The organism is Rhodopseudomonas sp. WA056 (assembly GCF_010906995.1).
In the GTDB taxonomy this organism is placed as follows: Bacteria; Pseudomonadota; Alphaproteobacteria; order Rhizobiales; family Xanthobacteraceae; genus Rhodopseudomonas; species Rhodopseudomonas palustris_G.
This window is the reverse complement of record NZ_QPFS01000021.1, coordinates 1-49111: the sequence shown is the minus strand read 5'-3', so window position 1 is coordinate 49111 and position 49111 is coordinate 1. Positions and strand designations below refer to the sequence as shown.

The 49111-nt window shown below is 66.5% G+C and carries 38 protein-coding genes; 25 read left to right on the top strand and 13 right to left on the bottom strand.

Translation table 11 applies throughout. From position 1 onward, the window contains the following. Window positions 1-319: 319 nt before the first annotated feature. Window positions 320-751 carry an ArsR/SmtB family transcription factor gene (locus tag DU475_RS24225; RefSeq protein ID WP_234713390.1) on the top strand — a complete coding sequence of 144 codons (432 nt, stop codon included), beginning with the start codon at window positions 320-322 and terminating at the stop codon, window positions 749-751. A 14-nt stretch (window positions 752-765) separates the two neighbouring features. Beyond that, complete coding sequence (locus DU475_RS24220; RefSeq protein WP_013502874.1) at window positions 766-1104, top strand: hypothetical protein; 339 nt, start codon at window positions 766-768, stop codon at window positions 1102-1104. A 103-nt stretch (window positions 1105-1207) separates the two neighbouring features. Here DU475_RS24220 and DU475_RS06840 read toward each other — a convergent pair whose 3' ends face one another. From DU475_RS06840 to DU475_RS06820, 5 genes are all read right to left on the bottom strand, one after another. After that, a complete protein-coding gene (locus tag DU475_RS06840) occupies window positions 1208-5155 on the bottom strand; it encodes a cobaltochelatase subunit CobN (protein WP_052960659.1) in 3948 nt (1315 codons plus the stop codon). An 11-nt stretch (window positions 5156-5166) separates the two neighbouring features. Beyond that, window positions 5167-7293 (bottom strand): TonB-dependent receptor family protein, encoded by a 2127-nt coding sequence (locus tag DU475_RS06835; RefSeq protein WP_205524256.1) that lies wholly within the window; start codon window positions 7291-7293, stop codon window positions 5167-5169. Between the two features lie 111 nt (window positions 7294-7404). Then, a complete protein-coding gene (locus tag DU475_RS06830) occupies window positions 7405-7755 on the bottom strand; it encodes a DUF2149 domain-containing protein (RefSeq protein ID WP_164631437.1) in 351 nt (116 codons plus the stop codon). Continuing rightward, the gene (locus DU475_RS06825; protein WP_164631435.1) at window positions 7752-8288 is read right to left on the bottom strand and encodes a MotA/TolQ/ExbB proton channel family protein; all 537 of its coding nucleotides are present in this window, start codon (window positions 8286-8288) and stop codon (window positions 7752-7754) included. Before DU475_RS06825 ends, DU475_RS06830 begins: the two co-directional genes overlap by 4 nt. 534 nt (window positions 8289-8822) lie before the next feature. Further along, window positions 8823-9323 (bottom strand): RNA polymerase sigma factor, encoded by a 501-nt coding sequence (locus tag DU475_RS06820; protein ID WP_235677236.1) that lies wholly within the window; start codon window positions 9321-9323, stop codon window positions 8823-8825. A gap of 294 nt (window positions 9324-9617) precedes the next feature. On the opposite strand from DU475_RS06820, the gene DU475_RS06815 reads away from it, so the two are divergent. The 14 genes from DU475_RS06815 (at window position 9618) to DU475_RS06750 (ending at window position 27313) form a co-directional block, all read left to right on the top strand. Continuing rightward, window positions 9618-11399: an IucA/IucC family protein gene (locus DU475_RS06815; protein WP_164631433.1), complete on the top strand. Its 1782-nt coding sequence runs from the start codon at window positions 9618-9620 to the stop codon at window positions 11397-11399. Then, window positions 11383-13113: an IucA/IucC family protein gene (locus DU475_RS06810; RefSeq protein WP_164631431.1), complete on the top strand. Its 1731-nt coding sequence runs from the start codon at window positions 11383-11385 to the stop codon at window positions 13111-13113. The genes DU475_RS06815 and DU475_RS06810 overlap by 17 nt, the downstream gene beginning before the upstream one ends. Further along, the gene (locus tag DU475_RS06805; protein WP_164631429.1) at window positions 13110-14375 is read left to right on the top strand and encodes an AMP-binding protein; all 1266 of its coding nucleotides are present in this window, start codon (window positions 13110-13112) and stop codon (window positions 14373-14375) included. Before DU475_RS06810 ends, DU475_RS06805 begins: the two co-directional genes overlap by 4 nt. Next, window positions 14372-15685 (top strand): DUF6005 family protein, encoded by a 1314-nt coding sequence (locus DU475_RS06800; protein WP_164631427.1) that lies wholly within the window; start codon window positions 14372-14374, stop codon window positions 15683-15685. Before DU475_RS06805 ends, DU475_RS06800 begins: the two co-directional genes overlap by 4 nt. Beyond that, window positions 15682-16584, top strand: coding sequence for a sugar phosphate isomerase/epimerase family protein (locus tag DU475_RS06795; protein ID WP_164631426.1), 903 nt, complete (start codon window positions 15682-15684; stop codon window positions 16582-16584). The genes DU475_RS06800 and DU475_RS06795 overlap by 4 nt, the downstream gene beginning before the upstream one ends. A 14-nt stretch (window positions 16585-16598) precedes the next feature. Next, window positions 16599-17504: a siderophore ABC transporter substrate-binding protein gene (locus DU475_RS06790; RefSeq protein ID WP_164631424.1), complete on the top strand. Its 906-nt coding sequence runs from the start codon at window positions 16599-16601 to the stop codon at window positions 17502-17504. After that, window positions 17501-18478: an ABC transporter permease gene (locus tag DU475_RS06785; protein ID WP_047309398.1), complete on the top strand. Its 978-nt coding sequence runs from the start codon at window positions 17501-17503 to the stop codon at window positions 18476-18478. Before DU475_RS06790 ends, DU475_RS06785 begins: the two co-directional genes overlap by 4 nt. After that, window positions 18471-19421: an iron chelate uptake ABC transporter family permease subunit gene (locus DU475_RS06780; protein WP_164631422.1), complete on the top strand. Its 951-nt coding sequence runs from the start codon at window positions 18471-18473 to the stop codon at window positions 19419-19421. Before DU475_RS06785 ends, DU475_RS06780 begins: the two co-directional genes overlap by 8 nt. Next, complete coding sequence (locus tag DU475_RS06775; protein ID WP_164631420.1) at window positions 19418-20176, top strand: iron ABC transporter ATP-binding protein; 759 nt, start codon at window positions 19418-19420, stop codon at window positions 20174-20176. Before DU475_RS06780 ends, DU475_RS06775 begins: the two co-directional genes overlap by 4 nt. 114 nt (window positions 20177-20290) lie before the next feature. After that, window positions 20291-21289 carry a FecR family protein gene (locus DU475_RS06770; protein ID WP_013502885.1) on the top strand — a complete coding sequence of 333 codons (999 nt, stop codon included), beginning with the start codon at window positions 20291-20293 and terminating at the stop codon, window positions 21287-21289. A gap of 162 nt (window positions 21290-21451) precedes the next feature. Continuing rightward, complete coding sequence (locus tag DU475_RS06765) at window positions 21452-23650, top strand: TonB-dependent receptor (protein WP_349644164.1); 2199 nt, start codon at window positions 21452-21454, stop codon at window positions 23648-23650. A gap of 135 nt (window positions 23651-23785) precedes the next feature. Then, complete coding sequence (locus DU475_RS06760; RefSeq protein ID WP_164631446.1) at window positions 23786-24283, top strand: GNAT family N-acetyltransferase; 498 nt, start codon at window positions 23786-23788, stop codon at window positions 24281-24283. A 294-nt stretch (window positions 24284-24577) separates the two neighbouring features. Further along, on the top strand, window positions 24578-26896 hold the full coding sequence (locus DU475_RS06755) for a TonB-dependent receptor (RefSeq protein ID WP_164631415.1): 2319 nt from the start codon (window positions 24578-24580) through the stop codon (window positions 26894-26896). A gap of 114 nt (window positions 26897-27010) precedes the next feature. Continuing rightward, window positions 27011-27313 carry a DUF2218 domain-containing protein gene (locus DU475_RS06750; RefSeq protein ID WP_164631412.1) on the top strand — a complete coding sequence of 101 codons (303 nt, stop codon included), beginning with the start codon at window positions 27011-27013 and terminating at the stop codon, window positions 27311-27313. 141 nt (window positions 27314-27454) lie between these two features. Here DU475_RS06750 and DU475_RS06745 read toward each other — a convergent pair whose 3' ends face one another. The 5 genes from DU475_RS06745 to DU475_RS06725 form a co-directional block, all read right to left on the bottom strand. Continuing rightward, window positions 27455-28324: a universal stress protein gene (locus DU475_RS06745; RefSeq protein ID WP_164631410.1), complete on the bottom strand. Its 870-nt coding sequence runs from the start codon at window positions 28322-28324 to the stop codon at window positions 27455-27457. A 240-nt stretch (window positions 28325-28564) separates the two neighbouring features. Further along, complete coding sequence (locus tag DU475_RS06740) at window positions 28565-29971, bottom strand: GntP family permease (RefSeq protein ID WP_349644163.1); 1407 nt, start codon at window positions 29969-29971, stop codon at window positions 28565-28567. A 69-nt stretch (window positions 29972-30040) separates the two neighbouring features. Beyond that, a complete protein-coding gene (locus DU475_RS06735) occupies window positions 30041-32755 on the bottom strand; it encodes a cation-transporting P-type ATPase (protein WP_164631408.1) in 2715 nt (904 codons plus the stop codon). Window positions 32756-32797: 42 nt separating this feature from the next. Continuing rightward, window positions 32798-32989, bottom strand: a complete 192-nt coding sequence (locus tag DU475_RS06730; RefSeq protein WP_013502893.1) for a hypothetical protein — start codon at window positions 32987-32989, stop codon at window positions 32798-32800. 256 nt (window positions 32990-33245) lie between these two features. Further along, on the bottom strand, window positions 33246-33935 hold the full coding sequence (locus DU475_RS06725) for a DUF502 domain-containing protein (RefSeq protein WP_013502894.1): 690 nt from the start codon (window positions 33933-33935) through the stop codon (window positions 33246-33248). Window positions 33936-34101: 166 nt separating this feature from the next. Between DU475_RS06725 and DU475_RS06720 the strand changes: the two genes are divergently transcribed. The 8 genes from DU475_RS06720 to DU475_RS06685 are packed head-to-tail and all read left to right on the top strand — an operon-like array spanning window position 34102 to window position 41119. Beyond that, window positions 34102-34614, top strand: a complete 513-nt coding sequence (locus DU475_RS06720; protein WP_164631406.1) for a Na+/H+ antiporter subunit E — start codon at window positions 34102-34104, stop codon at window positions 34612-34614. Continuing rightward, on the top strand, window positions 34611-34895 hold the full coding sequence (locus DU475_RS06715) for an MrpF/PhaF family protein (protein ID WP_013502896.1): 285 nt from the start codon (window positions 34611-34613) through the stop codon (window positions 34893-34895). Before DU475_RS06720 ends, DU475_RS06715 begins: the two co-directional genes overlap by 4 nt. Beyond that, window positions 34892-35215, top strand: coding sequence for a cation:proton antiporter (locus tag DU475_RS06710; RefSeq protein ID WP_164631404.1), 324 nt, complete (start codon window positions 34892-34894; stop codon window positions 35213-35215). The genes DU475_RS06715 and DU475_RS06710 overlap by 4 nt, the downstream gene beginning before the upstream one ends. Continuing rightward, complete coding sequence (locus DU475_RS06705; protein ID WP_164631402.1) at window positions 35212-36153, top strand: hydrogenase subunit MbhD domain-containing protein; 942 nt, start codon at window positions 35212-35214, stop codon at window positions 36151-36153. Before DU475_RS06710 ends, DU475_RS06705 begins: the two co-directional genes overlap by 4 nt. Then, window positions 36150-36479 (top strand): cation:proton antiporter subunit C, encoded by a 330-nt coding sequence (locus DU475_RS06700; protein ID WP_013502899.1) that lies wholly within the window; start codon window positions 36150-36152, stop codon window positions 36477-36479. Before DU475_RS06705 ends, DU475_RS06700 begins: the two co-directional genes overlap by 4 nt. Next, window positions 36460-37977, top strand: a complete 1518-nt coding sequence (locus DU475_RS06695) for a complex I subunit 5 family protein (protein WP_246700260.1) — start codon at window positions 36460-36462, stop codon at window positions 37975-37977. The genes DU475_RS06700 and DU475_RS06695 overlap by 20 nt, the downstream gene beginning before the upstream one ends. Next, complete coding sequence (locus tag DU475_RS06690) at window positions 37974-39449, top strand: complex I subunit 5 family protein (RefSeq protein ID WP_164631400.1); 1476 nt, start codon at window positions 37974-37976, stop codon at window positions 39447-39449. The genes DU475_RS06695 and DU475_RS06690 overlap by 4 nt, the downstream gene beginning before the upstream one ends. After that, complete coding sequence (locus DU475_RS06685; RefSeq protein ID WP_164631398.1) at window positions 39446-41119, top strand: complex I subunit 5 family protein; 1674 nt, start codon at window positions 39446-39448, stop codon at window positions 41117-41119. Before DU475_RS06690 ends, DU475_RS06685 begins: the two co-directional genes overlap by 4 nt. A gap of 27 nt (window positions 41120-41146) precedes the next feature. Here DU475_RS06685 and DU475_RS06680 read toward each other — a convergent pair whose 3' ends face one another. Together DU475_RS06680 and DU475_RS06675 are read right to left on the bottom strand one after the other, a co-directional pair. Continuing rightward, entirely contained in the window at window positions 41147-44302 is a 3156-nt protein-coding gene (locus DU475_RS06680; protein WP_164631396.1) for an efflux RND transporter permease subunit, read from the bottom strand. Beyond that, on the bottom strand, window positions 44302-45513 hold the full coding sequence (locus tag DU475_RS06675; RefSeq protein WP_164631441.1) for an efflux RND transporter periplasmic adaptor subunit: 1212 nt from the start codon (window positions 45511-45513) through the stop codon (window positions 44302-44304). The genes DU475_RS06680 and DU475_RS06675 overlap by 1 nt, the downstream gene beginning before the upstream one ends. Before the next feature lie 308 nt (window positions 45514-45821). Here DU475_RS06675 and DU475_RS06670 point away from each other — a divergent pair, with 308 nt between their 5' ends. Continuing rightward, the gene (locus DU475_RS06670; protein ID WP_164631394.1) at window positions 45822-48410 is read left to right on the top strand and encodes a pyrroloquinoline quinone-dependent dehydrogenase; all 2589 of its coding nucleotides are present in this window, start codon (window positions 45822-45824) and stop codon (window positions 48408-48410) included. A 92-nt stretch (window positions 48411-48502) separates the two neighbouring features. Here the strand turns inward: DU475_RS06670 and irrA are convergent, their stop codons facing one another. After that, the gene (gene irrA / locus DU475_RS06665; protein WP_041807362.1) at window positions 48503-48991 is read right to left on the bottom strand and encodes an iron response transcriptional regulator IrrA; all 489 of its coding nucleotides are present in this window, start codon (window positions 48989-48991) and stop codon (window positions 48503-48505) included. Window positions 48992-49111: the final 120 nt, after the last annotated feature.

The following is a 49111-nucleotide window of genomic DNA, read 5'->3' as shown; positions in this document are numbered from 1 at the left end:
AGGTGTACCAGACCATCATCAACAAGACCGAGCTGGAGACCGTCACATCGTATTTCTCGATGGAGGCCATCATCGATGGGCGGCCGTTCCCGGTCGGACGCTGAGCCCTCCCGTTCCCTTCCGCACACCGCGGGCGCGGCACCGCTGTCGCGTCGGGAAGACTGAGGGTGCGCACAGAACGCGCCGTCGCCGCCCGCCCCGGTCGGCAGCATCGATCGGTCGTCCGGAATCCCGCGGTGTCCGCGCTGGCGCGTTGACACCGACCTGGGACCGTCCTAATCTCTCAATCCATCAATCGATGGATTGAGAGATTAGTGAGATGAAAGCCGACGCGCGACGTGACCGGCCGGAACGTCCGAAGCGAGCTGCGACCGGATCCGCGGGCAGCAGCAAGCGGGCGACCGACCGGCATGAGCACCCGCCTCGCCGGCTTCCGGATCTTCCCCCCGAACCGCAGATCCGAAGCGCCGCGGCGATGTTCCAGGCGCTCGGCGATCCGGAGCGGCTTCGCTTGATGATCCGGCTGTCCGAGCAGGAGATCTGCGTGTCCGAACTCGCGGAGCTCGCCCAGGAGCAACTGACGACCGTCTCCGCCCGCCTCAAGTCGCTCTATGCGGCACGGCTGGTCAAACGGCGGCGTCAGGCCAAGCACGTGTTCTATTCGATCGCTGACGATCACGTCCTTCAGATGATCCGCGGCGCCGTCGCACACGCTGCCGAACCCAACTCCCCCCACGCCCACGCTCACTGAGGAAGGATGCGCCCATGGCCAGTTGCGATCACCCCCACCACGCCAACCACGATCATCAGCACGGTCCGAACTGCGGACACACCGCCGTCAAGCACGACGGCCACGTCGACTACCTGCACGATGGCCATCTGCATCACATGCATGGCGACCACGTCGACGAGCACGTCATTGGCGTCACCGAGACCAATCCGGTGAAGTGCACGCCCGAGACCAAATGCACGCACACCCACGGCCCCGGCTGCGGACACGAGGCGGTGCCGCATGGCGACCACGTCGACTATCTGGTCGACGGTCACCTGCATCACCCGCACGGCGACCATTGCGACGACCACGGTCCGCTCGAAACCGCCTGACGCCACGCGCGCTGCCGGCGCTTCGGAAGGTGCCTCCAGTCTGCGCCTTCCGGGCCGGGGGTGATCGGGATCGATGCCGGCGCAGCCGGCCGGTGCCGGATGACTACGGCCCCGACGATCCGGCAGCTCGGCGGCCGCCGGCGGAGCCGGCCCGGGCCAGCTCCCACAGCGCACCCAAACCGAACATGCCGAGGACGATGCCGTACAGCAGCCAGTGGCTGTCCGGCTGATCTGCAGCATTGTCGGCCTGCTTCTCCAGCTTGATCCCCTGCACCTGCTCGGTCGCCGCCGCCGTGTCCTGCCGGGCAGGCTCAGCCTTTGCCTCGGCTACCGGAAGCAGGCCGTAGCCAGCGGCCTTGCCGGCCACGAATTCCGCGAACTTGCGGTTTTCAACCAGCAGATCCCGGCTGCGGGCGATCTCCTGATGGGTCTCGACGAGCTTGCGCACGACGTCCTCGGGCGCGTCCCAATAGCCCTTGCGAACGGCTTCGAGCATCCGCTCCGAAATCTGCGCGAGCGCTGCGGGATGATGCTGTTTGAAGTAGTCCCTGATCCCGAGCTTCAGCTTGTCGTCGACATAGACCTCGAAGAACTCCTGCCACTGGTCGGCCCGCACCGAGCCGCGGTCCATCACGTTCCAGCCCCAGAAATTGTTGACGACGTCGACCATCTTGGTGGCGCCGGCGTAGCGCTCGTTCATCAGCTCCTTGACGTAACGCGGATGGAAATAGCGTGACCGCAATTCCTGGCTCATGAACTCGGCGACGGTCTGGTTGCGGAAGTCGCGGGCGTTTCTCAGATCGGATACGAACAGCTCCGGTGTCTTGCCTTCGAGGTGACGCACCGCCAGCCCGATGCCGCCCAGATATTCAAACGGATGGTCGATCGAGACCACGCCGTGATTGTTCGACGAGCGCGACAGCACCGCGGCCTTGGTGCCTTTGAGCGCTTCGGCGTAGAGATTGATGCCGTCGAGACGGACGTTACGGGTGTCGTCGTCGGTGCCGAACAGCCACGACATCCGCGACAGATAGCTTGTCGCCAGCGTCGCTTCGGTGTCCCAGCTTCCGGACGCCACCGTCGCTTCCGGCAACGACGTGCCGTAGCTGCCGGATTCGTTGCCGAACATCCGGACCCGCGCCAGACGCTTCGCCCGTTCGGGATCGATGCCCCTCGCCAGCAGCGCCTCGACGACCTTGCGGTTGTTGGCGACCAGCGGATTGCCGAGCTCGTCCTCGAGCGCGGCGACACGGTTGACCGCGCCCTGCAACAGCGCGAGCAATTCCGGCAGATTGTCGCGATACAGACCGGTGAGCGACAGCACGGTGTCGACGCGTGGACGATCGAGATCCTTGGCCGGGATCACCCGGACGCCGACGACGTCACCGCGCGGATTCCAGATCGGCTCGGCGCCGAGCAGATACAGGATCTGCGACTCGACCACGCCGAAGTGGTTCAGCGTCTCGGTCGACCACAGCGAGAACGTGATCTTGTCCGGATACCGGCCGTTCTTGGCGCGGTAGCTCTCGATCAGGTCGCGGCCGAGCTTGGCGCCCGCTTCCCAGGCCGCCTTGGTCGGCAGCTTGCGCGGATCGAAGCCGTAGAGATTGCGGCCGCTCGGCACCGCGTCCGGGTTGCGCAAAGGATCGTTGCCGGTCGAGGTCGGAACGTAGCCGGCGCGGAGCGCGCGCTTCAGGCTGTCGAGCTCCAGCGGAGACGTGAAGGCGGCGAAATGCCGTTTTGCCTCGTCGAGCAGCGGCCTTGCGGCCTGCGGAGCAAAGCCGAGGTCGACACCGTCGATCACCGCCTTGCGCAAGGCGGCAAAGGGCTCGCTGTGCTGGATGCCGTCGTAGGGTCGCGCCAGAAACTCCTGCGGATCTTCGCCGAACGCCTCGAGATAATCAGGTCCGAGGATCTGCAGGATCGTCAGCAGCGTCTTGTCGGCCTCGGCGACCTTGCCGAAAGTGTGCAGCCCGAGCGGCTGCGGCAGCGCGCCGACCGAATGCAGATGGGCGTGCACCTTGGCGATGAAGCCAGGAAAGTCGCCCGCGATGCGCGCCTCGTCGTAGCCCACGTCCTTGTCGATCTTCAGCTTCTGCGCCAGCGCGACGATCTGCTTGCCGATCGCGTCCCGGACGCCGCCCTGCTCGCCGGTCTCGAACTGATGCAGCAATTCGTGAAACTCGGTGAACTCGCCGTGCAGGCCGGACGGCGCGAACGGCGGCGAGTTGTGCGAGATGGTCGTCGCACGGCCGCGGCGGCGGGCGATGATCGCCTCCCCGACATTGGCCACCGTGTAAGGATAGATCACCGGCACGTTGCCGATCGTCGACTGGGTATCGTCGGCCACCGAGGGCGCGCGCTCCTTGCCCGGCGCCCATTCCTGGGTGCCGTGGGTGCCGAGATGGACGATCGCGTCGACCCCCGCCCGATGCACGACACCGTAATACACCGCGCGGTAGGCATGATGCAGCGGTCGCGTCTTGTCGTGCGTCAGGCCGTCCTCGTCTGCCCGGCGCGCACCGCGCAACGGCTGCGGCAGAATGGTGAGATTGCCGAGCTGCCAGCGCGGCACGATGAAATCCGCCCGATCGCCGTCGCGCAGCACCAGGTAGGCGTCTTCCGGCTGTCCGTACAGCTCCGTCATTGCCTGTTGGGTCTCGCGCGGCAGCTTGGCGAGGAAGGCGCGATACTCGGCGACCGGCACCCGCATCGCCAGGCCGGCGTCGACCAGTCTGGTGAGTTCCGCCGGATCGCGGCTTCGATAATACGGCCGGATCAGCTTGCGCAGCGTATCGACGACCGCCTGCTCATCGAACGCCGGGATCGCATAGCCGTCGTCGCGCAGCGCCTTGGCGATCTCGACGATCGACGCCGGCACGTTGAGATAGGACGCGGCGAAATTCTCCTCGCCGGCCGGGCTGTTCCAGACGAACATCGCCAGCTTCTTGTCGGCATTCGGCTTCAGGCGAAGCGCCGCCTGCTTCAGCACGCGCTCCGCCAGCGCGTCCATCTGGGCCGGAATCGCCTCGGTCCTCTCGTCGCCGCGACGGCCGGCGCCGATCAAGGTGACGTCGATCCGTCCGGCGGCCTCGCCGAGCGTGTAGAACACCGCCTGCCGGGAAACCGGCATGCCTTCCTGGTCGTTATGCCAGTCCTCGGCATCGCCGCCGTGATACACGATCGCCTGCAACACGGTGCGGTCGATCGACCCCATCCACTTCTTCTGCTCGTCGACGTTTGTGTAGACGCCGGTGAACGACACCAGCGCGTCCGGCAGAGTCTTTCCCTCCCTGACGATCAGGCCTGCGACCTTGCGGCCGTCGTTGGGATCCCAGAACGGCAGCGGGAAGCCGCCCTTGGCCTCGATCCGCCGGATCAAATCGTCGATATGCGCGGTGTTGTCGTTGGCGAATTCGAGACGATGAAAGCCGATCCCGATCACCGGCTGCCCCGGCTTCGGTGCCCGCCAGGCGAGATAGCCGTCGAGATCGGCGAACACCTTGCCCGGCGCATCGGGATGATACAGCGCCTGCTCCGGCATGGTCACGGCAGGCGGCGGCGACACGCCGCTTCGGCCCATCACGTCGACCTTGATGTAGTCCATCAGATGGCGAAGGTTCTCCACGCCGCCGTTGACCCAGTAGTCGTGGATCCGCTGCCCCTGCTCGGCCGTCACTCCCTTCGCCACGTCGGGGCGCCGCCACATCGCGCCGCCCCAGACCTTTCCGGAGAACTGCTTCAGCGGCTCACCGAGCTGGGCGAACATCTGCGGCAGCAGAAATTCCATCACCCAGTCGAACATCACCAGGTCCGCGCCCGCGAGCTTCGCCGCCAGCTCCGCCGGCCGGGCGCGATCGGTGAACACCCATTGCAGCGCCAGGCCGCGCTCTTGCGCGATCTGCTCCAGCAGCTTGCCCTTCGCCGGCGACGACGGATCGCGGGCGAACACCACGATCGACACCGGGCGCTCCGGTTCGGCCTGCGCGGGCGTTCCGAACAAGCCGGCCAATGCGATCAGAACCAGCAGGCTGCGCACGATGCTCGTCATTGGACGCCCCGTCAGAACCGCTTGCTGACGCCGGCATAGACCGCGCGGCCGTCGCCCAGCCGCACCGACGGCGAACCTCCCGTGGCGATCGGAATCGCGGAGAAGTCGGAGACGTAGAGCTCGTTGGTGAGGTTTCGTCCCTCGATGAACGCCGACCAGTCGCCGTCCGGCGCCTTGAAGCCGATCTTGGCGCCGAGCAGCGCGACCTCCGGGACCACGAAGGCGTCACCGCCCGACCCGTCGAAGGTGGTCGTGCGCTTCGACAGATAGCGCACGTTGCCGGAGACGAAGAACCCGGTATCGAGCCGGTAACCGGCTTCGACGAACACCTGATGCATCGGCACCACCGGCATTCGGCTGTTGCCGAAGCGCGGATCGTTGTCGAAGCGGAAGTCGTTGAGGTTGTAGACCCCGTTGACGAAGATGCTGTCGCCGGCCTTGAACACGTGCTGAAATGGAATGGTCTTGAGGCCGAATTCGATGCCCTGGTGAATCGTGCGATCCGCGTTGAACGCGATCGTGGTGGCGCAGCTCGATCCGGCACCTTCCGCAGCGGTCGCGCACCGCGTCAGGATCTCGTCCTTCAGCCGCATGTGATACAGGGTCAGGTCGTACTGGAAGACGCTGGGCCCGCCTCGCACGCCGATCTCGCCCGTCCACGCCGATTGCGACCGGACCCGGGGCAACCGCGCCGAAGGATTGGCGGCCTGCAAGGTCTTTTCGGCATTGAGCACGTCGGTGACGTCGCTGTTGGTCGGCGCTTCGAAGCTGCGGGTGACGTTGGCGAACAGGAAATGGCTCGTCACCACTTCGTAGTTGACCCCGATCTTCGGATTGAAAGATCGGTATTCGAGATCGAATTCGGCGTACTTTCCGGCCAGCCGCCCCGGCTGCGGACCGTTCGGCAGGTTCGGGTTGTTGACCGCCGCGAAGGTTCCGCCGGAATACACGTCGGTCTGGTCGCGTTTGATGTAGACCGCCTGACCTCCGACGAAGGTGCGCAGCCGCGGCGCCACTTCGATCGCCGCCTCGCCGTAGTTCTCCCAGACCCAGCCTTTGAAATCCCAGGCGCGCGACAGCCGGCCCCTGTCCTGGCCGCCGTTGGCCCAGGTCCATTGCTTGAAATTTCCGTCGGTGTAGTTGACGCGGGCTCCGGCCACAAACTCGGTCGGCAGCGACATCAGCGACGTCTGGTGTTCGACACGGCCGAACACGCCATAGTCTTTCCAGGCATAGTCCATCATGCCCGCGAACGGCGACGGGATGTGATCGAGCAGCGAGTACAGATAGTAGCCGCCGGCCTCGACCGTGGTGTCGCCGAACCGCATCGTCGTCTTGTTGGCGATCCGGGTGTAGTGGAAATTCTGGTCGGTGTCGGCCTTGAGGTTGAGCGTTCCGGCCTGGCGTCCCTGCTCCCGCAACTGATCGAGGCGCACGGTCTGGGCCAGATCGTTGTTGTTCGAGCCGGCCGAAATATAGAAGCGCGTCTCGAAATCCTCGTTCGGACGATAGCCGAAATTGGCGTCGAAACGGCCGGTGCGCTCGCCGGTATGGGCCTGATAGCCGTCGTTGCGATAGCCCGATCCCTGGATGAACCAGTCCCACTCGCCCTTCGAGCCGCCGGTCTCGAGCACGGTGGACAGATAGCCGTAGCTGCCGATCCCGAACGAGATCATCGAGCCGGGGTTGCTGCGTCCGGTCTTCGACACGATGTTGAAGGCGCCGCCGGTCGACAGCGAGCCGTAGCGCAGGCTCGATCCGCCGCGGAAGATTTCGACGTACTGGGCGGGATTGATGTTGAGGAACGAGTTGGTCAATCCGGCGTCCGTTCGTCCGAGCGGAATGCCGTCGATATAGGCGCGGACGCCGCGGCCACCGCGCGGACCGCTGGCGGCGAGATCGCTGCCGCGGATCGAAATGAAGCCGGACGATCCCGGCGTGCGGTCGGTGGTGTAGACACCCGGCGTGTTCTCGAACACCTGCCGCAGATTGCTGGTGGTGCCTGGATCGCGATTCTGCACCGACACCACGGTCTCGGCCCCGGGCCGGCGGATGAATCGCTCCTTCTGTTGCTCGAAGGTCGGCACGCCGACCTCGCGGCCTTGATCGGACAGCACCTCGATGGTGTCGAGCAGCATCGATCCGGTCGATGATTGAGCGAGGGCCGAGTCGCTGCCCGCGACGAGCGCGAGCGCGGCCACCGACTGAAGATACCAATTGCGCATGTTACTGATTTCCGAACCGCGGGGTCACTGGCGTTGTTGACGTGAGGGGGAGTTCGCAGCGCCCGGCTCGGGCACGTAGATGAAGGAGCCGTCCCGCAGCCGGTAGGCGACGCCGGCGCGCGAACCTTCGCCGCTGCCGATCTCGGAGCTCGCTTTGTAGGTTTCGATCTTCTCGCCGTCCTTGACGATCATCTCCATCTGCGGCTGCCCCGGATTCCTGACCACAACGGCCTTCTCCGACGCGAACGGATTGAGCGGGTTGACCGCGATGATCATCATCAGCGCGCCGATCATCACCAGGAACACGTCGACCAGATTGACGACAGACAGGATCGGATCGAGTTCGTCGTCTTCCTCGAGCAGGCGAAGACTCATGCCGTCCTCCGCTCCGGCATCCGCTGCGGCGAAGCACCGCTTGCGTTGTCTTCGAGATGACGCTTCACCGCGATCACCTCCTCGGCACACCAGCGGCGACGTACCGTGGCGATCCAGAAGCAAAGACTGGAGGCCGCCAGCGCCAGCACCACGGCGGAGAACGCCGAGCGCAACAATTCGCTCATCTGCGCGACGTCGTTCTTGGTCAGCGCCACCAACGCCGGCCCCATCGGGATCAGCGTCGCGATCAAGCCGAGCATCGGAGTGACGCGTGTGGCGATCCGGATGAATTCGAGACGACGCATCGCCGCGACGTCGAGTTGTTCGACGCCGATCGTCGAATCGCGCGCGAACATCGCCGCGATCGGATATCCGGCGGCTTCGCGGTCCGGCTCGTTCAGGGCGCCGCGATTCCGAAGACGGAAGACCCACTGCAGGCAGAGACGGCCGCTTTCGAACAGCGCCGCGAGAAACAGCAGATGAATCAGCAGGTGAACCGGTGCGAGCAGCAATCCCGACAGATCAGCCCACATCGACGGAGCCTCCCGTCGATCGGCGAGAATCCCCGCACCGCAGCGGTCGGGGGATGCGGCGACCGGCACGCGACAGCAAAGCCGGAGATTGGCGAATGTGGTGATCGGACATGACTTCTCGATCCCGCACCATGCGGGCTTGACGTTGCTTTGACCGGGGATGTGCCGCTCGCCGGGAGCGATGATGTAACTATATTACATGTAATGTTACAACATTGCATTCAACCGAAGTCAAGGAGCGCGATGTCCGGGCGCGTCCGATGACTGTGCAAACAGCGGCCCGACGAAAGCATCCGCGGCACGATCGCGCTCCGGAAGACAGAGCGCGCATTCACCGCGCGGGCCGCACCGGCGCCGACAAGCGCAGACAACGGCACGCGGCGTTCTGACAGGGCGAGGATTGGTAGAAGTTTGGTGGAGGTCGTTAGGCAACGGCATCCGGATCGGCCGATCCGGGACGCACAAACCGATCACTCGTCTTCGAAGGCAACGACAACCTCGGTCGAAGAAACAGAGGACGAACCGTTCCCGCGGTTAGTTTCTCTCGCGGCGTTGTCGCCAGGTCCGGCAGAATTCGAGGGCGGAGATCATTTCCTTCTCCACCGTCGACACCGAAATCTTCAGACTGCGGGCGATCTGCGGATAGGTCATCCCGTCGACCTTGCTGAGAAGAAAGATGCGCTGGGTGCGGCGAGGCAGCGTCTCGAGCGCGCGAAACAGCGCGTCGAGATCCATCCGGCTCGCCACCGCGTCCTCGGGATCGACGACGCCGGTCTGCAGTTGCTCGCTCGACACGTTGTTGGCGTAGGACGCCCGCACCCGCTCCGCGCGCAGCACATCGCAGGCGAGATTGCGGGCCGTGGTGACGACGAGACCGACGTCACGCTCGCCCACCTTTCGATTCATCAGCTTGATGAACGTCTCGTGGACGACGTCCTCCGCCGTATGTGCATTGCCGGTGATGCGCCGAACCATCCGCTTGAGCTGGCCCTGCTCCGATCCGTAAATGTTGAGCAGATCCGTCGCAGACGACATGACATCCCCATCGTAGCGCATCAGCACGGCCCCGAACGCGGAACGTTCGAAGTAATAAGCACGCCGCCATCGCCGCAGAACCGACAGGGCTCGGGAGCGATGGATACGGACATTACCGCCGATATTCTTCTAACCGCATTCCTCGCGGAGCTGTCAACGCCGCGGCGGTCTTTGCAATCGATGATTGGTTGAATTCTAAACTACGCATCAAACCGAGATTACGGGTCTTGCCGTCGTCGACCGTTGATCCCATGCGTCCCACCGATCCCGGGACGTTTTGCGGAAGACAGGCCGATGCACGGATCCATGCGCGAGATCGCCGAACGCGCGACATTTCAAAGCTTTGCCAATTGCTATCGGCGGGAAGTCGACCCCGGCGTGTCCTCCGCGCTGGGGCCGGAGCGCGGTGAGCGGCAGAACTATATCGAATGGTCCTGCCCGATGGCGGCGGCGACACTGCGCGCCGAGATCGAGCGCAACTCGCTGTGCGGGCCGCTCCGGTTCGGGCGTGTCTTCATCTGCCGCGCCCAGGAGAATGCCTGGCGCGAAATCGCGCCGCTGCGCGCGCTCTATTTGATGGTCCAGGAATGCTATGCGGCGATGGGCGTGGAACGGGCGGACGGCCTGCGCGACGAAGAAGCCGAACTGCTCGGCCGCGTGCTCACGAGCTATCACTGCATGGTGGACAGCCTTCAGCGGGCTCCCGGTCCCGGCAGCTTGAACTTTATCGACTGCGAACAGAGCCTGGTGTTCGGACATTGGCTGCACCCGACGCCGAAGAGCCGCCAGGGCATGACCGACTGGCAGCGGCCCGCTTACGCGCCCGAGCATCGCGGTCGCTTTCGGCTCGCGTTCTTCGCGGCCGATGCGGCGCTGCTGCGCCGGGGCGAAGCCGACGACGTCTCCCTGCCCGGCATTCTCGACGCGTTGATTCCACCGGATCAACGCCCGGTGCTGCGATCGGACGAGGCGCTGATTCCCTTGCATCCGCTCCAGGCCGAAGCGGTGATGCTCGATCCGGCGATCGCGGAGCTGGTGGCCCAGGGGCGGCTGCGGCGGCTCGGCGCGATCGGTGCCGAATTCTCGGCCACCTCCTCGGTCCGCACGGTGTACAACCCCGATGTCCCGTGGATGCTGAAATTCTCGCTGCCGGTCCGGATCACCAATTCGCTGCGCGTCAACCGAATGCCCGAACTGCGCGCCGGCGTCGCGATGTCGCAGCTCTTCACCCGTGCCGAGGCCGCCGCACGCCATCCCCGATTCAAGCTGATCAGAGATCCGGCCTACCTGACCCTCGATCTGCCGGGGCGCCGGGAAAGCGGGTTCGAGGTGATCTTCCGCGAAAATCCGTTCACCACGGGAAACGAGCACAGCGGAGTCGCGGTCGCGGCACTGACCGCCGATCCGCCGCCGGGCGCGCGTTCCAGGCTCGAGCGCATCGTGCGCGAGCTGGCGGCACGCAGCAACGAGACGGTGGGAAGCACCAGCCGACGATGGTTCTCGGCCTATCTCGACTGCGCGCTGGATCCGCTTGTCCGGATCTACGACGAGCTCGGCGTCGCGTTCGAAGCGCATCAGCAGAACGCCCTGCTCGACGTTTCCTCAGGACTCCCGACGATATTCTACTATCGGGACAACCAGGGCTTCTATCTGTCGAATGCGCACCGCGACCGACTGACCGCGCTGGTGCCGGAAACGGCCGATATCGGCGGCTTGTATTTCGACGACCGGGTGATCCAGGAGCGCTTCGGCTACTACCTGATCGTCAACCAGGTCTGTTCGGTGATCGCCCGAATGGGCCAGGACAGGCTGATCGACGAGGAGGCGCTGCTCGCGATTCTGTGCGAGCGGCTGGACCACCTCGGCCGCGAACTGACAGGCGTCGGCGCCGAATTCGCCGCCGGGCTTCTCGACCGCCCGACCGTCGCCGCCAAGGCCAATCTCCTGACCCGAATGCTCGACATCGACGAACTGGAAGCCGAAGACGGCCGCGCGATCTACGTGCAGTTGCCGAACCCGCTGTTGGCCGGTCGTCGTGCCCCGCGAGCCGGAGGCGTTCGTGTCGCTGCCCTGTGATCTCGTCGGCCGTCCGGAGGAGCGAGTGGTGCGCCAGCTCACCGCGGCGGCGCTGTACGAAAACCTGTTCGGGCCCGTCGACCTCACCCCGTGCCCGCCTCGGCGCTTCGAATGGTGGAGCAACGGCCGGGCGTGGCGCGCACGTGGCCGGATCGGCGCCTTCGGCCGGCCGCGGCTCGAAACCGGAAAGGTCGAATGGCTCGCCAGCGATGGATGGCGCTCGGCTTCGATCGCGGATGTCGTTGCAGCCCTGCCAGGCGCGGCCTCCGCGAGAGCACTGCTGCGTCGCGAGCTCGAACAGACCGAGGCCCTGATGCGATGGAACCATCGCCATATTCGGCGTCGCGACCGGCGACGGATGGCTTTCTCCGAACTCGACGCGGCGGTCGATGAAGGGCATCCCTACCACCCCTGCTTCAAATCGCGCACCGGATTCGACGAGCGGGACCATCAGCTCTACGGGCCGGAAGCGGGCAACGCCTTTCAGTTGGTCTGGCTCGCCGTCGCGCGCGAGGAACTGCATCTGTCGCTGCCCGAGCCGGAGGAGACGTTCTGGAAATGTCAGCTCGGCGCCGAGGAGCTGAATCGGATTTCAGCGCGCGCCGCCTCGCTCGGCCTCGACCGGCGACAGTTCGGCTTGATACCGATCCATCCCTGGCAATGGCGGCATCTGGCGGAAGATCGACTGCGTCCCCTGATCCGATCCGGGCGCGTGCACACGTTGGGCGCGGCGGGCGATCCGTATCGCGCCAGCCAATCGGTGCGCTCGCTCAGCAACGCGCGCGACCCGCGCCGCACCGGCGTGAAGCTGGCGCTGGGCATCGTCAACACCTCGACACGCCGTCACCTCGAGCCGCATTCGGTCGGCACCGCGCCGGTCCTGTCCCGCTGGCTCGGCGACATCATCGACAGCGACCCGCTGTTTCGATCCCGCTACCAGATCGATATCCTCCGTGAATTCGCCGGTGCGATCGTCGATCGCGACGGCCCGCTCGGCGGTGAGGTCGCCGCAATCTGGCGCGAAAGCGTCGAGAGCAAGCTCGCCGACGGCGAAGCAGCGGTGCCGTTCAACGCGCTGATGGTGATCGAGTCCGACGGCCGCCCCTTCATCGAGCCATGGCTGGACCGCTACGGCGTCAAGCCATGGCTCGATCGCCTGATCGAGGTCGCGGTGCTGCCGGTGTGGCGGCTGCTCGTGGTCCACGGCATTGCGACAGAGGCGCACGGACAGAACATGGTGCTCGTCCATCGCGACGGCTGGCCCGAACGGCTGATCCTGCGCGACTTTCACGACAGCCTGGAATTCGTGCCGGAGTTTCTGGGCGATCGCGGATCGGTGCCGGACTTCGCAGCACTCCATCCCGACTACCGCAATGCGCTCCCCAACCAGTATTATTGGATGCAAAACCCCGCCGACCTGCGCGACCTGTTCGTCGATTGTCTGTTCGTCTTCAATCTCGCCGAGATCGCGCATCTCGTACATAGCTGCTACGGCGTGGACGAAACCACGTTCTGGCACAGGGTGACGCGTCATCTCGCCGCCGATATCGCCGAGCACGACCTGGGCGAGCGCGTGGCACAGCTCGGCTTCGGGACGCGACAGATCCTGATCGAGAGCCTGTTGGCACGCAAGCTCGGCCTCGCGGACAATCTCCAGCACGCTGCGCACAATCCCCTCGCCGGCTTCGCGCCGATCGCACGAGAATACGCATGATCCGGATCGACGACAAATTCTACGACCGCGCGGTGATGCAGACCATGAGCCGGCGCGCAGCGGCCGCGGTCGGTGTCGCAGATCACGGGCTCAGCTTCGCCGTCCGCATGTCCGACACCGCAGACTATCTGTCGCTGTTACTTGCGATCCGCGAGGCCGGCGCCAGCGCATTGCCGATCCATCCTTCGACGCCGCACGCTGCGGCCCGCAGGCTTGCCACCGATTTCGGTTGCCACCGGCTGGTGACCGACGGCTTCGCCGTCGAGCAACTCGGCGCAGCCGGCCCCGGCCCCGGCGGATTGCTGCAAACGACCTCCGGAACCACCGGAGAACCGAAGCGGATCATCCGGACCTGGTCCGAAATCGACCGCGAGATCGAGAGCTATGTGGCGACCTTTCACGCTCCGGAAACGATGAGTCCCGTGGTCGCCTGTCCGGTCACGCACTCCTACGGGCTGATCTGCGGGGTGTTCGTCGCGCTTCGGCGCGGACAGGTGCCGCATGTGGTCGGCACCGGCAATCCGAAATACCTGATCGCCCGCCTTCGCGACACCACCCGGCCGCTGCTGTATTCGTCGCCCGCCATGCTGCACGCGGTCGCCCGCCTGCTGCCGGCGGGCGAAACGATCTGCGCCGCCATGACCTCGGGGACGGTGCTGCCCGAAACCTGGCTCGCCACGATCCGGGCTCGGACCACACATCTGTTTCAGCAATACGGCTGCTCGGAAGCAGGATGCGTCGCGATCAATCCCGATCTCACGGCGTCGGGCGACATGGGGTTTGCTTTGCCCCACCACCGCGTCGAAGCAGGCGACGGTGCTCAGCCGCGGGAGATCGTCGTGCATACCGGCGACCGAACGATCCGGACCGCCGACCTCGGCTACACCAGACCCGACGGCATGCTGGTGTTCGTGGCGCGCCTCGACGACACCATCAACGTCTCCGGACTCAACGTCTATCCAAAGGAGGTGGAGGACGTCGTGATGGCGATGCCCGGAGTGACCGACGCGGTCGCGTTTCGGCGGCTCGATCCGTTCGCGGGCGAACGCGTCGCGCTGGCCTTCAGCGCCGAACACGATGTGTCGCCCGCGGCCTTGCGCGAATGGTGCATTCAGAACCTCGCCGCACATCAGGTGCCGATCGAAACGGTGCGCCTCGCCCGCCTGCCGCGGCAGGCGAACGGCAAGATCAATCGGCGGGAAATCGCGGCGCTGCACGCCGCAGGTCGCCTCGAGCTCTCGGCGGAGGAAATCGTGGCATGACCCGAGAACAGATCACGACCGCGATCCGCCAGATCCTCGCAGAGCGGATGAACAACCAGCACCTTGACGGGTTCGGCCCGCAATCGCGGCTGAACGCCGATCTCTATCTCGACTCGGTGTTGATGCTGGATCTGCTTTTGGATCTGGAGCTCGGTCACGGCATCGTCGTGCCGGACGACTTGGTCGCCGGCTCGAAGATCGAGACGGTCGGCGATCTGGTTGATCTATTGGTCCCGGCCGGTTCACTCGACGCCGGAGCCGAAGGCGCCGCCGAGCCGGCAGCCTTCGACGTCCATGCCGCGGTCTATCCGGACATCAAGGTCCATTGCGTCGTCTCTTGTCTGTGCGATGCGGTGAAAGCGGCGGGCCTCGATCACCGGCCGATGTATTTCGGCATCTGGGACGCCGACTTCGCCGTCTCGGAGCGACACCAACTGCGCTACCATGCGCCGCAGATCAGCCACGACGTGTTCTGCCGCTGGTTTCACCGGCTCTACGGCGTGCGCGTCACCGAGTGGTACGATCACTCTGCACCGAAACAGGTCAATATCACCAAGCTGCTCGGTCTGATCGCTGCGCGCCGTCCGACCGAGAACGTGATGGTGATGCTGGACATGTTTCACCTGCCGGAGCGCGAGAACAAGTTCAACCAGAACCCCTTCCCGCATTTTCTGATGGTGGAGGCGACGGCGGACCCGCATGTCTGGCAGGTGCGCGATCCGGATTTTCGCTGGGAAGGACCGATCGAACGCGATCGCGTCCTCAATGCCGTCGCCCAACCGAGCGTCGCCGGCGGCTACATGTTCGATCGCCGCGCGGTGCGGCTCCCGGCCGCGGCCGATATCCGGGACTACTTCCTCACCTGCTTCGTGGCGGACGACAATCCTCTGATCCGTCGCGTCCGCGATATCGTCGACGTTCATCTCCAACGCCGTGACGGCCTATGCGTGGCAGAGCTGAAGACTGCGCTACGCGAACTCCCCGTACTGTCGATCCGCAAATGGGCCTACGAGCACGGCTTCGCCTTCTTCTGGCGATCGCTTCGGCTCCCGAACGACGAGTTCCTGGTGTGGTGCGACAGGATCGAAGAGCTCGCACTCGGCCTGCCGGCATTGCATCTGAAGATCCTGCGGCTGGCGCAAACCGGCGATGCGGATTGCGCCGCAGACGTCTACCGGACGCTGGACAGCCTCGACGCGCTCGAGACCGCGATCAAGGCCAGGCTGCATGCGGTGTTTCTCGACTGGTGCGTCGATCGGGGGCTGGCACGGACGCCGATGTCTGAACGCAGGGCGGGGTTACGTCGATGAAGCTCTCGGTCTGCACCATCACCTTCCGGCATCATCTGCTGTCCTTCGACGAGATCGCCGACTGGGCGCGCGGCAGCGGGTTCCACGGTGTCGAACTGTGGGCGGCTCATGCGCGCGGGCTGCTGCGGACACATCCGCAATATGGCGCCGGCTGGCTGGCCGGGTACGGCCTCTCGGTCCCGATGCTGAGCGACTACCTGCCCACCGACGGCGACGCCGCCGAGATCCGCCGCCGCACGGTCGGACTCTGCCGACTCGCGGAGCACTGGTCGGCACGCAAGATCCGCACTTTCGCCGGCAATATCCCGAGCCGCAACATGTCGCGTAGCGAGCGCAGATCGCTGGCGCATCGCCTTCGCGACATCGCCGCCGTCGTGCACGACCACGGCATCCGGCTCCTGGTCGAGACCCATCCGAACACATTGGCGGACGGTCTCGAGCCGACGCTGTGCATGTTGGCCGATGCCGACCACCCGGGGCTCGGCATCAATTTCGACGCGCTCCATGTCTGGGAAGCCAACGACGATCCGATTCAGGCCCGCTGCGCGCTGGCGGAATTCATCGGCCACTATCATCTGAAGAACGTTCGCGCGCGCAGCGAGCTCGGTGTGTTCGCGCCCGAAAATGTCTATTCCGCCGCCGGCACCCGGGAGGGTATGGTGCCGTTGTTCGACGGCGCCATGGACTACGACAATTTCCTGTCGGCCATGGCGGCCGAGAGCGAAGCGGAAGCCTCGCTCGAATGGTTTGGAAACAATTGTTTCGAGACGTTGGTTCATGATCGGATCGCCGTTCTCGCCCATCTCGGTTCGACGATGCGCGGCCCAGGTTCGCCGGAGGCGCGACGAAGCCGTTCCACAACGACGGGAGTCGCGAATTCGGCTCCCGGCCTCGCCTGAGACAAAGGCCCTCAATGCTGTTCTCCCGCATCTTCGCCGTGCTGATCGCCCTCGCCCTTCCGACAGCGGCGATTGCCGAAACCGTGCAGATCCAGACGGCCCAGGGACTGGCCACGGTACCCGCCAGACCGCACCGCGTTGCCGTGTTCGACATGGCCGCGCTCGACACGTTGCACCTGCTCGGCGTGAAGCCGGCGGGCGTACCGGATCGTGTCTTCCTGCCCGAGCTGAAGCCTGCCGCCGCCGGCGGCGAGGTCGTGGGCACCCTGTTCGAGCCCAATCTGGAAGCCCTGAGTGCGCTCGACCCCGATCTGATCATTCTCGGCGGGCGATCGTCGCCGAAAGCCAAATTCACCTCGCGCATCGCTCCCACCATCGACATGACGATCGACGGGCAGGATCTCGTGCGCGACGCCGAAGCCCGCCTCGATGCCTATGGCCGCCTGTTCGGCCGCGAACGGGCCGCCGATGAGGCACGGCAGAAATTTCGGGCGGCCGTGGCCGCCGCGCGCGACGCCGCCAAGGGCAAGGGGCGCGCCCTGATCCTGATGACCAACGGCCCGAAGATCTCCGCCTTCGGCGTCGGTTCACGGTTCGGCTGGATTCACAGCACACTGGGAATCGAACCTGCGGTGACCGCGATGGCGGCGGCCATCCACGGCGAGGCGGTGTCCTTCGAGTTCGTTCGCAAGGCCGATCCCGACTGGCTGATCGTGGTCGATCGCGCGGTCGCCATTGGAACCGGCGACAGTCAGGCGCACGCGACGCTCGACAACGAGCTGGTGCGCGACACCAAGGCCTGGAAGCGCGGCCAGGTGATCTATCTGCCCGCCGCCGATCTGTACATCGCCGGCGGCGGCATCCAGGCCATGACCCGCGTTCTCGCAGCAGTCACCCGCGGGTTTTCGGCCGCGCAATGACGACCGTCGAACGAACGGCACCGCGCCTTGCGGGCGCGGCGGCACTCCTCGTTCTGGCGGGGCTTTGCGCGATCAGCATTTTCGTCGGCGTCGGCGACGTGTCGCCGCGCGAGGCGTTCTCGGATCCCGAGGCATTGTATCTCATCGCCGCGAGCCGCCTGCCGCGCACCCTCGCGGCGATCCTGACCGGCGCCGGCCTCGCGATCGCCGGCCTGGTGATGCAGACGCTGGCGCGCAACCGCTTCGTCGAGCCGGCGACGGCGGGCACCGGACAAAGCGCAGCCCTCGGCATTCTGATCGTCACGCTCCTGCTCCCTTCCGCCTCGATCGCGACCAAGACGCTGGTGGCGAGTCTCACGGCTCTCGCCGGCACCTCGTTGTTCCTGGCGATCGCTCACCGCCTGCCGCCGACGCAGCCGTTCCTGGTGCCGCTGTTCGGGCTGGTCTATGGCGGTGTCGTCGGCGCAGCCGTCACGTTCGTCGCCTGGCACACCGACCTGCTGCAGTTCATCGAGATCTGGACGCATGGCGAGTTCTCCGGCGTGCTGCGCGGCCGCTACGAACTGCTGTGGGTCTCGGCGGCGGTTCTGGTCGTGACGTGGGTGTTCGCCGATCGTCTGACCTTGATGTCGCTCGGTCGCGACGTCAGCGTCGGGCTCGGCCTCGACTACGCGCGCATGATGCAGATCGGGCTGGCCATCATCTCCGTCGTCACCGCACTGACGGTAGTGATCGTCGGGCTGGTGCCGTTCGTCGGCCTCGTCGTGCCCAACATGGTCTCACGCCTGATCGGCGACAATATGCGAATGCTGATTCCCTGGGTGGCGGGCAGCGGCGCGGCGCTGGTTCTGGCCTGCGATATCATCGGCCGGCTGCTGCACTTTCCGTACGAGATCCCGGTCGGCACCGTGCTCGGCGTCGTCGGTGCCGCATCCTTCCTGTGGCTTCTGTTGCGTCGGCCGTCGCATGCGTGACCGTTCCACGATCGTGCTGGCGGCGCTGGGCCTGATCGCGCTCGCGTGCATGTGCGCCTTCATGACGCTCGGCCTGCGCGGAAATCTCTGGTTCAGCCTCGAGCTCCGCTCCTTGCGCCTGCTCGCGCTCGTCGTCGTCGCGGTGTCGATCGCGGTATCGACAGTCGTATTCCAGACGGTGACCGCCAACCGCATCCTGACGCCCTCGATCATGGGCCTCGACGCGCTCTACATCTTCAGCCAGTCGCTGCTGGTATTCACGATCGGCGGGTTCGGCTTCGCATCGCTCGATCCACGTATCAAATTCGCGGGCGAAGCCGTGGTGATGGTGGCGCTGGCCGCACTGCTGTTTCTGCCTCTGCTCAAGGCGCGCGTCGATCTGATCCTGATGCTGCTCGCCGGCGTTACCGTCGGCGTGCTGTTCCGCAGCCTGTCGTCGCTGCTCGCCCGACTGATCGATCCGAACGACTTCGTGGTGCTGCAGGGGGCGAGCTACGCCAATTTCAGCAAAATCCACGGCGAGCTTCTGGTCGCCGCCGGCGTCCTGATGCTGATCGGCATCGCAATCGTCTGGCGGATGCGCCATACGCTCGACGTGCTGGCGCTCGGCCGCGACGCAGCGACCGGCCTCGGCCTGGAATGGCCGCGGGTCGTCGCCGGCACGATCATGCTGGTCGCCGCGCTGGTGGCCGTGTCGACCGCGCTGGTGGGACCGGTGGCGTTCTTCGGCCTGCTCGTCGTCGCGCTCGGTGAGCGGCTGATCGATACGCGGCGTCACGCGCTCCTGCTGCCTGCTGCGGCGCTGGTCGCGATCATCGTGCTGGTCGGCGGGCAGACGATCCTGCAGCACGTCCTCGGAGGGGCATCCACGCTCGGGGTCGTGATTGAATTTGTCGGAGGTTTGGTTTTCCTCGCAATGCTGCTGCATGGAGCCCGGCGATGATCGTCGTGAACAAGGTCTCGCTCGCCCATCAGGGCGCGGCAATCCTGAGAGACATCAATCTTGAGATCCCAGAGGCCGGCGTCACCGCGCTGATCGGGCCGAACGGTGCCGGCAAATCGAGCCTGTTGTCTCTGATCGCCCGCCTGCAGCCGCTCCAGACAGGCTCGATCAGCGTGGATGGCCTGCCGATCGGTCGCACCCCGAGCCGCGTCCTGGCCCGAACGCTAGCGATCCTGAGACAGGATCCGGCGATCGCGAGCCGCCTTCGGGTCCGCGAGCTGGTGGCGTTCGGCCGTTTCCCGCACAATGGCGGCCGCGCGACGGACGAGGACCGGGCGCTGACCCAGGCGGCACTCGAGCGTTTCGATCTGACCGGATTTGCCGACCGCTTCATCGACACGCTGTCGGGCGGCCAGCGTCAGCTCGTTCTGGTGGCGATGACGTTCTGCCAGGGCACGCGATGGTTGCTGCTCGACGAGCCGCTCAACAACCTCGATATGTTCTTCGCACGCGAGCTGATGCGCGCGCTTCGCCAGATCGCCGACAGCGAGCGCCGCGCGATCGTGATCGTGCTGCACGACATCAATCAGGCCGTCACCTATGCGGATCAAATCGTAGCGCTGAAGAACGGCGCCGTCGTTGCGAACGGCTCTCCCGACCTAATCGCCAATACGGCGAGCTTGCAGCGGATCTTCGGCTATGAGATGCCGGTCGAGACCTATCGCGGCAAGCCCGTCGTGCTCAACCACATATGACCCGTCGATGACCACGACCGCCGCATCCTATGATCGTTCCTGGCCGGGCACCGGCGCCGCCTCGGTCACGTCGAGCCGATCTGGTCGGGCCCGGCTGTTCGGCGAGAGCCTGGCGTGAAGACGAACTTCACATCGGACGGCGGCGACGACCGACAGCGCGCTGCGCGCGAGGCGACCGAATGGTTCGTCCGCCTCAACAATCCGCTGGCTGACGTCGAAACGCGGCGCGCCTATCAGGCCTGGCTGATGGCCGATCCCACCCATCCCGCCGCGATGCAGGACGTCACCGATTTGTGGGGCGCGCTCGATCAGCCCGCGGCGCGTCTGGCCGCCTCCGGCTGGCATCGCGCCGCCGCGGTGGCCGCGCCGCAGCCTCGCAAGCGGGCACGGATCGGAATGCGGTTGGCCGCCGTCACCATGGTCGCTGCGGTCGTCGTCGGCGTGACGCTCTGGCGCGATCCCGGCCTGATCGATCGGGCGTTCGCCGATGTTGCGACCCGCCCCGGCGAACGCCGGGAAGCCCGTCTCGCCGATGGCAGCCTCGCCGTTCTCGACGGCGATACTGCATTGACGAGCAAGATGGTCGGCGATCGCCGCGTGGTCACCCTGCTGCGCGGCCGGATCTGGTTCGACGTCGTAGCTGACCGTGCGCGTCCGTTCATCGTCCACGCCGGGCCAATCGACGTTCAGGTGCACGGCACCGCGTTCGAGGTCGACCGGGAGGCGGCAGCGGTCACGGTCGAGCATGGCAGAGTGGCCGTATCGGCGGCGGATGCGAACACGGGCCGTGGTCCGGTCGATCTCACGGACTGGCAGCGCGTCGCGCTGCAGGACGGCGACAGCGGCACTGCGACGCCTGTCGATCCCGAGCAGGCGTTCGCCTGGCGGCGCGGCCTGATCGTCGTCGACCGTGCGCCGCTGTCGCAGGTGGTCAAAGAACTCGACAAGATGGCACCGGGCCACGTCCTGATCGTCGATCCGGAATTGCGGCGGCTGACGCTGTCCGGCACGTTCCGAGCCGACGATCCGGGCGCGGTGCTGGAGGCACTGCGCAGCACCCTCGGGGTTCGGACTCTGTCGGTCCCGGGTTTCGCCACGTTGATTTATCGGTGATGCGCCCCTGTATTTTTACGGGATCTGTCTCCCCCGCCCGTTGATCACAAGGGGTCATTCATCGCGTCCCCGAGCTACGTGGGGGACATCGAGACCATGCGAAGATTTGCCAGTGCAGCCGGATCGAGATGCGGGGCATCCATCTGTGCGCTGGCACTTGCGGTGAGCCAGGCGCCGGAGGCCCGGGCCGAGACCGCCACCACCTATGATTTCAGGATCGCCGCCAAGCCGCGGCTGTCCGCATTGGCCGACTTCACGACCGTTACCGGAATCCAGGTGATCCGGCGTGGCACGGGCGCGATCAGCGGCGCCTCGCGCACGGTCAGCGGACGATATCCCGCCGACGCGGCGCTCCGCGAGATCCTCGCCGGCTCCAACCTCACCTATCGCTTCACCGGGCCGCGCACCGTCGCGATCGAGGCGCCCGAGGAGGCGACCGCCGACGCCGTCCCCGCCGGCAGCATCGCGCTGGATACGATCGACGTAGCCGGCGCCGGGCACGGTATCGGTCGCGACGGCGTCAGCGAGGTCATCATCACCAGCGTCGATATCGAGCGCCGCAACGCGACCGACCTCAAAGGCGTGTTTCGCGGCGAGCCGACCGTGATGGTCGGCTCCTCGCTGCCGATGTCCCAAAAGCTCTATGTCCAGGGCATCGAGGAGACCAATCTGGCGGTGTCGATCGACGGTGCCCGCCAGAACAACAAGGTGTTCCACCACAATGCGACGACGATGATCGATCCGAGCCTGCTGAAGGCGGTGCGGATCGATGCGGGCGTCGCACCCGCCGACGCCGGCCCCGGCGCGCTCGGCGGCGCGATCACCTACGTCACCAAGGACGCGCGTGACTTCCTGCCCAACGACGGCTTCGGCGGCTCGATCAAATCGACCTTCAATTTCAACGGCAACACCTCGACCAACAACCTCACCGGCTACGGCCGCCAGGACGGCTTCGAGGCGCTCGGTTCGTTCACCTACGCCAAAGGCAGCGAGTTCAAGGCGGGCAACGGTCAGCAGGTGCTCGGCACCGCGACCAACTTTCTGAGCGGGCTCGGCAAGATCGCCTATCAGACGACCGACGGCCATCGTTTCGCGATCAGCCACGAGCAGATCCGCGACGATGCCATCCGGCCGTTCCGGGCCAATGCCGTCCAGATCGTCGGCGGCAAGCCGACCCCCGCCGTGCGACCCTACGTGCTCGACCGCCAGAACACCGTTTTCACCTACACCACCGCCGCCCCGGAAGGCTGGTGGGATCCCAAATTCGTGCTGGGTTACAATCGTTCGAAAGTCGCGGTCGACCAGTACAGCGGCGCCACGCTCGCGACTTACAGCTACACCAGCGAGGGGATCACCGACAGCCTCAACGGCAAGCTCGAAAACAGGTTCGCAGTTTCGATCGGCGATATCGTCGCCGGTGTCGACTTCTACCGGGACGGCGCCTCGTACATCGACCGAAGCTATCGGACCGCGGAGAATGCCGACAATGTCGGTGCCTATGCCCAGGCCCGGCTGAAGCCGTCGGACCGTACCAAGCTCTCGTTCGGTGTGCGCGGCGATCACCAGACATTCGCCGGCGTCAACGGCTTCCGCTCCAGCGATCAGGGACTGAGCGGCAACATCTCGGGCGAATATGAGCTGACCAGTTTTCTCAGCGCCAAGGCCGGCTATTCGCACGTCTGGGCCGGCGTTCCGCTCGCCGAGAACTACGTGCAGAACCCGGCCTGGATCTACGGCGCCGGGCCGAAATCGGTCACCTCCGACAACGCCGTCGCGGGGCTGATCGCCCACTACGGCGGACTGCGGATGGAAGCGGGCGTGTTCCGCACCCGGATCGCCGATGCGCGGGTGCCGCTGTGGGCCGCCGATATGGCGTTGCGGGCCTTTGATGTGCGCACACAAGGCTTCCACATCGGCGGCACCTACAATTGGGGCGACGGTTTCGCCCGGGTGCAGTTCGTGCGGACCGAGGCGGAAATCGACGGCAAGCCGGCGGACACCTACCTCGGTCAATATCTCACAGCGCCGATCGGCGACGTCCTGACGTTTCAGTTGGCGCACACCATCGTCCCATTGGGACTGACGATCGGCGGCGACGTCGAAATCGTGTTCGACTACGACGAATTGCTCAATCCCGTCACCGGCATCGGCAAGCTCGATGGTTACGAGGTCTTCAACGCCTTCGTCGAACGCCGCTCGCGCGACGTGCCGTCGCTGACACTGCGCGGCGAGGTGAGAAATCTGTTCAACCGAACCTATGCGGCGCGCGGCACCTACGGCCTGGAATACGGCAGCGGCCTGGTGCGGCCGCTCTACGAGCCAGGACGCTCGTTCCTGGTCAGCGCCAGGCTGGAGTTCTGACCCATGCACCAGCCTCCCGCCACGACGTCCGCATCACCCCTGACGCCAGGGAGTTACCAAGCCGCCGACCAGGACTTGGAACGAGACCTGGAGCGAGACCTGGAGCGAGACCTGGAGCGAGACCTGGAGCGAGACTTGAAAGACCACACGCAGGTGACCATTCGAGCGATGCGCGGCGAGGATGCCGACGACATCTTCGAGATCGTCAATCAGCACGCATTCCGTTACTGGACGCTCGCCCTGCCCTACGAGTCGTTCGACTCCATCAAGACATGGCTGCAGCCGCGGTCTCCACGCGACCTGCACTACTCCGCCGAACTGGATGGCCGCGTTGTCGGCGCGTCCGCGCTGCGGCCGTTCTACGGACGCCGCGCCCATGCGGCCGAGTTCTGGATCGGCGTCCACGAACAGCACGCCCGCCACGGCATCGGCTCGCGACTGCTCGCGGCGATGATCGACACCGCCGACAACTGGCTGAACATCAAGCGGCTGGAAATGACGGTGTTCACCGACAACGTCGCCGCATTGGCGCTGTACAAGAAATTCGGCTTCGAGATCGAAGGCACGCACAAGGCCGCGACGTTCAGAGACGGCGCGTTCGTCGACGCCCATTGCATGGCGCGCCTGCGATGAGCGACGATCGGTACACTCTTCATCCGAGAGCGCGACCGCTGGTCGGTCCGGGCCGCGCGAACGATCCGGACGGGATCAGCGTGGTCGCCTGCAAGCTCGCATATTGGCGACTCCGCAGGACCCGCAAGAGCGGAGCCGACCCGCGCCCTCGCTGCTCGACATCCCTGATTTCCAACGCCCCGGGGACCGCATCCTCGCTGCAACAGACGGCGCCGTCACACGGCAACTCGTGACGGCTGCTGTGTGCTCCCGAAACTCACTGTCGCATTGAACTTGATTGTCTCGGAGAACCTTATGAGAAAGCAAATTGGTCAGGTTGCCCTGTTCTGCTCGGGCCTCGGTGTGATACCTCTGTCCGACGGTGCTCTGGCGCAAACCGCGTCTTCACGCACGACGACAGCGCTGCCGCCGATCGAGGTGCTCGACCCGCAGGGGCGCCCCCGCGCGGCAGCACGGCCCGCTCGCACCTCGCAGACTCCCCGTCGGGTCGACGCCCGGCCACGTCAGCGCGATCCAGCCCCGCCGACCTCGGTATTCCCCGCGCCCACCCTGCCGCAGACCGCCACCGTCGGCCAGCCGCCTGTGCCCTATGCCGGCGGTCAGGTCGGCACCGGCGCACGGCTCGGCCTGTTGGGCAACACCTCGATCTTCACCACGCCGTTCAACGTCACCGGCTACACCTCGAAGCTGATCGAAGACCAGCAGGCTCGAAGCCTGGCTGATATCGCTCTCAACGATCCTTCGGTCCGCAACGACGCGCCACCGTTCAGCGAGCGCGACGCCTTTTTCATCCGCGGCTTCTCGGTGACCAACCTCGACACCGCCTATGACGGCCTTTTCTACCTGGCCAATCCGCGGCGCGCCTTCCTCGAGGGGATCGAGCGCGTCGAAATTCTCAAGGGCCCCAGCGCGCTCCTCAGTGGCGGCACCGCCCGCGTCGGCGGAACGATCAACATGATCCCGAAACGCGCCGGCGACGAACCGCTGACCCGGCTGACGACGAGCTGGATGAGCAACACGCAATTCTGGAACCACATCGACGTCGGCCGTCGCTACGGCGAGTTCAAGGAATGGGGCGTCCGCTTCAACGGCTCGTACCGCAACGGCGACACCCCGCTCGATCTCAACTCGGCCGAAGTCGGCGTCGCCGCACTCGGCCTCGACTATCGCGGCGAACGCTTCCGCGCATCGCTGGATCTGAACGGCTCGGTTCAGAACATCACCGCGCCGACGTCGCTGTTCAATTCGGCAGCCCCGAACATCGTCATCCCGCCCGCGCCGAACGGACGGATCAACACCGCGAGCCGCGACGAATTCTCCGACACCCGGTACAAGATGATCGCCGGGCGGGCCGAATACGATATCCTGCCGGACACCACGATGTATCTCGCGGGCGGCGGCAGCACGTACAATGAGGATTTCCTCTCCTCGTCCTACCGGATCACGAATTTCAACGGAACGGCGACCAATACGCTCGCCATCCAGCCACAGCAGCTTCAGGGATACACCGGCGAGATCGGTCTGCGCTCGAAATTCCGGACCGGCGTGATCGGTCACCAACTGAACATCTCCGCCGTCGATGCCAACAACGAACTCTACCGTGGCGGCGTGCTCGGCTTCACCCCGTTCAGTTACGTCACCAACATCTACAATCCGGTGCGCCTGCCGCCGGGCTCGTTCCAGACCAGCGGCTTCGCCAAATCGGACGACCGGCCGCTGCTGTCGCGGCTGACCGCCCGCAGCGTCGCGGTGTCGGACACGCTGTCATTGTTCGATGACCGGCTGCTCCTCACCCTCGGCGGCCGCTGGCAGGACATCGCGCTCAGCGGCTTCGTCACCGCGCCCGGCCCCAAACTGGGCACGGAGTCGTCGCGTTACCAGGATGCGCGCTTCAGCCCGGCCGTGGGCGCGGTGATCCGCGCCACCGACCAGCTATCGATCTACGGTAACTATATCGAGTCGCTGGATTCCGGACCGACTGCGCCGGCAACCGCGAGGAATGCGAGTACGGTGTTTCCACCCGTGGTCAGCAAACAACACGAGGTCGGCGCCAAGTACGATTTCGGAACCGTAGCAGTGACCGCATCGCTGTTCCAGATCGAGCAGCCGAGCTCGTTCACCGATCCGACGACGAATATCTTCTCCGTCAGCGGCCTGCAGCGAAATCGCGGCATCGAGCTCAACGTCTTCGGCGAACCGTTCAAGGGAGTTCGCCTGCTCGGCGGCATCACCCTGATGGACGCCAAGCTGGTTTCCACCATCGGCGGCCGCTTCAACGGCAACGACGTGCCGGGCGTTCCGGTCACGTCGCTGAACCTCTACGGCGAGTACGATCTGCCACACTGGCTGGCGCCCGGGCTGACGATGACAGGCCGGGTGATCCACACCGGCGACGTGTTCTACGATCAGGCCAACACCCAGACCGTCGCCGACTGGACCCGGGTCGACCTCGGCGCCAGATACACGTTCGACGGTCCGTCGGGCAAACCGATCGTGCTGCGCGCCGTCGTCGAGAACGTCGCCGACACCGCCTACTATCTGTCCGCCACCCGTGGCTACCTCGCAGTCGGCGCACCCCGAACCTATATGGTCTCGGCGACGTTCAACTTCTGACCGTCGTCGCCAGAGCGTGTCCGCCTCGGGCCGAACCGGGGCGGACACCTCGATCCAAGGTGGTGGCTCCCGGCGTGACGGTCACCACGCGCGCACAAATCCCGGAGTTCGTCGATGAGTTCGCCCCCCGCCACCGCACAGCAGACGAGCCGCGCAACCGTGCAGACGGCGCATGCGAGCCGATACCTGCAACAGCTCTGCAAGCACTGGTCGCACAAATTCGAAACCGAGTTCGATTCCGCCCATGGCCGGATCGTGCTGCCGCTCGGAGAGGCGCGCCTCAGCGCCCAGCCGCAGGGGCTGGTCATCGATCTGACTGCCGATGATCCGGCAAACCTGACGACATTCCAGCAGGTGGTCGTCAGTCATCTCGAACGGTTCGCATTCCGCGAAACCCTCCACTTCCACTGGGAGTGATCGAACGGAGCGACGACCGTCCACCTCGGCCGATCGTCCACTTGAGCCGATCGCCAGCCGGACGCGCCGTTTCGGCCGTCGCTCGAACGGCCGGAAGCCTGCCGACAGGAGCACGCAGCGTTGCCGCCGACGGAGGCCGGATTAGTCCGGCTCGCTCGTTGCGGGCGGTACGATCAGCACGTCGATATCGGATTCGCGAAGGACTTCTTCCGCCACGCTTCCGAGAATGAATCTGGCAGCCGCTGTTCGTCCTCGGGTGCCGATGACGACGAGGTCAGCACGCTGCTGCTTGACGCACTTCCTGATCGCATCGGCCGCCGTGCCTTCATTGGCTGTCACGATGCTGCGGGCCGGTTGCAGGCCGGTGCGCGCCAGGAAGGCCGTGAGCCCTTTCGTCGCCTCCGCCTCCTCTTCCGCCAGATAGGCGCGCAGTTGCGCGCCAGTCATCGAGGAGCGAATGACCAGAGCCTGCGCCGGCGCATCGAAGGCGTGAACGACCACCACGTCGCTGTGTCCAAGAAGCCCGAGTTTTTGGGCCTCGGCGATGGAATGAGCCGAGCAATCGGACAGATCCGTCGCGACCAGAACGCTGCCATAGTGAGCCGAAGGAACGGCGTTGGCCATGATCACCGGGCGGCGCGTTGACCGAATCGTCCGCTCCGCCGTGGTGCCGATGAAGATGTCGCGCAGCGCCTGCCGCCGATGCGGTCCCAGCACGACGAGATCGGCATCGACGCCGTCGGCGGCGTCAGCGAGCGCCTGAAACGGCTCGCCGTAAGCCATCCGCCCGTCGCAGGCCACGCCATCGATTTCGCAGACGGTCGCGGCGAGTTCATTCAGCAGACTCTGCGCTTCCCGCTCTTCGGCCTTCCACAGCGCCGGCGGCTGATCGTCGTCGATGACGTGAACGATGGTCATCGCGGCGGAATGCTGGCGGGCGAGCAGGACGGCACGACGCAACGCGCGATCCGAACGTGTCGAGAAATCGGTGGCGACCAGGATGCGCTGCATTTTTACGTTCTCACTCCTTCCCCTCGGCCTGCGACTTTCATCCGAGACGGGCTCCGCCTCGCTTGAAAGACAGAGTGAGGGCGGAGCCCGACGACGTTGTTGATTCCCATCAAATGCCGTAAGAGCGCCCGCGTCCCGCTCTCGACGTGCGGCGGATCGCCGCGCGAGTAACACTTGGTCGCACAGGCATCCGGTCCCAACCATGCTGCTTCGTGACGACGGGTCCGGTCGAACGCCCGGTCAGAAGCTCCCCAACAACGTACCCAGAGTGATCAGCACCACGAGTGCGATGATCGGAACCACGACGGCGACCATGGCGATATCGAGATAGGCGTCACGGTGCGTCAGGCCGCAGATCGCCAGCAGTGTGATCACGGCGCCGTTGTGCGGCAGTGCGTCCAGCCCGCCGGTGGCAACCGCGACCACGCGGTGCAGAAGTTCGGGCGCAATGCCCGCGGCACGGGCCATCTCCAGATAGACTCCGCCGAGCGTGGTAAGTGCGATGCTCATTCCGCCGGATGCCGAGCCGGTGATGCCCGCCAATAGGTTGACAGAGATGGCCACGGAAATCAGCGGACTGTCGCCTCCGATCGCGATCACCGCATCGCGGATCACCGCGAAGGCCGACAGCGAGGCGATGACCGAGCCGAAGCCGACGAGGCTCGCGGTATTGAAGATCGGCAGCAGCGAAGCCTGAGCACCCGCATCCAGCGAGGCGACCGGATTGGACAACCGAGACCAGTTCGTGGCGACCATCAACACGATTGCAATCACCAGCGCGGCGATGATCGACCAGACACCGCGGACAGAGTCGATGGTTGTGGCGCCGTACTCCGACGTGGCAAGATAGTCGGTGTTCATCGCTGGAATGACGAGGGAGGTGAATGCCAGGTTGGCCGCAATGACGGCGACGAGCGGCAGCGCCGCCAACGGCAAGGACGGGTGCGCCTCCGCCTCGCCCCCGCCCCCGTTGCGGCCGGCGCCATGCTCGTGCGAGCTGGCGTCGCGACGCGCGATCGCGTCCGCGTGGTCGCCATACCCTTCCGAAGCGGTCCGTGCCCTGTATTCGAGCCACAATTGGCCGAGCCCGAACATGATCAAGGCGGTCAGTATGCCGAGCCCCGGCGCGGCAAAGGCCGTGGTGCCGAAATAGGGCATCGGGATGGCGTTCTGGATTGCGGGCGTGCCGGGCAGCGCCGTCATTGTGAAGGTGAACGCCCCGAGCGCGATCGTGCCGGGGATCAGTCGCTTCGGCAGGTTGGCGCGGCGAAACACCGCCGCAGCGATCGGAAACACCGCGAAGGCGACGACGAACAGCGACACGCCGCCATAGGTCATCGCCGCACAGGACAACACCACCGCCAGAATGGCACGCTCGCTGCCCAGCTTCTCCACCGTGGCGTGAGCCAGGACCTCGGCGCTGCCGGAGTCCTCCATCAGCTTGCCGAAGACCGCGCCGAGCAGGAACACCGGAAAGTACTGAACGATGAAGTCGCCGGTCGCCACCATGAAGATCTGGGTGTAGGTCGCCAGCGGAGGCCGCTCCAGCGAAGCGACCGCGGCGAAGATCGCCAGTGCCGGCGCAAGGATCAGCAAGGTGACGCCGCGATACGCAAGATAGATCAGCCCGCCGAGCGCGACGACCACGACCACGATTCCGTAGATTTCCACTGCCCCTCCTTCCCGCTGGCGCGCCGGCTGCGACGGGATCTCCGTTCACCGTCCGGGCGTTGTCACCGGACGCCTGAATGCGAGGCGCATCTGCTTTTCCGTCTCGATCAAGGCGAAGAACACCATCCCGATCGCCACGATCAGCACACCGTCGAACAGCGGCACCGCCCTTGTCCCGAACGCCTTCTGCAACGGCGGCAGATAAGTGATCGCCATCTGCGCGGCCGTGACCGTGACCACCGAAAACCACACCACCGGCGTTCCGCGCACCGCGGCGAGCGTCAACGATGTGCCGTGGATGTTGCGAATGAAGAACAGGTGGAAGATTTCGAGAACCACCAGCGTGTTGACCGCCATGGTCTGAGCCAATTCGAGCGGGTGGCCCTTGTCCAACGCGTAGTAGAACACTCCGAAGACCGCGACGACGAACAAGGTCGAGACCAAGACGATGTGCCAGACCAGTCCGCCGGTCAGCAGCGGTGCGTCGCGGGGGCGCGGCGGGCGCCGCATCGTCCCCGGCTCGCTCGGCTCGAACGCGAGCGCGAGCCCCAGCGTGATCGCGGTGATGAGATTGATCCACAGGATCTGCACAGCCGTCACCGGCAGCGTCATGCCGGCGAGCAGCGCGACCATGATGGTCATCGCTTCGCCCGCATTGGTCGGCAGCGTCCAACTGATCACCTTCTTGATATTGTCGTAGACGGTGCGCCCTTCCCGTACCGCCGCAGCGATCGAGGCGAAATTGTCGTCGGCAAGCACCAGGACCGACGCCTCCTTGGCCGCCTCGCTGCCTTTCTGTCCCATCGCGGTGCCGGCATCGGCACGCTTGAGCGCGGGAGCGTCGTTGACACCGTCGCCGGTCATCGCGACGGTGAGCCCGCGCGATTGAAGAGCTGTGACCAGCCGCAGCTTGTGGGCCGGCGAAGTCCGGGCGAAGATGTCGGTCGCGACGACCGCTTCGGCCAATTCAGCATCCGACATGCGGTCGATCGCGGCGCCGGTGAGAATCGACTCCGAATTGCGCAGACCGATCTTCGCTGCGATCGCCCGCGCAGTGGCGCCGTGATCGCCGGTGATCATCTTCACCCTGATCCCGGCGTCGTGACAATCCGCGACGGCTTGGATGGCTTCCGACCGCGGCGGGTCGATCAGTCCGACGAGCCCGATCAGAACCAGGTGGCCGTCGAGATCGCTGGTGTTCAGCACGGTCTCCTGCTGCCGCATCGTGCGCGCCGCCATTGCGATCACCCGATAGCCCTGACCCGCCAGCGCCTCGACTTCGGCGCACCAGCGCTCCGGATCGATCGGAGCGACGCCACCGTCGGTGCTGCGCTGACCGCGGCACATCGGCAGGATCGCTTCAGGCGCGCCTTTGGCGTGAACAAAGCCGTGGCCGTCGTGATCGTGATGGAGGACCGCCATGTACCGATAGGCCGCATCGAACGGAATGGCATCGGTGCGGCTGAAGCCGGCGAACGCATCCGTGCCGGCGCCGGTGATCGTTCCGGCCAAGGTCAGCAGCGCGCCCTCCATCGGATCGCCCTCGACGCGCCACTCCTCGCCGGACTTCACCAGCGCTGCGTCGTTGCACAGCGCGGCAGCGCGGGCGAACTCGGTGAGAACAGGATGATCGGCCGCCCCGACCACCGCATCGCCGGCTCGCACGACGCCCAGCGGCGCATAGCCGCTGCCCTCGACGGTGAATCTCTCAGCGGCCGACACCAGCGCTGTCACCATCATCTCGTTGCGGGTGAGCGTGCCGGTCTTGTCGGTGCAGATCACCGAGACCGAGCCCAGCGTTTCGATCGCCGGCAGGCGCCGAACGATGGCGTTACGCCGTGCCATCGCCTGTACCCCCACCGCGAGCGTGATGGTGAGCACCGCGGGCAGCCCCTCCGGGATCGCCGCGACGAACAGCCCGACGACGACCATGAACATCTCCGCGAACGGCATGTGCCGGACGAAGGTGCCGTAAGCGAGCAGCCCGGCGCTCACCAGCAGGATGAACACAGTGAGCCAGCGCGCGAACAGGTCCATCTGCCGGACCAGAGGCGTCGTCAGCTTCTCGACGGTCGCCAGCATGCCGCTGATCCGGCCGATCTCGGTATCCGCTCCGGTGGCGGCGACCACGCCGCGGGCGGTGCCGGCGACCAGCAGCGTTCCGCTGAACAACATCGAGGTGCGATCGCCGAGTACCGCGTCTTCCGCCACCGGCGAGACGTCCTTGTCGACCGGCACCGACTCCCCGGTGAGAATCGCCTCCTCGGCCTTGAGGCCGCGCGCCTCGATCAGGCGCAAATCCGCCGGCACCCGATCGCCGGCTTCCAGCAGCACGACATCGCCCGGCACCAGATCTACGGCGTCGATGCTGCAGCGGACGCCGTCGCGCAGCACCGCCGTGTGCGGCGCAAGCATTCCTCTGATCGCCGCCATTGCGTTTTCCGCACGGCCTTCCTGGATGAAGCCGATGATGGCATTGGCCAGCACCACTGCGAGGATCACGCCGGTATCGATGAAGTGGCCGAGTGCCGCGGTGATGATCGCCGAGGCCAGCAGCACATAGATCAGCACGTTATGGAAGTGCAGCAGGAAGCGGACGACGACGCTGCGCCGCTTCGCCTCCGGCAGCCGGTTGGGACCGTGCGCGGCGAGCCTGAGCGCCGCTTCGTCGGAAGCGAGACCATCGGGTCGCGCCTTCAGAGTTCTCAGAGCCTCTGCGATCTCGACGGCATGATACGGTATCGGTGAGGTTTTCGTCATTCGATCCATTTGCTCTTCCAATTGCCGCGGCGCTTTCGTTCGCTAGGCTTCCGACAGCAGACCGATCGGCTCAGCCGACTTGACGAGACCGAGTGCCGAAGGACCGGCCAACAGACCGACCGCGATGAAACTGACGATGAGCGGCTGGCGCAGCGCCAGCCCAATGAAGCCGACGACCGACGCCGGCATCAGCAGGGTTGCTATCTCACCGAATATCGAGGTGGTGAACTCCATCGGATCTCCCGGACTTTCACCATCGGCGCCGAATCGATTCGTGCGATCCAGCGCACGGTCGGCCTGCAGACCGCGACACGACAGCGGATACGGTGTGCAGGATCGTACTACGCGATCCGCATCAATCGCGGCAGTGCAGCATGACCGCTCCCCCGTCGATCGGCAAGCAGGCCCGTATCCTGATCGCTGAGCAAGCTCGCAGCGGGCACCGCGCGAGGCTTGCGGCACGACGTCGCAGCGGCTGTCTCGTCGCGCGTCAGCGCGGCTCGATGGGACTCGCCGCCGCGGGCGACGCGGCAGGATTTGGATTCATCCGGATCTTGCCAGGTGTCATCGTGCCGCCGGAGACGATGAACGCCATCGCATCGTTGGCGGACCAGTCGAGCCAAACCAGCCGTTTGGTCGGCACGATTTCGACATAGCCGGACGTCGGATTCGGCGCGGTCGGTACATAGACCGCTGCAAGTTCTTCGCCAGTATCGACCGCTTCGAACACGGCGGTGACGAACCCCACCGTCCGCATGTCGGGATTCGGAAACTGGATGAGGACGACCCGCTGACCGTTACCTCCTTGGGGCGCGCGCTGCATGGAATCGATCAGGGTGCGGCTGGCTCCGTAGATCGTCTTGACCAGCGGCACACGCTTGATGAGCTGATCGAACATCCGGATGAAACGGCGCCCGACGACCGCGTTGGTCGCGGCGCCGACGGCAAACAGCAATCCGACACCGATCACCACCGCGAGCAGCGAGTGAAACCAGTCACGCGTAAGAAGGTCGGCGAGGTCCGGCGCGTAGGGCTGGATACCACGCGACAATCCGACGACCAGCGGACGTCCCAGCCGGATGATCTGCTCGACGACGAAGCCGATGACGAACAGGGTGATCCAGAGCGGGACGATCGTCAGCAGACCGGTGAGAACGTTGCGCCGAATGCTTTCTAACATCTGTACTCCTATGCCTGACCTTCAGCCGGCCACGCCGGGGACGCATCACCGAGCGCAACCTTCGACGGAACCGCGCGTTGGCCTTCGGCATAACAGCATTCGGCGCGAAAACGCCGGGTATCGCATTCAAATCGGCGCGGCGACCCGATGTCGCATGGTGCCAGACGTGATCGCTCTCATGATCGGACTGATGATCGGCCTGAAACGCTTCGTGCTCCTCGGTGCACTGTGGCTGGCGCTTACTTCGAACGATCCGGCCGCGTGGCCGATCGGGATTGTGACCGCCGCCGCGGTGACGATGCTGAGCTTGCGCCTGCTGCCGGCGGCGGGACGGCGGGTTCGGCTCGCGACGCTGATCGCACTCGCTCCCGGCTTCCTGACCGGATCGCTGCGTGGCGGCATCGACGTCGCCCGGCGCGCGTTCGATCCACGGCTGCCGCTGTCGCCGGGCTGGCTCGCTTATCTGGTACGGCTGCCGTCCGGTGCGCCGCGCGCGGCGCTCGGCGGTGAGCTCAGCCTGATGCCCGGGACGCTCACAGCCGGCGAAGACGGCCGCGCGCTGTATGTGCATTGCCTCGACCTCGACCAACCACACGACCAGGCGATCGCCACCGAAGAGCGACGGATCGGTGCCAGCCTCGGCCTGGCGCTGGACGATCGCCGGGAGGCGCCGTCGTGACCGATCTGCTGTTCATGACGGCGGCCGCACTGTTGCTGACGGTCGCGGCCAGTCTCGTGCGGGTGCTGCGCGGCCCGACCCGATCCGACCGGATGATGGGCGCTCAGCTCGCCGCGACCGCCGGGGTCGCCGTCCTGCTGCTGCTGTCGGTTGCCGCCGAGAAGGCCGCGATCCTCGATGTCGCGCTGGTCCTGGCCTTGCTCGCCGCCTTTGCGGCCGTCGCCTTCGTCAAGGCGGCGAGTCCGGACGGCGCCGGAGATCCGGAAGAGGAAGCACCATGAGTTGGTCCGTCGATATCGCTCTTGCGCTCGACGCCGCGACCGTTGCGCTGCTCGCGGCCGGCGTCGTGTTCTTCGTCGCCGGCACCATCGGCCTGCTGCGCTTCCCGGATGTTCACAGCCGGCTGCACGCCCTGACCAAGGCCGACAATCTCGGCCTCGGCTTCATCACCATCGCCCTTCTGCTGCAGGCACCCGATGCCTGGAAGGCGGTGAAGATGCTCGTCGTCTGGCTGCTCACGATGCTCGCCGCCGCCACTGTCGCCCAGCTCGTCGCCCGCTCCGCACTGGTGGCCCGTCCGCCGATGGACCGCCAGCCGTGACCGCGGCGCTCGCATTCGACCTCGTGCTGGGCGTCCTGCTGCTCGGCGTCGGTCTCGCCGCCGTTCTGGCACGCGATCAGTTCGCCGCCATCACGCTGTTCATCGTCTACGGGCTGTTCGTCGCCATCGCCTGGGTGCGGCTCGATGCGGTCGACGTCGCGCTGGCGGAAGCGGCGATCGGCGCCGGCCTCAGCGGCGTGCTGCTGCTGCGGGCCGCCGGACATCTCGGGCACCGCCACGAAATCGCGACCAGTCCATCGGACGACAGCCTCTGGCGCTGGCTCGGTACCGCGACTCTCTGCGCTGCCCTGGCGGGGATGCTCGCTCTGCTTTCGCTGTCGCTGCCGGACGAGATTGCCGGACTACGCGAAGGGGTCGATGCCGGTTCGGCGGAGACCGGCCTGCGCAATCCGGTGACGGCCGTCCTGCTCGACTTCCGCGGTTACGACACGTTGCTCGAAACCGTGGTGCTGTTCGCGGCACTGATCGGGGTGTGGTCGCTGACCCCTGATCAGGTCTGGGGCGGCCGTCCCGGATTGAAGGAGCACGCCCGGCCGGACGGCGTACTGGCGTCGTTCGGACGGCTGCTGCCGCCGATCGGCCTGATGATCGGCGTGTACTTGGTGTGGACCGGCGCCGACGCGCCCGGCGGCGCATTTCAGGCCGGCACGGTCCTGGCGGCGGTGTGGATGCTCGCCATCATGGCGGGCCTCGCCGATGCACCGCCGGTGTCGCGGGTTCGTCTGCGGCTCGCCGTGGTGGTGGGACCGCTGCTGTTCGTGGCCGTCGCCGTCGTCGGCATCCTGGTCGGCGGTTTCCTGGTGATTCCGACGGCGCATACCAAGACCATCATTCTGGCGATCGAAGCCGGACTGACGCTGTCGATCGCCGCCACGCTGGCGCTGCTGGTGATGGGCCGTCCGAGGCGGCCGGCATGACGGCGCCCGCACTCTACGGCCTGTGCGGTGCCGCCCTGGTCGGCATCGGCTTGTACGGTCTTCTCGCCGGCGCCAGTGCGCTGCGCCGCATCCTCGGCTTCAACGTCGTCGGCAGCGGCATCTTCCTGTATTTCGGCAGCCTCGCGGCGCGTCATCCGACGCTCGCGGTCGATCCGGTGCCGCAGGCGATGATCATCACCGGCATCGTCGTCGCCCTCGCCGGCACCGCCCTCGCGGTCGCCATCGCAATCCGGCTTCACGACGAGACCGCACCAGCGCGCCCCCCGGGCGAGGCGGAGGATCGCGATGCCTGCGACCCTCGCTGACCTCGGTATGCCGCTGGTCCCGTGGGCCGCAGTCAGCGTCGTGCTGCCGCTGACGGCGGCACTGGTGGCCGCCCTGCTCGGCCGTCACGCCCACCACCTCGCCGTCCCGATGGCGCTTGCGGGGATCGCGGTCGCGGCGCTGGCGATCCTCGACGTCGTCCGTCATGGCGTGATCGAGACCGCAATCGGCGGCTGGACGCCGCCGCTCGGGATCGCGCTCCGGCTCGACGGCCTCGGCGGCGCCTTCCTGGCGGTGATCGCGCTGGTCGGCGCCGGCGTCACGCTGTTCGCACGCGCCGGCTTCGGACCCGACGCGGAGGGCCGCGAAACCCGGCGCGGCTATGCGTTCTGGCCGCTGGTGTTCTGTACGATCGGCGGGCTCGCCGCGATCGCGGTCGCGGGCGATCTGTTCAACCTCTATGTCGGCCTCGAACTGCTGACCGTGACCGCGGTGGCGCTGGTCGCGCTCGACGGCAAGCCGGCGGCGCTCGCCGCGGCGATGCGCTACCTGCTGTTCGCGCTGCTCGGCTCGCTGCTGTATTTGCTCGGCGCGGCAATCCTGTATGTGGCGCACGGCACGCTCGACATCCGTTTGCTCAGCCGCAGCGCCGATCCCGAGACTGCGACGCTCGCCGCCGTCGTATTGATGACGGCCGGACTGATGGCGAAGGCCGCGCTGTTCCCGCTGCACGGCTGGCTGCCGCCGGCGCACGGCTCGGCGCCCGCACCGGCCAGCGCATTGCTGTCGGCGCTGGTCGTGAAGGCGCCCTTCATCATCATGCTGCGATTGTGGTTCGAGGTCGCCCCGGAGATCGCAACCTCGGTCGTCGCGCAGGGACTCGGCGCGCTCGGCGCCGCCGGGATTCTGGTCGGCTCGCTGCTGGCGCTTCGCCAGCATCGGCTCAAGCTGGTGATCGCCTATTCGACCGTGGCGCAGCTCGGCTATCTGATGCTGGTGTTTCCGCTCGCCGGCGGCTCGGGCGAGCAGCAGCCGTGGAGCGGCGGCGCCTGGACCGGCGTCGTGTTCCACGCGTTGTCGCATGCACTCGCCAAGGGTGCGATGTTCATCGCGGCTGGTGCAATGGCCGAGGCGATCGGCGACGATCGGATGGACCGGCTCGACGGCGTCGGACAGCACCTGCCGATCGCGGCGTTCGCGTTCGGATTAGCTGCCGTGTCGCTGATGGGATTGCCGCCGAGCGGCGGCTTCACCGGGAAGTATCTGCTCCTCACCTCGGCCTTCGCCAGCGGGCAATGGTGGTGGGCCGTAGTGATGATCGGCGGCGGCCTGCTCGCCGCCGGCTACCTGTTCCGTCCGCTGAGCCGACTGCTCGCCAAGCGGGAGCAACCCGGCGCACTCGTCGCCGTTACCCGCTCGCGTCAGGCGATCGCGCTCGGCCTCGCGATGCTGTCGGTCCTGCTCGGGCTGCTTTCGCTCGGCCCTTACGAGCTGCTTCAGATCGGCCGTCCGGGCTCCGCCGTGGAGGGGCTGTCATGAATGCGCTGCTGCCCGTTGTGACCCTGGCAACCTCGCTGCTGGCGGCTGGGGTGATCTTCCTGTTGCCGGAGTCCAGCAAGACGGTCCGCACCATCGTCAACCTCACCGCCGCGCTCGGCAAGCTCGGCCTCGCGCTGCTGATGATCATCGGCGTCGCTGCCGGCGAGACCTACGAGGCGACGCTGACCTTGCTGCCGGGGCTCGACCTGATCCTGCGGGTCGACGCGCTGGCGCTGCTGTTTCTCACCCTTTCGGCGTTTCTCTGGCTGCTGACCACCGTTTACGCGATCAGCTATCTCGGCGACGGGCCGCATCTGTCGCGGTTCTTCGGCTTCTTCAGCCTGTGCGTCGCCGCCACCACCGGCGTGGCGCTGTCCGGCTCGCTGATCACCTTCTTCGTGTTCTACGAGTTGCTGACGCTGTCGACCTGGCCGCTGGTCGTTCACAAGGGCGACGGCGCCTCGCTGGCGGCGGGGCGCCGCTATCTGATCTACACCATGAGCGGCAGCGCGGCTTTGCTCGCCGGCATCCTGTGGCTCGAGGGCGGCCTCGGGCCGATCGAATTCACCCGGCACGGCAGCCTCGACGCCGGCGACCCGACGGTGCTGATCGGCGCGTTCGTGCTGATGGTCGCCGGGCTCGGCGTCAAGGCCGCGCTGGTGCCGCTGCACGGCTGGCTGCCGAGCGCGATGGTGGCACCGGCGCCGGTCAGCGCGCTGCTGCATGCCGTCGCAGTGGTGAAAGCCGGCGCCTTCGGCATCATCCGGCTGGTCTACGACGTTTACGGCGTCACGCTGGTGAACGAACTCGGGGTCGGGCTGCCGCTCGCGATCGTCGCCGCCGTCACCATCATCTACGGCTCGCTGCGCGCCCTGCAGCAGCACGACATCAAGCGCCGGCTGGCCTACTCGACCGTCAGTCAGGTCGCCTACATCGTGCTCGGCACCGGTCTGTTCGGGCCTTACGCCACGATCGGCGGCGTGGTCCATCTCGTCCACCAGGGATTGATGAAGATCACGCTGTTCTTCTGCGCCGGCGCGCTCGCCGAGCGGATCGGCGTCACCCGCGTCGAGCAGCTCGACGGCGCCGGGCGACGGATGCCGCTCACCATGGCGGCGTTCTCGGTCGCGGCGCTCGGCATGATCGGGCTGCCGCCGCTCGCCGGCTTCGTCAGCAAATGGTATCTCGGCATCGGCAGCCTGCAGGCGGGCCAGCACTGGGTATTGGCGGTCCTCGCTGTTTCGAGCCTGCTCAACGCCGCGTATTTTCTGCCGCTGCTGCACCGTGCCTGGTTCCTGGCGCCGGCCGACGATCCGGCGTGGCCGGCCGCGCGGCGCGAAGGCCCGGCCTGGCTGATCGGCCCCGGCCTGGTGACGGCGGCTGCAGCGCTCGGCGCCGGTCTGTTCGCAGGGCTTCCGCTCAGTCCGCTCGGCTGGTCGACACTGATCGTCACGCGGAACTACGCGCCATGATCGATGCCCCTTTCACGCACCTGCTGTTGCCGCTCGCGCCGGCTTTCCCGCTGGTGCTGGCACTCGTGGGCGCGGTGATCCCGAAGCCGACCCTGCTGCTCCCGTTCGCGAGCCTGCCGGGTCTGGCCGCGGCCGTGCTCGCGCCGACCGGCGAGACGGTGACACTGTCCTGGCTGCTGCTCGGCATGCAATTCAGGCTCGACACGCTGGGCGCGGTGTTTCTCGGCTTCGCCTCCGCGCTGTGGTCCATCGCCGGGCTGTATGCGCGCGCTTATCTCGGCGGCAAGCCCAACGAAGCCGGATTCTGCGTGTTCTGGTCGCTGACGCTGGCCGGCACGCTGGGAGCTTTCGTGGCCGCCGACGCCGCGACCTTCTACTTGTCATTCGCGCTGCTGTCGCTGGCGGCCTACGGACTCGTCGTGCACGAGCGGAGTGCGGCGGCGTGGCGCGCCGGGCGCGTCTACATCGTGCTGGCGGTGTTCGGCGAAGCCTGCCTGCTGATCGGCCTGTTGCTGGCGGCGGGCGGCGCCGACAGTCTGGTGATCGACGATATCCGCGCCGCGATCGCGACCTCGCCGTGGGGCAATGTCGCAACCCTCGCCTTGCTGATCGGATTCGGCTTGAAGGCCGGTCTGGTGCCGCTGCATGTCTGGCTGCCGCTCGCCCATTCGGCGGCGCCGGTGCCGGCCTCAGCGGTGCTGAGCGGCGCCATTGTCAAGGCCGGACTGATCGGCCTGATCCGTTTCGTGCCGGTCGAAGCGATGCCGTCCTGGGCCGACGCGCTGCTCTGGCTCGGCCTCGCCACCGCATGGTTCGGCGTTGCGCTCGGCCTGCCCCAGATCAAGCCGAAAGCCGTGCTGGCGTATTCGACGATGAGTCAGATGGGGTTGATGGTCGCCGTGCTGGGCGCCGGGCTCGGCGCCGGCATTGCCGATACGTCGATGGCCGCGGCGTTCTACGCGACCCATCACGGCCTTGCCAAAGGCGCGCTGTTTCTCGCCGTCGGCGTGATTGCGGCCGGCGCCGGACGGGCGGCGATTCCGGTGCTGGCCACCGTCGCATTGCTCGGCGCCGCGATCGCCGGCGCGCCGTTCACCGGCGGATCGCTCGCCAAGCTCGCGATCAAAGGACCGCTCGGCAGCGGCCTCGCCGCGACGCTCGCGTCGCTGTCGGCGGTCGGGACGATGCTGCTGATGCTGCGCACCGTGGTGCTGCTCGCAGCGCAGAGGCCGGCAGGGGCACCGAGCGCTCGGGCGGGCATGATCGTGGCTTTTGCGCTGACCGCCCTCGCCGCGCTGCTGGGGCCCTGGATCATTGCTCCCGGCCTGCTCGGTCTGCCGCTCCCTGCGGCGCTGTCGGACGCGGCGCTGTGGAGCGCGGCGTGGCCGATCCTGCTCGCATTCGCGATCGGCGGCCTCGCAATGTTGCGGCCGATCGCCATCACCGTGCCGATCGGCGACATCGCCGGCCCCGTCGAGGCGGCCCTGCAGCGGGCATTCGGATCGCGGCCGTCGTGGCACGCACCGCGGTTTGCGGTCGACGCCTCGCGCCTGCTCCACGGCTTCGTCAAGCCGGCGCAGTCGCTCGAGACGGGGCTTTCCGGCGCAGCCGCGAGCGGCAGCGCGGTGCTGCTGGTCGCGCTCCTGCTCGGCCTCGCCGCGCTCGCCTGACCACGCGCGACCGATCGAGCGCCGGGCTCAGCGCGATCCGGTCGCGGATAGTTCAGACTCGGAAGCCGGCGGTTGCGCCGCTGCGTCCGCCTTCGGTCTGCTCCGTGTCAGAAGCCGGAAGAACAGCGGCACGAAGATGCTGGCGAGCACGGTGACGGCGATCATGCCGCCGATCACGCCGGTACCGATCGAGTGCTGGCTGGCGGACCCGGCGCCGCTGGCGATCGCCAGCGGCATCACTCCGAGGATGAAGGCCAGCGACGTCATGATGATCGGCCGGAACCGCAGCCGCGCGGCTTCGAGAGCGGCATCGAACACCGGCACGCCTTCGCGGTGACGCCGCGCGGCGAATTCGACGATCAGAATCGCGTTCTTCGCGGCCAGCCCGATCAACGTCACCAGGCCGATCTGGAAGTAGATGTCGTTCTCCAGCCCGCGCAGCCAGATCGCGACGATCGCGCCGAACAGCGCGAACGGCACCGCGGTCAGCACCGCCAGTGGCAGCGTCCAGCGCTCGTACTGCGCGGCCAGGATCAGGAATACCATCAGCACGCCGAACAGGAATCCCTGATAGCCGGTGCCTTCGGTGGAGATCTCCTGATAGGCCGCACCGGTCCAACCGATCGAGTAGTCGTCGCCGAGCGTAGTTGCGACGATCTGCTGCATCGCCGCCAGCGATTGCCCCGACGAGAAGCCGGGCGCCGGGTTCCCGAGAATCTTGGCGGCTGGGAAGATATTGAAGCGATCGACCGAGTCCGGACCGAGCACCCGCTTGACCGTGACCAGCGCGTCGAGCGGAATCATCGCCCCCGACTCCGCACGCGCATAGATGAATCGCAGGTCGCCCGGCTCACCGCGGAATTCGGATTCCGACGACAGGCTGACCCGATAGGTGCGGCCGAACAAGGTGAAATCGTTGACGTAGAGGCTGCCGAAGCCGCTCTGCATGGTCTCGAAGATGCTGTTGATCGGCACCCCCAGCGTCTTCGCCTTGTCGCGATCGACGTCGATCCGATATTGCGGCACCGAGGTCGAGAATTGCGAGCGGACCCCGGTGAGTTCAGGCCGGTTGGCGGCCTCGGCCACCACCTTGTCGGCCGCCTCGGCCAGCTCCTGCAACGACGCGCCCGAGCGGTTCTGCAGATACAGCTCGAATCCGCCTGTGGTGCTGATGCCCTGAATCGCCGGCGGATTGAAGCCGACCACGACGCCGTCGCGAAACAGCGCGTTGAGCCGGCTCAGTCCCGGCGCGAACTGCCGCGCGTCGGACTCCGGCGCCTTCCGCTCCGACCAGTCCTTCAAGGTGATGAACGAGACGCCGGCATTGGTCTTCTGTGCGCTCGACAGCACGTCGAAGCCGGACATCGTCACCACCCCGAGCACTTCGGGCATGTCCTTGATGGTGTTGGCGGTGATGCCGGCGATCTCGCGGGTGCGGCTCAGCGACGCCGCCGGCGGCAGCGACGTGACCATCAGAACGCGGCCCTGGTCCTCCGCCGGCACCAGACTGCCGGGCATGGCGTTGAACAGCACCAAGGTCGCACCGATCATCGCTCCGACGATGGTGAGCGAGACCGCCACCCGGCGCATGGAGAAAGCCACCACCGCACCGTATTTGTCGGTGAGCCACTCGAAGCCGCGGTTGAACAGCCGGAACGGCCGCGCCGGCGGACGATGATCGGGCTTGAGGATCAGCGTCGCCAGCGCCGGTGTCAGCGTCAGCGCCACGATACTGGAGATCACCACCGAGACCGCGATCGTCACCGCGAACTGTCGATACAGCTCGCCGGCGAGCCCGCCCAGAAACGACACCGGGACGAACACCGCGCACAACGACAGCGACGTCGCGATCACCGGGCCGCTGACCTGATCCATCGCCTTGATCGCCGCCTCGCGCGCCGGCTTCTTCTCGGTACGCATGATGCGCTCGATGTTCTCCAGCACCACGATGGCGTCGTCGACCACGATGCCGATCGACAGCACCAGCCCGAACATCGTCAGCAGGTTGATCGAAAATCCCAGCGCGTACATGCCGGCGAAGGTGCCGATGATCGAGACCGGCACGGCGATCACCGGGATCAACGTCGCACGCGCGTTCTGCATGAACAGAAACACCACGGCGACCACCAGGACGATCGCCTCGATGAAGGTCTGGATCACCCGCCGGATCGACGCCTCGACAAATCGCGTGGTGGTGAACGGATTGCGATATTCGAGTCCTTCCGGGAATCTGGCCTGCAACCGGTCCATCGTCGCCAGGACATTGGCCGAAACCTCGAGCGCGTTGGCCCCCGGCTGCAGATAGACGCCGATCGGGACCGTCGGCGCGCCGTTGTAGGTCGCGGAGAAACTGTAGTTCAGCGCCCCGAGTTCGACCCGCGCGACGTCCTTGACCCGCAGCGCTCCGCCGAACTCGTCGGAGCGGATGATGATGTTCTCGAATTCGCTCGGATCGGCGAACCGGCCCTGCGTCGTCACCGAATAGGTGAAGGCGGTCGGATCGCTCTGCGGTTCCTCGCCGAACCGGCCCGCGGCGAACTGGGCGTTCTGCTCGCGGATCGCCGCAGCGACATCGCCGGGCGTCAGGTTGAACTGGGCCAGCTTGTCGGGACGCAGCCAGACCCGCATCGAGTAGTCGGTCGCGCCGAACAGCGAGGCGTCGCCGACCCCGGGGGTGCGTCGCAGTTCGTCGATCACGTTGATCAGCGCGTAGTTGCCGATGAAGATGGTGTCGTAGCGTCCGTTCGGCGACGACATCGTCAGCACCTGGAGAATGTCGCTGGAGCGCTTCTGCACCACGACGCCCTGGCGCGCCACTTCGGCCGGCAGCAACGGCGTCGCACGTTGCACCCGGTTGTTGACGTTGATCGTGTTCTGGTCAGGATCGGTACCGATCGCGAAAGTCACCGAGATCGACAGCGTGCCCGCCCCGGTCGAGGTCGACCGCATGTAGAGCATGTTCTCGACGCCGTTGATCTGCTGCTCCAGCGGCGCCGCCACCGTTTCGGCGATGGTTTCGGCCGAGGCTCCCGGATAGGACGCACTGATCCGGACTTCAGGCGGCACGATCGCCGGATACTGCGCCACCGGCAGCGCCCGCATCGAGATCAGGCCGACCAGCACGATCAGGATCGAAATGACGGCGGCGAACACCGGCCGGTCGATGAAGAAGCGCGACAGCATCACTTCGCCCGAACCGACGCGCCACCCGCAGGCGCAGCGGCTTCGGTCCTGGCGCTGCGATCGGTCCGGCCTCCCACCGGCACCGGCGTCACCTTGGCGCCGGGATGAATCCGCAGCAGCCCGTCGACGACCAGCACCTCACCGTCCTCGAGGCCGTCCCTGATCGCCCATCCGCCCTCGACCTGCCGGTCGAGCCGGATCGGCCGCTGCATCACGCCATCGCGGCTGGAATTCAGAACATAGACGAACGAGCCTTGCGGGCCCTGCGACACCGCCTGCTCCGGCACCACGAAGACATCCTGGAGCACCACGCCGCGCAGCCGGACCCGGACGAACTGATTGGGCAGCAGCACGCCGTCCGGATTGGGAAAGATCGCACGGATCTGCAACGTCCCGGTGCGCGGATCGACGATCGACGCGGCCTCGTTGACCTGCCCTTTCGCCGGATAGCGGGCGCCGCCGCCGAACTCCAGCGTCACATCGATGTCGGAGCGCTTGAGCGGCTGGTCGCGCGCCTGATTGATGCCGCGCAGCTCGACGAATTCGGACTCGCTGAGCGAAAAATTCACGTAGGCCGGATCGAGCTGCGTGATGCTGGTGAGCACGGTCTGCTGCGCCTGCGCCAGCGCCCCCTCCGGCGGCGACGACAGGCTGGTCGGCCCCGACACCGGGGCCACCACGGTGGTGAACTCGATGTTGAGCTTCGCCGTCTCGACGTCGGCCTGCGCGCTCTGCAGCGCGGCCCGGGCGAGATCGCGTGCGGCGCGGGCGTCCTCGAGCTGCTTGGCGGTGGCCACCTGGCGCTGGCTCAACTGTTCGATGCGGCTGAAATTCTCCTCGGCCTGCACCAGCGTGGCCCGTGCCTGCAGCACCTGCGCGTCGGCCCGATCGAGGGCGGCCTGATAGCTGCGCGGATCGATCCGGAACAGCGGATCGCCTTGCTTCACCGTGGCGCCCTCGACGAATTCGCGCTTCAGGATGATGCCGCCGACCTGCGCCCGCACTTCGACGTGACGAAATCCGGCGACGCGGCCGGCATAGGTCAGCGGCAACGAGACATCGGCGCGGCGCAGCTCCATGACCCCGACCTCGACCGGCGGAGGCGTCGGCTTCTGGGCGACCGGCTCCGGACCGCGGAAATACAAATAGGCCGCGGCGCCGAGCGCGAGCGCCACGATCAGGAGAGCAACGACAGAGCCGGCTGATTTCATCCGCACCAAAGACCTTCGGGCTGCCCGATCCCGACCTCGTCGGGAGCGACGCGGGTGCGTGCGGCAGCGTTCGCGCAAACCGGCGCGCGCTATGGCAATTTGAACCGGTCGCAACGGTTCCAGCACTGACGCGAAACGTCACACCCCGCGGCCCGGACCGGCGGCTCACGACCGGCCGGAGCTTCGTGCGACACCGTGTCCAACAACCATTCACAAATTGCCGTGTTTGCAATCCGGCAGCCGCAGACCGTCGCCGACGAGACAGCACGCCACCCCACCTGGACGCTTCGAACATTTGAAGGGGCCGCATGCTTCGCAACGTTTTCTCTCGCCGCCCAACGACGAAGACCCCGCATCGGATCTGGGGATGGCTGTATCTGCTGTTCGCGTCGCTGACCGGACTGCTCGGCGCTGCGACCGCGGTACTCGGCGTTCGCCTGCTCATGCTCGGCGGCACATCCTATTACTTGGCCGCCGGTCTGCTGCTCACCGCTGGTGGATTGCTGGCGTGGCTGCGTCGCGATCGGCTGGCCTTCTCGGCCTTCGGCCTCGCGCTGCTGCTGACGCTGGCATGGTCGCTCGTCGAGATCGGCGGCAAGGGCTGGCAACCGGCGTGGGGACTCGACCTTGCGGCCCGCGTCGGACTGCTCGCCGCATTGCTGGCAGCCGCTGCGCTGGCCTTCGTATTCCGCCGATATCCGCCGCACAGCATTTGGCGACGTGGCACGACGGCGGGGCTACTGGCCGCGGTGGTCGCGCTCGGCGTGCTGGTGACGAACTACTGGGAGCGCACCGAGGAAGCGACAACGGCGGGCGATCGCCGACCGTCGCTCGCGGCAGGCGCCGAGCCGGTCGATGCCGCAGCCGAATGGACCGCGTTCGGCGGCACCACGCTCGGACGGCGCTACACCACTCTGGTGCAGATCCACACCGGCAATGTCAGCGAGCTTCAGGAGGCCTGGACGTTCCGGAGCGGCGACCTCGCGCCAGGTGGGGATCGCGTGTACTACTCGTCACAGAATACGCCGATCAAGGCGGCGGATCTGCTCTACATCTGCACCAGCAGCAATCAGGTGCACGCTCTGGATCCGGGAACCGGCGAGGTCCGTTGGCACTTCGATCCGAAGGTCGATCCTTCCACCATGGAATCGCTGTTCAGCGCAGCCTGCCGCGCCGTCGCCTATTTCGACGATGGTGATCCGGCCGGCCGCCCCGACGCTCGCGGCCGGATGCCGGCGGTGGCCGGCAAGACCGGGCCGATGCCCAGGGGCGGCAGCAATTGCCACCGCCGGGTCTTCGTCGCCACGGCGGACGGTCGGCTGATCGCGCTGGACGCGGTCGGTGGCTTCGTGTGCCGCAGCTTCGGCAATGACGGCGTCGTCGACCTCAGTGAGGGCATGGGCCTGCGCGAGGCCGGCTTCGCCTCCAACACCTCGGGCGCGACCGTGGCCGGCGGCCTGCTGATCATCGGCCAGCAGGTCAGCGACAACCAGCGTCGCGACGCCCCGTCCGGCGTGGTGCGCGCCTACGACGCGGTGTCGGGGGAATTGCGCTGGGCCTGGGACGCGCTGCGCCCGGATCCGCAGGCGCCGCTCGCGCCGGGCGAAATCTATCCACGCGGCACGCCCAACGTCTGGAACGTGATCTCGGCGGACGAGTCGCTGGGCTTGGCGTTTCTCGGCACCGGCAATCCCGGCGCCGACCATTGGGGCGGCAACCGCACCGCCGAAGAAGACCGGTTCACGGCCGCCGTGGTCGCGGTCGACCTCGCGACCGGTGCGACGCGCTGGTCGTTCACCACCGTGCAGCACGATCTGTGGGACTACGACATCGGCGCCCAGCCGATGCTCCTCGACGTCACCATCGACGGCGTCGCCCGCCGTGCGGTGCTCCAGGGCACCAAGGCCGGCGACCTGTTTCTGCTGGATGCGGCGACCGGTGAGCCGCTCCGCCCGGTGGTGCAGCGCGCGGTGCCGCAGCAAGGCGGCTTGCCGGGCGACCGCCTGTCTCCGACCCAGCCGCAGTCGGTGTTCTTCCCCAATCTCGGCGGCATCCCCGGCCGAGACCCGGAGACCATCGATGCGCGCCACATCTGGGGCGTGACGCCGATCGACGCGGCGCTGTGCCGGATCGGCTTCCACCAGCGGCGCTACGACGGCATCTTCACGCCGCCCACCGTCGAGGCGAAAGGCATCGTGCTGCTGCCCGGAACGGTCGGCGGCATGAACTGGGGCGGGCTCGGATTCGATCCCGGCCGTCGCCTGGTGATCGCCAACTACTCGCGCCTGCCCAATACCGTCGACATGACGCCGCGCGCCGAGGTGGCCGACCGGCCGGTCGGGTCGGGCGGCGCCCGCCCGGACCAGACGACTGCGCCGCACGCCGGCACGCCCTACGGCGTCGACCGGCCGATGTGGCTGTCGATCCTCGACGTGCCCTGTCTGGCCCCGCCCTGGGGCTTCATCGCCGCCACCAATATCGACACCGGAGAACTGGCCTGGGCCAAGCCGCTCGGCACCGGATTCGACATGGGACCGCTCGGAATCCCGACACGGCTCAAGATCGCCATGGGCACGCCGAACCTCGGCGGTCCCCTGGTGACGGCCGGTGGCCTCACCTTCATCGGCGCCGCTCAGGACAACTTTCTGCGCGCGTTCGAGACCGCGACGGGACGACTGCTCTGGCAACATCGGCTGCCGGCCGGCGCACAGGCCGGCGTGATGAGCTACCAGCACAACGGCCGGCAGTACGTCGCCGTCACCGCGACCGGTCATGCGCGGTTCGAGACCACGCTGGGCGCCTATCTCAAGGTGTTCGCGCTCGGCAGCGATCAACCCGACCTGACCGGCGAGCCGCCGAGCGCACGCGGCGACGACAACGAAAAGGAAGGCCCCTAGCGAACGTCTTCGTGGGAAGAAAACCGCAGCCCGCAGCCCGAAAGCGCGTCAGCCGCAAAACAGCAACACGCCGGACCGGCCGGCGCCGTTGGTCAGCGCGTCTTTCGCCGCAGGCGAACCACCATATCGATCCGGCTGATCTCGTAGCCTTCCGGGATTTCGGGCAGGCCGCCGAGCGGCAGCACCGAGACCGGAACGTCGATCAGCTCGTGCCTGTTTTCCAGATAGAGGTGATGATGCTCGCTGACGTTGGTGTCGAAATAGGTCTTGCTGCCGTCGACGCTGACGCGGCGCACCAGACCGAGCTCCGCGAAGTGATTGAGCGTGTTGTAGACGGTGGCCAGAGAGATCTGGACCTCCGAGCCGGAGGCTTCTTCGTACAGCATCTCCGCGGTGACATGGCGGTCGCCGCTCCCGAACAGGAGCTGCGTCAGCACCAAGCGCTGAGCCGTCGGCCGCAGACGGACCGTTTGCAGCAGATCCACCGCGCACGGCCGCATCGGCTCCGGGGCAAGACGGTTGATTTCGACGGGCTGGATATCGGCCGAGTCAAAACGACGGCTGTCGGGTCTGAAATTCACTGTCGGATCCTCATTCTGATGATGACTATAAGAAGCAATCGACTGTTGCGAATTGACCTCAATCAAAAATTGGGAACGGGTCGCATTCGCCGGTGCCCCGATCGCCTCCCATGTTTCTGG

Excerpts from the sequence above, each read along its gene's own strand:
- DU475_RS06780 (WP_164631422.1), top strand. The coding sequence starts at position 18,471 with ATGCGTGACCGTTCCACGATCGTGCTGGCGGCGCTGGGCCTGATCGCG.
- DU475_RS06830 (WP_164631437.1), bottom strand. The coding sequence starts at position 7,755 with ATGAGTCTTCGCCTGCTCGAGGAAGACGACGAACTCGATCCGATCCTG.
- DU475_RS06735 (WP_164631408.1), bottom strand. The coding sequence starts at position 32,755 with ATGACGAAAACCTCACCGATACCGTATCATGCCGTCGAGATCGCAGAG.
- DU475_RS06790 (WP_164631424.1), top strand. The coding sequence starts at position 16,599 with ATGCTGTTCTCCCGCATCTTCGCCGTGCTGATCGCCCTCGCCCTTCCG.
- DU475_RS06815 (WP_164631433.1), top strand. The coding sequence starts at position 9,618 with ATGCACGGATCCATGCGCGAGATCGCCGAACGCGCGACATTTCAAAGC.
- DU475_RS06800 (WP_164631427.1), top strand. The coding sequence starts at position 14,372 with ATGACCCGAGAACAGATCACGACCGCGATCCGCCAGATCCTCGCAGAG.
- DU475_RS06670 (WP_164631394.1), top strand. The coding sequence starts at position 45,822 with ATGCTTCGCAACGTTTTCTCTCGCCGCCCAACGACGAAGACCCCGCAT.
- DU475_RS06710 (WP_164631404.1), top strand. The coding sequence starts at position 34,892 with ATGAGTTGGTCCGTCGATATCGCTCTTGCGCTCGACGCCGCGACCGTT.
- DU475_RS06825 (WP_164631435.1), bottom strand. The coding sequence starts at position 8,288 with ATGTGGGCTGATCTGTCGGGATTGCTGCTCGCACCGGTTCACCTGCTG.
- DU475_RS06840 (WP_052960659.1), bottom strand. The coding sequence starts at position 5,155 with ATGACGAGCATCGTGCGCAGCCTGCTGGTTCTGATCGCATTGGCCGGC.
- DU475_RS06820 (WP_235677236.1), bottom strand. The coding sequence starts at position 9,323 with ATGTCGTCTGCGACGGATCTGCTCAACATTTACGGATCGGAGCAGGGC.
- DU475_RS06725 (WP_013502894.1), bottom strand. The coding sequence starts at position 33,935 with ATGTTAGAAAGCATTCGGCGCAACGTTCTCACCGGTCTGCTGACGATC.
- DU475_RS24220 (WP_013502874.1), top strand. The coding sequence starts at position 766 with ATGGCCAGTTGCGATCACCCCCACCACGCCAACCACGATCATCAGCAC.
- DU475_RS06685 (WP_164631398.1), top strand. The coding sequence starts at position 39,446 with ATGATCGATGCCCCTTTCACGCACCTGCTGTTGCCGCTCGCGCCGGCT.
- DU475_RS06700 (WP_013502899.1), top strand. The coding sequence starts at position 36,150 with ATGACGGCGCCCGCACTCTACGGCCTGTGCGGTGCCGCCCTGGTCGGC.
- DU475_RS06680 (WP_164631396.1), bottom strand. The coding sequence starts at position 44,302 with ATGCTGTCGCGCTTCTTCATCGACCGGCCGGTGTTCGCCGCCGTCATT.
- DU475_RS06730 (WP_013502893.1), bottom strand. The coding sequence starts at position 32,989 with ATGGAGTTCACCACCTCGATATTCGGTGAGATAGCAACCCTGCTGATG.
- DU475_RS06675 (WP_164631441.1), bottom strand. The coding sequence starts at position 45,513 with ATGAAATCAGCCGGCTCTGTCGTTGCTCTCCTGATCGTGGCGCTCGCG.
- DU475_RS06785 (WP_047309398.1), top strand. The coding sequence starts at position 17,501 with ATGACGACCGTCGAACGAACGGCACCGCGCCTTGCGGGCGCGGCGGCA.
- DU475_RS06835 (WP_205524256.1), bottom strand. The coding sequence starts at position 7,293 with ATGCTGCTCGACACCATCGAGGTGCTGTCCGATCAAGGCCGCGAGGTC.
- DU475_RS06805 (WP_164631429.1), top strand. The coding sequence starts at position 13,110 with ATGATCCGGATCGACGACAAATTCTACGACCGCGCGGTGATGCAGACC.
- DU475_RS06745 (WP_164631410.1), bottom strand. The coding sequence starts at position 28,324 with ATGCAGCGCATCCTGGTCGCCACCGATTTCTCGACACGTTCGGATCGC.
- DU475_RS06750 (WP_164631412.1), top strand. The coding sequence starts at position 27,011 with ATGAGTTCGCCCCCCGCCACCGCACAGCAGACGAGCCGCGCAACCGTG.
- DU475_RS06695 (WP_246700260.1), top strand. The coding sequence starts at position 36,460 with ATGCCTGCGACCCTCGCTGACCTCGGTATGCCGCTGGTCCCGTGGGCC.
- DU475_RS06690 (WP_164631400.1), top strand. The coding sequence starts at position 37,974 with ATGAATGCGCTGCTGCCCGTTGTGACCCTGGCAACCTCGCTGCTGGCG.
- DU475_RS06795 (WP_164631426.1), top strand. The coding sequence starts at position 15,682 with ATGAAGCTCTCGGTCTGCACCATCACCTTCCGGCATCATCTGCTGTCC.
- DU475_RS06775 (WP_164631420.1), top strand. The coding sequence starts at position 19,418 with ATGATCGTCGTGAACAAGGTCTCGCTCGCCCATCAGGGCGCGGCAATC.
- DU475_RS24225 (WP_234713390.1), top strand. The coding sequence starts at position 320 with ATGAAAGCCGACGCGCGACGTGACCGGCCGGAACGTCCGAAGCGAGCT.
- DU475_RS06755 (WP_164631415.1), top strand. The coding sequence starts at position 24,578 with ATGAGAAAGCAAATTGGTCAGGTTGCCCTGTTCTGCTCGGGCCTCGGT.